Source organism: Sphingobacterium sp. Ag1 (genome assembly GCF_000988325.1).
In the GTDB taxonomy this organism is placed as follows: Bacteria; Bacteroidota; Bacteroidia; order Sphingobacteriales; family Sphingobacteriaceae; genus Sphingobacterium.
On record NZ_LBGU01000042.1, the window covers coordinates 1 to 57,671 of the forward strand.

Genomic DNA, 57,671 nt, shown 5'->3' on the forward strand with positions numbered 1-57,671 from the left:
TTTAGATATGAACATAGGGATCATTTCGGACCTTACAGGCTCCGGATACTCTTATCCCTGATCTCAGATCTAAAAAAATATTTAGGTGCCTATATCGGCGGTGTCTACCTCTTCCCATTCCGAACAGAGCAGTCAAGCCCGCCAGAGCCGATGGTATTGCCGTAACAGGTGGGAGAGTAGGTCGGTGCCTTTTTTTACACGGAAGCCCTTGCTGGAAACAGTCAAGGGCTTCTTTCGTTTAGGTAACTCCCGTACTTCCCCGTATAATGCTATTGCATATCTTCCGTACCCCCGACCGGCGCTGTTCTAGAGCTTCTACTGTCTTTAAGGGTATGGTGCACTAGCATAACCATGTTTAGATACTCCCCCAAGCGGCGCTACTCTTTTAGGTGTCAGCTTACAAAGCCGTTACACTCCCGCCACTGATCATCACGGCATATCCGATACGATAATATCCCTTTTTCAGATCTTTAGGTTATATGAACTCTTCCTTTACAGTAGCCATAACATGAACTAGTCTCAGTCCACTAGTTTCAAAATGCTATTTTTTAATCCTATATTTTTTAAAAGATTTACTCAAATTGTGTTCGCATTTGGAGTATTATATAAAATTATGTTCATTTGTTTTTAATACAGAAACATACCGTGAAAAACAACGAGGGACAAAGTGATCAAGATTTATTGTTGGCAATGAAAGATAATAGCCGACACGCTTTCGATTGCCTCTATCATCGCTATTGGAAGAGATTACTGGATGCAGCGTATAGTAAGCTGGGAGATGCTGATGAGGCGCAGGAGCTGGTACAACAGTTATTTGTGGATCTGTATCGAAACAGGGAGAGCGTTCAAGTGCGTACGACTTTGGAAGGATATCTTCTTGCCGCCTAAAATATAAAGTCATTGACCGTTATCGGAAAATTATGCGTCAAACGGAGAAAATGGACACCTGGCAGTCTTTTACAAGCCAAGATGTCCCGTCTCCAGACGCCTTATTAGAAATTAAGGAAACAAACGAAAAGTTGGTTCGGATAATCAATGATTTGCCTCAAAAATGTAAGGAAGTATTCCATTTAAGCCGCTTTGAACATCAGTCTCACCAAGAGATTGCCGAGCGATTGAACATCTCCGAAAGCACTGTTAAAAAACACATCCATAAAGCCTTGTCTATCTTACGTAAAGAGATGAAAACAGACTTTTTATTTTGTCTGTTGGCAACGATTTTTATTTCCAAATGAACGTGGATCTCATCACTACATCCATCGCCTAAGCTCTTTTAGCAGTCAATTGCAGACCTTCAAAATAAAAAATTCAAAAAAAATATTTTTTGAGTAGAACCTTACCCTCTTTCGTACGACTTATCTATAAATAGGCTAACCAAATGTATAACTATCAACGTTTAAAAGAGCTTTTTGAGAAGTTTCTCTCAGGGAATCTAAATGCTTTAGAGCAGCATGAACTGGACCATTGGTACGCCCAATCGGAAGATAAAACGTTTTTTGAGGAAAATCCACAATATCAACAAGGAGATATTCGTGAGAAACTGCTCGGTAATATCCACAAGGAACTGGGAATCGGTGCTGGACAGCCGAGCTTGTCAAGGATCAGAGGACGTATCATTCATTATGGGATTGCTGCGAGTTTATTGGTTTTCTTTTTAACGGGATTGGCCGTATACCATTGGTATGGAAAGATCCGGGCCGACGATCAACACCAGATCGCTGCAGAAACAGTAATGCCGGCAAGAGACCAGGCATTGATCCGACTTGCTGATGGTCAAGTAGTCGATCTTGATCGACTGAAACCCGGAACCATATTACGTGTTGGTAATTACAATGTGATCAAAAACCAGGACGGTCAGGTAGAATATGTGGCGGCTAACAGCAATTCGTGCCAAGCGGTCATGAATCAGGTCGAAACACCTAAAGGTGGTACAATTAACCTGAAATTACCAGATGGTACAGAAGTTACCCTAAATGCAGGTTCCACGCTACGTTTCTCTCAGGATTTGGTCAGCCAGGAAATCCGTAAGGTAGAGCTGGTCGGAGAAGGTCTTTTCCACGTAGCTAAATTGATGGAAAATGGGCATAAAAAACGATTTATTGTCCATACCGTTGAGCAGGAGGTGGAGGTATTGGGCACTATTTTCAATGTACAGGCTTATGCTGGAGAAATGCTGACCAAAACAGCGTTAGTGGAAGGTAGTGTTGTGGTAAAGTGTCAGCGGGGAGCTCGGACTGTCAAACTGAAGCCAGGATTTCAGGCTATCTGGGATAGCAATAAGAAGGCTTTCGATGTTGAACCTTTCGATAATACTACTCAACTGGACTGGATTCATGGCGATTTTGTCTTTGAGAATGAATCGCTGAAGACGGTGCTCGATAAGGTTTCGCGCTGGTACAATGTGGAGATAAAATATGAAAAGAGCTACCCTGATGTTACATTTTATGGTAGTGTCTCCCGTAAAAATAGTCTTGCCGACGTTTTAGAACTCTTGAAAAAAACTTCAAATATCACATTTCGCGTTACGATGAACAGTCAAGGAGAGAAAATTCTGATTGTTGAATAACTATACGTTCCTAATCTCATTATACCTAAATAACTATGAAAGAACAATTACCTAATTTATGGACTGAAAGTCCATTAAGCCCACCTGTGGGGCGAATGCTCAGAAAGGGTATGCTTGCACTGTACCTTATTGTTCCCTCTTGTTTTCCCGGAGTTAGCTGGGCCAGTGGGCAGTCTATTACATTACATCGACAAGGTAAGCTATCGCAGATCCTTGAAGAGGTTAAAAAACAGACCGGATACGACTATATCCTAACGGGGGAAATTGCTAAAAAGGCTGGATCAGTTAACGTTGAACTGACCAAGGCAACCATAACGGAAGCGCTCAACACAATTTTTGAAGGACAGAATCTTGATTACCTCATGCAAGGAAAGTCGATTGTCGTGGTAACCAAAAAGCCAACGGCTGTGCAGCAACAAAGTGTGAGTGGGATAGTCGTCGATGCAAATGGCAAACCGCTAGCGGGCGCTACAATTCGTGTAAAAGAAAAGGCTACTATACAGACTAGTAGTGGGTCGCAGGGTGAGTTTCGTATTGCAGCAAAAAAAGGGGATATGCTGATCGTGACTAGTATAGGATACCGCAGTATCGAACAAAAGGTCGAAGAAGGAAATGTTTTGGTCCGAATGACTGTTGCGGATAACGTTATTAATGATGTCGTCGTCGTAGGGTATGGTACCACAAAACGTAGCGATCTAACAGGTTCTGTCGCTTCCGTAAATCCATCTGAAATTAAGAATGTACCCTTTACAAGTATTGATCAGGCCTTGTCTGGAAAAGCTGCCGGTGTACAGGTTGTACAGGCGGATGGTTCGCCCGGTGCAGTAGCACGGATTAGAATTCGTGGTGGGGCCTCACTGTTAGGTACAAACGAACCGCTGTATATTATTGATGGTATACCTGTCAATGTGCAAAATCGTTATGTATCGAGTAGCGCTGAAGTTGTTAATCCGATGGAAAGTTATTATGGCGATGATATGGGCAGTATGGTCTCTGGATCTTTCAACCGTGGTTTGAACAGTTTGGCTGGCTTGAATATCAACGATATTGAAAGTATCGATATCCTCAAAGACGCATCGGCGACTGCCATTTATGGCTCGAAAGCAGCAAATGGTGTTATTATTATTACAACAAAAAGGGGCTTGGCAGATAGTAAGCCGATCCTAGATTTTAACTATTATACTGGTCTTACTTCTCCCTTCAAAGAGAAAATACTCAATGCAGATCAATATAAGATGATCATGAAGGAAGCTGCTCATAATCTCAATGTTGAACGCAGCAAATTAGGCCTTCCACCTAGTGCAACTCCAACAGCTATCGAAAACGATGCTAGTTTCTTTGGGAACAACAATACAGATTGGCTCGGCCTGGTTTTACAAAAGGGTGTTTTGCAAAATGCTGATCTTTCGATTCGGGGGGGAGGAATGAATACCAAATACTACACCTCTTTGGCCTATAATAAGCAAAGGGGGACAATTATTGGTACCGATTTTAATCGTTTGGCAGGTAAGATAAATTTAGATGCTACGATAGCGCCACGTTTTCGGATGAATACAAATATGGATTACAGTTACACGACAAACCATATTACAAACGGAGCCTATACACAGGCATTGTTTGCTCCGCCAACGGAATCGCCCTATAACGCTGACGGTACGTACTCCAATTTTGGCTTACTGCATGCCGAATATCAGGGTTATCAAAATCCCTTAGCCATGGTTTCTGGTATCAACCAGGGAAAAACGGGCATGTTTTTGGGATCGTTGGCAGCAGAATGGGATATTTTACCGGAATTGAAATGGCGCTCTGTCGGTTCAATCAATTACAGTACCTATAATCAATTAAATTATGTGCCAAGCTATGTGATGATGAGCGGTTTTTATGGTGCTGGTGATTCGAATGGTGGTACAGGTAGTCAGGCCCACACCGAATCGATCAATACATTCATCGAAAATACATTGACTTGGAATAAGCAATTTGGTGAAGATCACCGTCTCAATGCGCTGATTGGAACATCTTGGGAAAATTATAAAATGAATTTTTTCTCAGCATCGGGAGCAGGTTATCCGGATGATGATTTTTTGAATAATTTAAATTCTGCTGCAATTCCGGTGTCAGTTAAAGGTAGTAGTCCTGCTCAGACCAATGCGCTTTTGTCTTTTTATCTGCGTGCTAATTATAGCTGGAAAGATCGTTACCTTTTTACATTTACTGGTCGATCGGATCGTTCGTCGAAATTTGCTCCTGCTAATCAAACGGGCTATTTCCCCTCAGGCGCTGTGGCATGGAAAATTTCTGAAGAAGAGTTCTTAAAAGATGTGAGTTGGATTGATGAGTTGAAAGTGCGAGTAAGTGCAGGTAAAACGGGGACGCAAAATATTGGAAGCAACCTCTATCGGACTTTATATTCGCCTGTAAGTTACGCTGGAAAGAATGCCTTCATTCCGACGCAGCTAGGTAACGATAAGATCAAATGGGAAGCTACTACGCAAAAGGATGCTGGCCTAGATTATGCTTTTTTTAAAGGAAGACTACGTGGATCAATTGGATATTATGAAAAGGTAACAGATGGGCTATTGCTCAATATTACGACTGCACCCAGCTCAGCTTACTCCAATGTGGTGCTTAATATCGCCAAGATCCGCAATCGCGGTTTAGAGTTCGATATCCGCGGCGATCTGATTCAAAAGAAAGACTTCAATTGGAATTTGGCGGTTAATATTTCAAAAAATAGAAATAAGGTATTAAATATCAACGGAGGACCTTTTTCCAATCCAAACAATCGCGATGGGCTTAACCTCGGGACCAGTATAGTCAAAGAGGGAGAATCATTGGGTCTATTGTACGGCTACGTAACAGACGGATTGATCCGGACAGCGGACGAACTGAAAGCTTATAAAGAAAGTTTTCCCTTTCTTGAATATATGGAGTATTACGTCAATGTTGGCGATATGAAATATAAACTGGATCCCAATGGAATCGGGGAAGGTGAGCCTTTTTATAAACAGGATATTATTGGCAATGCGACCCCCGATTTCTTTGGGGGTATAACAAATACATTCAATTATAAGAACTTTGGACTATCGACCCTTTTCACATTCTCCTATGGTAATGACCTGATTTACCAGGCTGACGTTGCTAATGGTGCAGCTGACAATCTAGCCAATCGAGGAGTAAGTATATTGGGGCGTTATAATAGTGACAACATCAACGCAACACGGCCAAGGCTACTGTATGGTCATGCGCAGTTCAGACCATTGGCAGACGTCAATGTATTTGATGCTTCTTACCTGAAGCTCAAGTCCATCACGTTTTCCTATAATTTCAGTAAATCGTTATTGGAGACTTTCAAGTTAAGAAGCGGTTCGGCATATGTTTCGGCAACAAATTTATTTACTGTAACACATTATCCTGGAATGGATCCTGAAGTCTCGGATGATCCAACTTCTGTAATCGGTGGGGGACGTGATATCTCTGCTTACCCATCAAATAGGATGTTCTCTTTCGGATTACGTATTGGCTTCTAATCGTGTGGAAGACAAACGAATGACGTCGATGAATGATGTGTATTAAGACTACTAAAATAATAAACGAATGAAAAAGACCTTTCCACTATACTTCCTGTTAATTGCTTTGGCGGGATTAAATGCCTCTTGTGATAAGACGCTCAATGCGTTGCCAACACAGGAAAAAGTTGATGATAATGTTATTGTTGACCAAAAAAGCGCGGAAATTGCGTTGAATGGTGCCTACTATTTATTTGTCAATGTAACTGAGAATAGAACAACAGGGCTACCGGGAACGACCTGGGGCCCTTCTCATGAAGTCCTTCCAGCACGCTTTGCTGGGCTCATAGAAGATTATCAGGGTCCCAGTCAAGCTGATATGCATACCTTAAAATCCCGCGATGGTGAGGCACTTAATATCTGGAATGAAGGCTATAAACTCGCAAATGCTGCCAATGGAGTTATTGCCGGAATTGATGCCATAAATGAACAAAAGTTTGGCGGCAAAAGACGCGATGAAATACTTGGTGAAGTTCGTTTCTTGCGCGCTTATGCAAATTTTAAACTGCTGGCTTATTACGGGGAATTTTTTGATATCAATAGTAATTTTGGAGTAATGATCCGTACAAAGCCTGTGACGGTATCTACTATTGCTACGCCACGAAAAAAAGTAAAAGATACTTACGATTTTATTTTGGAAGATGTTGACTATGCCATTGCCCATGCCCCTGAAACGAATCCTAATTATTATGCAACTAAATGGGCCGCCATTTTGCTCAAAATGCGTGTTTTGATGTTGAGACAAGCCGCCTCTGATTATCCGACGGTGGTCACATTGGCTAACCAGCTCATCGAACAATCCCCCTATGCTCTTGAAGCTCATGTGGAGGACCTTTTCTCTACAAAAGGGTTGGCTAGTAAAGAAGTGATTCTCGGTACAAAGGCCTTTGCTAACCAAATTGCTGAAATGGAGAAGTACTATTTCCGGGCAAATTATACATATAATGCAACGCCATTTTTATTGGATCTCTTGAAAAATGATCCAAGAGCCAACTGGATGATTGGCACAGTCGCCAAACGTCAAGTTTTTAAGAAGCATACCGGAGGACAAGCGGAAGCTAAGTTTATTTTCCGTTTGACCGAAGCCTATTTATTGAAAGCTGAGGCTCTCGCCAAATCAAATGGAAGTTTGACCGAAGTTCGGGACCTACTTAAAATTGTTAAAGCGAAAGCTGGAATTACAGATTTTACGGGACTAAACGCTATGAATACACGTGAGCAGCTTACGATGGAAGTTTTTAGGGAAATAATCCGGAGTCTCACTGCCGAAGATGGTTCTGATTGGATGGCCTTGTTGCGTTTACCCTTTGAAACACTAAAACAATTCAATGGTAATATTAAGGAAAAATGGCAATATATATTACCGGTTCCCTACGCAGAATATGAAAAAAATCCAACCTTCGGAGAGCAAAATCCTGGATATGGCTGGTAAAAGTTAGGTGAGTTGTAGAATTAACGCAACATAAACATAAAGAAATAATTAAATGAAACATATGTTAAAAATAGCCGCCCTTATGGTATTTCCTATAATGGGAATGGCACAGAAAAAGTTTGTTCTGGACGGCGAACTTAAAAATGGGACAATCGAAAAGCTTTATCTTTTTTATATGGACGGTCAAGGGAAACAAGTATCTGATAGCGCTTCGGTCGTCAAAAACCATTTTCAATTTAAAGGTACACTTCCCGAGCCTACTCTGGCATTTCTAACCAGATCGTCGGATCCAGAGCGCGCAAATGAAGGCGATTATACACAAATGTACCTGGAGCCTACCAAAATGAAATTAGGGTTTCAAGATGATAACCTAAAAAACTATACGCTAACTGGATCGAAATTGGATGCCGAACACAAGCAGTTGGAGCAAGAAAAGGCAGGTATTAGAAAAGGGATGGAACCCATCAGTAAGGCTTATGCTGCTAAAAATAAGGAATATAGTCGTGCTGAGCGAGAACTGGAAGATTTGGAAAAGAAAGTAAAGTTACTTAGCGAAGAGGCTGCTAATATCAAGAATCAATTTGAGCCTTTTAATGAAAAAGCAGCCCAGATTGATATGGCCTTTATCAAAGAACATCCACAATCGTTTTTGAGCCCTTATTTGTTGCTATTCAGAATGAACAGTTTGCCTTTGGAAGAAACGGAAACATTGTTTGCTGGTTTTTCCAAGGAGGTACAAAATAGTCATTTTGGAAAAGATGTTTCGAAAAAGCTAGATGAAAGTCGAAGTGGTGCCGTTGGCAAGACTGCTCCGGTATTTGGTACGACCGATATCGACGGTAAACCGCTGAGTTTGTCAGATTTCAAAGGCAAGTATGTCTTGTTGGATTTCTGGGCTAGCTGGTGTGTGCCCTGTCGTAAAGGGAATCCACATCTTATTAAGTTGTATCGGCAATATAAAAGTAAAGGTTTTGAAATCATAGGGATTGCAGATGATGACAGCAAACCTGAAAAGTGGCACAAGGCAGTGGAACAAGATGAAATTGGCATTTGGAAACATGTTTTACGCGGGGCAAAATTCGATGGAACAAATTTTGATCTTAGCAAAGATGTAACGAAGGGTTATGGTGTCAGTTCGTTACCTACTAAAGTGTTAATAGATCCGCAAGGTATTATTATCGGACGTTATGGTGGTGGCAATGGCGGTTCGGACGAACAGTTGGATGCCAAACTTGCTGAATTATTTAAATAATAGCATATCCTGTACGTAACGATATTCTGCGAGGTTACGGTCACTTTAGTATTACAGGTATATCGTGTAAAAGAAATAAGGGGGCTGTCAAAGACAGCCCCCTTATTTCTTTCACTTATACGGCTTAGCTTACGAAATCCGTGCAACGAGCTGAGCAAGGATAGCTTTGTCCAGAGGTTTGGTCATAATGCCATCAAAGTGATGTGCCTGTCCTGCTGGAACCTGCATGGTTACTTGGGATTCGTCCGATGTGAGTGCGATAACTTTGCTAGTCCATCCCTGTATAAGATTGTTGTCTTTAACCATATTGAGGATGTCCCAACCAGTAGGGCCATGCATTTTGAGATCGGTGATAATAATATCCGTTCTATTTTCCTTCAGATAGGCCATTGCTGCAGATGAATCCTGATAGATTTTAACATCTTCGAAATGTTGCAATGCCTGTTTTACAAATAAATTATTGATTGGATTGTCATCAATAACGACAAAGCGTAGCTCTTTTGAGAGATTATCCAAGCTCGTAATTTGTTTTCTATTTTTCTTTTCTTCCGTAAACGGAACGACCAATGTAAATGTTGATCCTTTACCTTGTTGACTGCTAACGCTTAACGTTCCGTTTAGCTGTTCGGCCATAAGCTTAGAAATATGTAATCCCAATCCAAAACTATGCTTGGATTTCTGATCAGTCATATAATACTGTTCGAAAATATGTCCTTGATCTTTTGCAGAAATACCTTTTCCACTATCGTTGACTACTATATGTAATTTGGGCGCTTGATCTCTGCTGATAAATGCTTTCACCTCGATCTGCCCCTTATCTGTATATTTAATCGCGTTGCTCAACAGATTGGAAACAATTTGGCGTACACGATATGTACCGCTTTTGATCAAGATGTCGGGATTGATATCAATGTGACTGATGAGTTTCAGTCCTTTTTTGTCTGCCTGAGCCTGTTGCATTTTAATGAGGTTGGCGAGTAATTGCGTTGGCGAAAAATACTCAGCCTTAATTTCCAGTGTGCCAGATTCTAGTTTACCGAGATTCAAAATATCTTCAACGGTATCATTGATCACGTGGATATCTTGTGTAATGGAGTCTAATAAAACAGGATCGACGCGATTGTTCGCTGCATTGCTTTTTAGTAAATCAATAATGCTGACCAAAGAATTGACCGGTGTCCGTACGTCATGACTTATATTAGCTAATATACTGGCCTTTTCCTTTGATGTCTGTAAGGCATAGTCTCGGGCAGCGGTAAGCTTACGCTCATAGACGAGTGTATTATAGTGGTAAGACAACAGCAGTGTCACCATAATAATCATGAGAATAATAGAAGCGATGACTTGTTTGCCAAAAATGGAAGAGTTTTCCCTGTAAAGTTTGAAATCTTGAATTTCAGCAGCTCTTAATGTCTCATCTTCATGGGTTTTAATACGAAGCAAGGCCGTGCTAATTGTACTAAATAAGTTGTAATTAGATTGTAGTAGCTGTCTTTCCTTGTGCTGAAGCTCAGCAAATGAACGACGAATCTTACTGAAATCTTGCCGGTGAAATGTTTCGTTCTGTTCAATCAAACTTTGGATCTGGCTATGTATAGCCTTGATTTGATTAACGTTGAAATTCTGTTGCAGCTTGTCAGCAACTAAAGTGTCATTTTTCGCTTTGAAAATTCTGTTGAAGAGTTTTTCTTTCTTTCGGACAATGGTGTCCTTCTTACTTACATTGAGTGCGGTATCGCGTAATATTTTATTGACAACAGAATCTGCAAGTATCCGATTGTTCCCCGGTCGAATGGTTCTGTTTGTGTTAGTCAAGAGTGAAAGCGAGTCTTTTGCCAAAAAAATCATGTTGTCGACAGATTTTTTAATCTGTGCGAATTCGTCCGAAAGCGAAATATTCTGTTCCAAAGAGGTATTTGTAGCAGCGGTAAGTCCTTTTTGGGAAGATAATTTAGATAAGGAGTCAATATAAAATCGTAGCGTGTCTAAACTATTGCTATAATGCTTTAAATTTTCGGCACTGAAGTCTACGGTATAGGAACGAAAAGCATTTCCAGCAGCATTATAGGAGGAGAAGAGTTCGTAGAAAAGGTTCGTCAATTGATTTTTAGAACTGTATGCTTTGTTTAAACGAGTTTCAGTCTTTTGGTACTCAATATATTGATAGGTAAATATCGATCCGATATAAACCAAGGAAAGAATCAGAAAAGCAATTAAAACTGTCCTGAAAATAAATAATTTTTTACTGTTTTTCACGTTATTGTTCTTTCACCCCAATAAGTTAACTATAGCCTGTTTTGTTTTGTCTGGAAGTCAAATTTAATACTAAAAAACCATATCCGTTGCTTGCAGCTGTAGATAGCCAGCTACTTTTTTAAAATCTTACACAATCGTTTGATTGAGAGTTGGTGTAGAAGGATCCTATTTTATTTTTTATTTTGCATAGTGAAACCCATACGTGGTCTTTTTAGAACCTCTTTATTTAGAAATAAAAACTTAAATTTTAATGAAAACACTCTTCTGTTCGATAGCCTTATCCCTATTATTTACGCAAGAACTCCATGCGCAGTCTGGGGTTAATATTATCCCCCAGCCTCAGGAAATCAATGTAGGAGCTGGCCAGTTTCAGTTAAATCCACAGACTACCTTAAGCTTTAAGAACTGCGTTGTGAAAGATGTGTCTTTGTTTGTTGAGCAGCTGAGAAAAGTAACACATTATCCCCTGAACGTGAAGAAGCAAGCAAGCAATAACATTGAATTTAGACTGGTTCCTAAATTGACCCTGCCAAATGACGAAGGCTATCAGCTTGAGGTTTCCAATCGGGGAGTTGTCGTGACAGCAAAGAGTTCGCTTGGACTTTTCAATGCAACGCAATCACTGCGCCAACTTTTACCGACAGCTTTCGAGGGTAGTAACTCTACCAAAGAAATAAGCTGGAATATTCCGGCAGTGAGCATTAAAGATTATCCGCGTTATCATTGGCGCGGGTATATGAAAGACGTAAGCCGGACATTCTTTGATGTGAAAACCGTGAAAAAGTATTTGGATGTCATGGCCCTGTACAAAATGAATACTTTTCATTGGCATTTGACGGATGATCAGGGCTGGCGGATTGAAATCAAGAAATATCCGAAATTGACCCTGGAAAATGCGACGGTATTTCATCGAACAGAAAAGCAACCTGCAGAACGCAGTGGATTTTATACGCAGGAGCAGATCAAGGAAGTTGTCCAATATGCCCGGGAGCGTAATATTACGATTGTGCCCGAGATTGATGTCCCCGGACATTCATGGCCGACCATATTAGCCTACCCTGAACTTGGGGTCAACAAAAATTCCTATCCCAATCACATCTTTCCTTTTGTGTCATCTTGGGGATATTGGGGAAATCAGTTTACGCCAAATACATTGGATCCCACAAAAGAGCTTACGTATGAATTCTTGAATAATGTGTTCACCGAAGTCGCTAATCTCTTTCCGGGTAGTTATATTCATTTTGGAGGGGATGAGGTTCGCCATGATTTGTGGGAAAAAGAGGCTCATGTGCAGGATTTTATGAAAGAACACCATATTAAGGATGTCAAATCCCTGCAGAGTTATTTCGTACAACGCGTTTCTGCTATCATTGTTCAAAAAGGTAAAAAACCGATCGGCTGGAATGATATCTTAGCAGATGCGGAAAACTTACCGAAAAGCACAGCAATTATGAGCTGGCTTGGTGAAGAAGCGATCAAGGAGGCAACTAAAGATGGGTTTAAAGCCGTAGCGACCCCTGCATCTCATCTCTATTTTGATATTACGCAGGCCGATCGTAATGATGGGACCATGACTGACTTGGCCTATCCTCAAATAAATTCGCTGAAAAGGGTGTACGAATTTGATCCTTCCGCGGGGCTTAGTCCGGCCGAGGAGCAGCTTGTTCTCGGTGTGCAGGGAAATATGTGGACTGCTTTGGCGCAGGATATTAAAGATCTGAACGTACAGAATTTTCCGAGATTACTTGCTGTAGCCGAAATCGGATGGTCGTCCAAATCAGCGAAAGATTACGAAGCTTTCAACCAGCGATTGGATGCAAATCTTCCAAGATTGGATTCCATGCGTATTGATTATTATCGCCCCGGGGGATATATTGCGGGGGCATGGGGGCCTAATGATATCAGGGAATCGTATAGTTTTTTGAATTTTGATGTGACGAAAAAGATTTACGATAACGGAAGGGCACAAGCTGGATTTTTCTTTGTGGACGGTAAGAATTTTCTGGAGATTGATGCTGTACAATTACTGCAGGACGGACGTGTCATCGCAGAAGATGGACATCACGCACTTGCGGATAAATTTAGAGGAACCAATAAGATCAAACCTTTTTATTACAATTTTACAGTAACAAATTATAATCCGCAATCGAAGTACGAGATCAAAGCCCGCGTCAGAGGTGCTGGTGGTGTGGATTCAAAAGGGAACTTTACCTTTAATTTGTCTCCTAGCACGGCTTTTGATAAAATAGAAAGGAAATAAGAGGATCTTTTTCTGCCGATACAATCCGTTGTGGAAACTGTTCATAATTCAGGTTCAACACTTTGATAATTAGTTATCCGAAATGTTGGTGTAGCATGTATATGTAAAATCTTATACAAAGAGCTATGGCTGTCCAACCATTGGATAGCCATAGCTCTTTATAAGTTAAGTTATAGACGCTTTATTTATTCGAGTTCAATCATCTTTTGATTTGCATGCTCTTCCTTTACTTCTTGAAGGATTGCAATTTCAATAGGTGCAATCAGGCTAAGAATAATCAGTACAATGAAAGCTACAGGGAAAATAATTCCGATGATTACAGCCAATAACAAGGAGATATTTAAGTATTCTTGTCCATTCTTGGATGAAACTTTTAAACGGGAGCTTTTGAAGGAATCAAAAAGATCTTGAAAAGCTTTAGTAATTGTTTTACTGTTGATGCTGAATGTTGTTTTAGTTGCCATGATGTTTATTTTTAATGTTTTTATTTCTTATTTGATGACTCAAAGATAGCACGGAAATAAGAGGCATACGATACCCATTAGGCCAGTCTCGAGACAATCTCGGTAAACGACCAGCTTTTATCGGTTAATACTCTGCTGAGATTAAGGAAATTGATATGATTATCACTATAACTGACGGGAGATATATCCTAAAACAAAAAACAGGAGTAGCCTAAAAGCTACCCCTGTTTTTTGTCACTTATTTTGCTAATGTAATTATAGACCTACATGCTCTGTTTTCGATTTTGTTGGTCCCGATGGTCCTTGCTTAAATGTGGGGTCATAGTTCCATTCAATTGTGTCGGTTAATACCTTACCGTCTTTTTGGATTACTTTTGCTTCAACAGTATTCTTACCCTGTTTTAGCTTCACGTTTTCGAAGATGTAATGTACATTGGTCTGGCCAATTTTGGCCCCTTTGATCGTTTGTCCATTGATAATCAATGTTGGCTCTCCTCTGTTCGAATAAACGGTAATAGGGGTGATTTCATTGCCTCTGTTGATCATGCGTCGCTGCGTGATATATAACACCGGTTCTTTGCTCCAGTTGGCTTTGTACCAATAAAAACCATCTTTCTTCAATTTACGGTCAAAGGACACCAGACCTTTATAATTTCTGGGATTGACATTAAGACCGGTAACTGGTGTTGCGAAATCAAAGGTGTTCCATACATAGGAACCTAAGAAAATCGGATTTTTAGCGATTACCCCCCAGTGGATCTCATGAAATTTTGTGGCATACTCTTCAGGGAAGAATGAAGGATTACTCCATTGATTGCCAAAATTACCAACTTCTTCCGCCTGGTCTTCGGGAATGGCTTCTGCACCATATTCCGAAAAGATAATCCGGTAATCTTTGAATTCTTCACTTATACGTTTAGCCCAGGAGGCGACATCATCTTCTTTGTCTGATTTGTCTTCCAATTCGCCATTATACCAGCCGAAGTAATGGTTAATACCCTGTACATCCGCGTTATTATTGACGGCGTGGTTGATAACATTATATCCACTGACAGAAACAGTATAGCGATCTGGGTCTTCAGATTTGGCAAGATCGTTTAATTTGGTTGTCAGATCGATCGTATAGGCTGACGGTGTATACACCTCATTGTGCATCCCCCAAATGTAAATTGATGGATGATTGAAGTTTTGTCGGATCAATTCTTTCAATTGTTGTTGTGCATTATTCTCTTCGAATGTACTTACACGATTGACAAAGGGTATTTCGGCCCAGATCACCAAGCCGATGCTATCACATTTTGAATAGAAATATTCGGATTGCTGATAGTGTGCCAGTCGAATCGATGTTGCGCCCATTTCTTTGATAATCGCGAGGTCTTCGTCGTGGTCTGCATTGCTCAGGGCAGATCCTTTTCCCAGACGATCCTGATGGCGACAAACGCCATGTAAGGGGTATTTAATATCATTCAGGAAAAATCCCTCTCCTGTGCGTAGCTCAAATTTACGAAGGCCAAGGGGGGCTGTCACCTCATCGATAACCTCGCCATTCTTTTTGATTTGCGTGACGACCTTATAGAGATAGGGATCATCTAAACCTTGCCATAAATGCGGGCTCTTGACCATAATTTGTTGTGTAACGGTCTGCCGGCCCTGTGGTAGCAACGTGTAGGGCGTACTTTGTTTGGCTTTGATCGATCCGTCTTTTTCGAAAACCGTTGTTAGTAATTCAATAGGCTGTTTTTTTCCGGATTTGTTGTCTATTTTTATTTTTACGGCAACGTCAGCTGTTTTCTTGGATACATTTTTTTGCGTAATATAGATTCCTTTGGCTGCAAAATCATTTACCGCAATATTGATTTCATCGGTTACAATAAGTTCGACTGGTCTATAAATACCGCCATACATTGGGAAAAGGGTATGGTTGACGGGAATGACCTGTGGGGTAGCCTCGTTGTTTACCTTCACTAAAATCTCGTTTTCTTTCCCAAATTGGAGCATACTGGTCAGTTCGAATACAAATGCGGAATAACCGCCCTGATGTCTGCCCACGAAGTTATAATTTCCATTGCGTTGTGTATTGTCATAGGTAATTTCATTCTTGCCTTCTTTGGTCGGAAGGGGCTGATTGTTTACGTATACTTCTGTGTTGGTATTGACTCCTTCAAATCGAATGAAAATGCGTTTGCCTTTCCATGCTGTTTCGGGCACAAATGACTTACGATAATAAGCGTCGCCGGTATAAAAGCGTTCATTTTTTCCTAAGCTACCAGACTTAATCTCTTTGGTCTGCATATCGTTTGCATTCCAGGTGTGCGGTAAATTGACAAGCTGCCATTTCCCTTCAAATAGTTGATTATAATCTAGTGTCGACGTAGAAAAAGGCCCCTTTTTGAAAGTCCAGCTGGTATTAAATGGAACTACGGTTCGTGCTTGTACGTTCAATAGCAGTATTCCAATAAAGATTAAGGTATAAAATATCTTTTTTATCATACGGTTTTAACTTAGGATATTGTATTTATGTCTTCAAATATAGCTAACAAAATGATAATGACTAATTGGACTATCATCGGGAAAACTGCTATTTGAGCTTGTTTTTAATTAAAAGTGATTAAAATGTTGTTGCTGATTGTTGTTTTTTCTTTATTCGCTTTGTTGCGTTCATTCACTACAACGTTTTCGAGACTTGCGCAAACGATTGACTATACATGGACTACTGTAATAAATAATAAATTCTTTACCATTGTATTAGAGGATGAAATATAGACGAAGCCAATGTAAACCGTTCATATGATGGGTTTTCGCACTTATTTTGTTTTGTGCATTGGCTATCGTGGGTCAATAATTACTCAAACCAGGTTCAAAAATGAGTGATTGAACCCATTCAGAGACAAATGCCTTTACATGAGCAGATTTAATCTGATGAGTGAAAGAAGAAGGATTATGATGAGTAGAAAAAAACTATAAAACGAATGAAACATAGATTAACAGGAACATTTCTTTTGCTATTCTTGCTGATGCAGTCTGTGGAAGCACAGGTTGCTATTATCCCACGTCCGCAGCAGCAGGAGGCGCGGAAGGGGAAATTTATCCTAGGTAGAAATATAGGTATTATAAGCGACCCATATTTTGATCCCACGATAGTATATTTCAAGAAGCTCCTGCTTGGGCGTTTCGGGATTTCGGCCTATGCTGTGACCAAGGTCGATGAAGCCCAAGTTAGGGTAAGCTGGGATAAAACACTTGAACATGAAGCCTATCGTCTGCAGATAGATCCTACTCAAATTCGAATCTACGCTTCAGATAAATCGGGACTTGTCAATGGAATTTCAAGTTTAGACCAACTGTTGTCCGTTGCAGCCCAGAAAGGGGATCAGCGTGAGTTGGATGCTGTTGACATCAAGGATAAAGCACAATTTGCCTGGCGTGGTTTTATGTTAGATGAGTCGAGACATTTCTTTGGGAAGGAAAAAGTAAAGTCATTGTTGGACTGGATGGCGTTTTATAAATTGAACAAGTTTCATTGGCATTTGACGGATGAGCCTGCCTGGCGTCTTAGTATACAACGTTATCCCTGGCTGACTCAAATAGGAGGTATAGGCAATTATTTCGATCCCTATGCCGAAGTACAGTATTACACACAAAATGATATCAGTGAGATTATTGCTTATGCGGATGAACGTAATATTGAGGTCATTCCTGAGATTGATATGCCTGGACATGCAACAGCGGCAAATCGTGCGTATCCATTTTTATCTGGCGGCGGTAATGAAAAACACCCTGATTTTACTTTTCACCCAGCAAATAATACGACATATTCATTTTTAACCCATGTGTTGCGCGAGGTAAAAGCACTTTTTCCTTCGACTTACATTCATTTGGGTGGAGATGAGGTTGCTTTCGGTAGCGATGCCTGGAATAATGATCTAAAGGTGCAGGAGTTAAAAAAGGCGGAAGGACTGAAATCGAATAAGGAGGTCGAAGCGTATTTTATTCGACGTATGGCGGATTCCGTGGCCCGAATAAATGGAAAAATTATTGTTTGGGATGAGATGGTAGACGCAAAACTGAACAAGGCACAAACTGTGATGATGTGGTGGCGCCATGATAAACCCGAACAGCTCAACAAAATTTTGGAAAAAGGATATCAGGCTATTCTTACCCCCAGGTTACCTTTATATTTCGATTTTGTGCAGCAGGAAAATCACCGGTATGGGCGGAAATGGGGCAAAGGGTTTAATCCTATTCAAGATGTTTACAATTTTGCAGGCGAACAGCTGGACAGTTTAGGTGGTCGAAGAAAACAGCTATTGGGCATCCAAGCTAATCTATGGACTGAAACCGTCACGAATACCAATCGATTGGATTATCTCGTCTTTCCGAGAATTGCGGCATTGGCGGAAGCGGCCTGGACACCTGGTAAGCAACGTAATTTTGATCAGTTTTCACATGTGTTGAAGCAGCATTTAGCGCTGTATCGCGAGCAGGGGCTCTATTACTTTGATCCATTTCAGGACAGTAATCCCGAACCGGTCGTTATGAAGAAAGCACACAAACAGTATATTGATAGTCCCAACTAGATCAGTGATTTGTTTTTGACGGGGAGTGGTGTAATCGGTAATGATGATGTCAGATCTTTTGGAGTGAAATAAATACTGTAGATTTTTTAGAAGCATAATGCAGATGTGAAAGCTTGTGCTTTTGCATGAATGCGTATGAAAAGAACAAATGAAAACTTTGTAATAAAACAATTAGATAAAATATGATAAGCTATAACAGATTGATGGTGACCATGCTGTTGGCTGGAGGGCTATTGGCCGGGAAAACTGTTTCTGCCCAATGGACTGGTCCACGCAAAAAGGTGGAGCAAAGAATTGAGGTAAAATATGGGCCTTTAACACCGGCGCATCGAACCGATGAGGCAATGGCACGTTTTCGTAGCTATGGTTTAGGACAGTTTATCCATTGGGGTCTCTATGCTATTCCAGGAAATGAGTGGGAAGGGGTAAGTGCTCGAAAAGGTGCGGCCGCTTCCGAATGGATTCGTACCTGGAGTGGACCTACGGCACCGAAGGACTGGAAAAACACCTATGATAATTTATATAAGCAATTTAACCCCAAAGGATTTGACGCAAAGCTATGGGCTAAGCAGGCTAAAGAAATGGGAGCAAAATACCTGATTTTTACCACCAAACATCATGATGGATTTGCCTTATGGCCTTCGAAATACACAGATTATACCATTAAGAAAAGCCCATATAAAAAAGATATTGTCAAGCAGGTTGTAGACGCTTACACAGCCGAAGGTATAGATGTATTTTTGTATTTTTCGATCTTGGAATGGAATAATTCAAACTATATGGGAAAGGCGCCGTCTACACCGGAAGAAAAGGCAAAATTCAACAAGTTTTTAGAGTATACCCGTAATCAATTATTGGAGCTTCTTCAAAATTACCCCCAGATAAAAGGTTTTTGGTTTGATGGTACCTGGGATCAGTCCTGGATTCAGTCCTATGACTTTACCTATAAACTGGAAAAGGAACTCCGCGAGAAGCATCCGGGGTTAATCATCGGTAGCCGTTTTCGAAACGATGAATTTGGAAAACGACATTTCGATTCGAATGGCGATATGCTGGGGGATTATGAGCAAGGATGGGAACGCAAAATGCCGAAAGAATTTGAATGGTTGGAAGGACGTGATTGGGATTGTGTCATGACGATACCTCCCAATGGCTGGGGTTACATGAAAGATTGGTCGGGTATTTATACAAAGACATCCGACGATTTGATCGATATGTTGATGAACTGTGTATCGATGAACGGCAATTTCGTGTTGAATTTTGGTCCGGACGGAAATGGTCGGATGCATCCGGGAGAGGATAAACTGGCGAAAGAGATCGGTGACTGGATCAAGATTAACGGAGAGGCCGTGTATGGTGTTCGGCATGCGGGGCTGGCTCCATCTAAATTGGGCTATTTTACCAAAAAGGAGGATAATCTCTATCTTACGGTCTTTAATCGCCCGGTCAACAATATTGTCCGTATTGCTGTACCGAAGAATGCAACAACGGTTCCGGTAACGGCAGCATTACTTCAAAATGATCAAACCTTGGTTTTAAAGCAAGCTGAAATCGGCATAGACCTGGATAAGAATACGTACTACGATATTGTACTTCCAGACGCATTTGTTGCCAATAAGGCTTTTGTTATAAAAATGAAACTTGGTCATCCAAAAGGACAGCGTGAGCAACTAATGGATGCAAAAATGTAGGCTTAGGACACTATAGTAAATTTCCCTGATTTCATCGGATCGCCAATAGCAATGGTACCGAATCAACGACATTAGGATGGATCTAATAAAAACGGCACTTAAATCGCTATCGGTTAAAGTGCCGTTTTTCTGTTATATCTGCGTTGTTGCTGTAATATTAAGGAGTTCGCTTGGGGTATGGATAATGTATTTTGCCCCGTGTTGTCTCAATTCGTTTTCATCGCGAAAGCCCCAAGTAACACCTATTGCTGTTACCCCGGCATTATTGGCCGTATCCATATCGACCGATGAATCACCGACATACAGGCAATTTTGTTTGTTGACACCTAATGTCTCGAGGCTATCTAGGACGATTGCGGGATCGGGTTTGGCTGGATGACCAGCGCGATGGCCCAGGACAAGGTCAAATGGAATATCGGGGAAGTACTGCTGCATAAGCGGGATGACTGCCTCGTGGTATTTATTGGACGCTACGGAGATGAGGTAACCTAAGGACTTCAGTTCTTGAAGCAGCGATACAATTCCCGGGTAAGGACGTGTATGCGATACAGGTTTTTGTTCATAATAGGTCTTAAAAGCTCCAAGTAAGACTGTAATCGTCTCTGCCGTTCGTGCTTCTTCGGGCAATGCCCTTTCGATAAGTTTCTGTACGCCATTGCCTACAAATTTCTTATAAACAACGAGTGGATGCGTTGGATATCCATGCTGTTCAAGAATAGCATTGCAGCTGTCCCCCAGGTCTTGTAATGTATCTAGCAGTGTTCCGTCCAGATCAAATATGATAAGTTTCATTTGATAAATCTAGTAAAAATTGCGATTGAACCATGGTAGAATAGTGAGATTAAATGGAGTTTAATTATTTCCAAATGGCGGTATTTATATTTCCTTTCTGTGTATCATTTAGATCGGGGAAAAAAGTGAATCCAGTTATTTTTTCCAGTTCGCTTACGGTTAACCTATAATTTTCGAACGTGCTTCCTGAAGGTGGAATGACATTGTCAATCTTATAACCAATGGTATAATATTCGTTTCCTTTTTTCATTGCCAAGGCTTTGAAATAGTATTTTGGTTTGGCAATATCTTTTCCATCGTTGTCCTGCGCAAAATCGAGGCTGTTTTCGGTACCGGTCTTAGGTATTGCGCCAGTTACGACATACATCGTGTCACACTGTGCAGTCCAGGTTCTGACTTTCGTTTCCAGGTTTGCCCAAATACCTTGGTTAAGTCGTGAAACCTGTGCTGTCATGTTGGTAAAATAAAATGTTGTTTTATTTTGAGCAATATTGAGATTTCTGTCTGCACTTGGCAATTGGTGCCCTCTGTCGTACCCTGTTGGCTGAAATCCCTTAAATAGATTGGGTTGAAATGCTGTTGATACGGCAGGATCGTAACCCCAGGCATCCGTACGGTTGCCTGACCCTAGCACACTGCTGTATAAGGGGTATGCAACCCAATATGCCATTTTTAGCTTTTTGTCATATAGCATCGCATAATTTCTGCTGTCGCTTGCGTCGGGCATAAAATGTTGTATAAATACCTCATCACTGCTGAGATTACTCATTTTGGGTATTTCCAGATAAGCTTGTGATTCACCAATCCCGCCACTTGGTTTTCCATTGTCAATGTTGATATCAAAGCTATATTGGCTTCCGGCTGTTAAATTTTTTAAATCCCGATTTTGGGGTATTGTCCAGGTAAAGGTATCGCCATTAGTGGCAATAAACTTAATGGCCTTTCCTGTGATATCTTCGCCAGGAAGTAGCATAAATTCTATACGAGCGGTTTTATTGGTATTTAGTGATACCTTTTTTTGCACATCCTTTTTTTCGGTTGAATTAACAGTCAATTTTCCTGTTGTCAAATCGAATCCTCCTTGGATGCTTATCGCTGGCATTTTTACGATAATCTGATTGGCTTCCAATGCGGCTGTATTGGTTATGGATAGCTTAATGTTGACTTTGCTCAGTTGTCGTACAAAAATAAGTGGTACTGTATTGTTGTTTTTACCGATGTTTTTGGCATTGTTTGCATACATCAGGTCTAAGGCTGCCGGGTTGGACTGGTCACTTACATTGATGGGGTATTGAAAGCCAGCTAGCGATTTGTAAGGATAATAGGCGATGAAGTCCACTTTTTCATCGGGTAAGAAAACCAGGCTGTTACTTTGAAAAAGCGAACCGTTAAAAGTGAAGGGGTGATTTTGGACCTGGTTGATAACCGACGTAGCTGCCAAAGGTTGGTCGGCTCTGTACATATATACACCAATTTGATCATTTTTATTCCAGGAACTCTCTGTCGTTTGTGTATTGATTTGGCCAACAATAGTAGGGGTAAATTGTACTGCTGCTCGGTCAATTCTAGTTTCCGTTTTCTGACAGGAGTTAAAAGTAAGCAATGCAATTATAAAGTAAGCTATCCGGAATATATTTTGATCCGGTATCGCTTTGGTCTTGTTCGTCATATGAATAGCTCGTGTATATTGATAAAGTGAAGGCAAAAATAGGCAAGTTGACTATAAATCGTAGCTATATTTCAGTGCTACTGGTTGTAAGATCTGTACTGAATTGATCTAGAGATAGATATTTTTTAGTAACTCTTTAGGTTTTTATAGCGTCTCATTGGATGTATATTTCGCATTTTTCAAACAGTTGTTAAGACAATAATAATCATTCATAAAAATATTTGCCAGCAAATATTTTACATACTTGTATAAAAAATCATTTAGTTTCCTGTTATCCTCGTGATGCGTAGTGGTAGGCTAACGCTTTTAATACCTTTTGGAAGAAATAAGAGCAAGGTGTCGATTGTCTTCATTTTCCCTGAAATCAGGTAGTAAAATGCATTTTCGTTTTTAATAAATTTGTCAATAAGAAAAAAATAGCACAATGTTTGCTGTTCATGTCAAAACATATATTGATTTGACAAATTATTAATCGTTACACTGCTGTAATGGAAGAAGTATTTAAAGTAAAAGGAAAATTGAATAGATTTTATGTGATTATCTGTGCTGTTGTCATGGTATTGACAGCATCGAGCTGCTTTGATTTTGTTGAGCAGATCGATTTAAAATCAGACGGTTCTGGACATATTGCCGCCACATTAAATTTGAGTAAAAGTAAAACCAAGGTGTCTTCTTTAATGAAAATGAAAAGTATTAAAGGAATCCGTATACCTTCTCAAGCGGACATGGAGAAAGAGATTCGATCTGCTGTTCAGCTACTCAAACAAACTAAAGGAATTTCTAATGTACAGTACAGCACAGATTTTTCCAATTATATCGTTAATATCTCCTGTGATTTCAGCCAGATAGAATCCTTGAACGCCTTTTCGGATATATTGGCAAATCGGTTTAAAACGAAGATATCGAATTCAAACCGCTATTATTATAATGCACAAAGCCATGTATTTGAACGCAAATTTGTGGCTTCTGCTGACTGGAAAGCAAAATTTAATCAACTGGGAAGCGATAATACAACTCAGTTTGCGGACGCATTCTATACGCAGATTGTACGTTTTGAAAAACCGGTTGTATCTCAGGCAAACAGTCTTGCAAAGGTTGCCGGAAATAAGAAAGGGGTCTTGCTAAAACTACCATTTATGGATTTGGTCTATGGTAAATCGAGCTTGGCAAATAAAATCACATTAACAAAATAACCTATAACATTGGTGAAACCGGGACTTCATTTAGTTGCTGAAAGCGCTTCTATAGAGCAGGTTCGGTATAGCTGAAAAATTATTTATACGATGAAATCAAAATTTATACTGCTAGGTTTAGCCTGTTTGTCTTTTGGGACAACTGTAAAGGCGCAGGACTTGATCAAACAAATCCCCGAGGATGCAGAAATGATTGCAGCTTTCCATATGAAAGATATTGTGCAGAAAGCAAATGCTAATAAACTGAACGAGTTACTTCAGAAGACTGGTTTTTTTGAGAAATCGGGAATTTCAGCGAACAATGATATTAAAAATTTGGGGGTAGACCTATCCCAGACAGCCTATTTTTATACCAGAAAAACCGATAGTATCAGTTTTACGGAATTTATGTTTTCCTTGAACAACAAGGGGCAATTTGAGAAACTGCTTCATGAGGCGGGTGAACCCAAGGCATTTGCAAATGGCTATACGAGCATAGGCCTCAAGTCGGGGAGTATGTTGGTATATAACGATCGAATCGCTCGATTTGTTTCGGCGACGACAAATACCACCTTTTTGGACAATGATTCAATAGCTAGTCGTTATGGAATCAAAAAGGTGGACTACGTCGCGCGTCCAGCTGATGACGAAGATGCTTGGGCAGATACAACTGTAGCCGCAATGGATTCTGCTGCGGTAGTCTGGGATGCAGATGAAAATCTAGCGGTGCCGGTATCTCCACCGGTTGCTATAGCTGCGGAGCCTGATACGATAGTAGGTGCTACGGAAGTACTGCCTCCTGTTGCTGATATTGCGATGGATGAAGCGGCAGAAATACATGATCCTAGTTATTATGATTCACTTTATACGGCCTATGAAGATCAAAATCGGAAAAACGATTCGATTCGTAACGGCTTACGCGATAAATGGTTATTGAACGAAATTACCCGTTTGGTTTCAGGGAGTCATAAGTCTTTGTCAATTGCAGATCAGGAGAAGGTTTTAAAGAACCTCGGGCTTATTCGATTGTATGTTCCTCGTGTAGAGGATTTGTACCGTGGTCTTTTGCCTTATACGACCTCTCTTCCTTACTATTATATGGGAATCAAACTGGATAAGTTCAAGACGGGATATCAAGACGGTCTATTGGATTTAGTGCAAGAGGGCAATGTGCTGAAATTAAAGGGATCTGTGGGTTTAGATAGGGACCTTGCTGAGATGACCAAGAGAATGTATGCGCGAAAACCCAATTCGAAGTTCAGTAAATATTTAACGGATAAAACCTTAGGTTTTTTTAATGTGAACATTAATTCGGAGGCGTATCTAAAAGAGATGCCTGCTTATATGGCAAAATATTATAGCGGTCTATTGGGACCTCAACAGGACGTTGTGGAATGGGGATTGATGGCTCTCGAAATAGCGCTAGATGAAAAGGCCATTGCCGAGGTGATGCCAGGAGACCACTTGGTCGTCGTAAATGGTCTTCGGAAGTTCAAAAAAGACTATATTGATTACACCTATGACGATGATTATAATGCAACCGAAGTGAAAAAGACGAAGGAAGAAACGCTTCCAGTGTTTATTTGGATGTTCACATCGAAGGATCAACGGTTGATAAAAAAAGGCTTAGAAATGGCTGTTTCAAAGCAAGTCGGACAGGTTCATGACGGTATTTATGCGTTTTCAAAACAAAAAGCCAAGGATTTTCCAATATATGTTCTTTTAAAAGAAGACCTGGTCATGGTTAGTAATGATTCGCTGTCTTTGAACGATATCCGTCAGAACAGGATGAATGCGCCCCTAAATAAAGATTTTGCAAAGCTAATGAAGCAAAATAAGATGTCTGCAGCCATTGATCTGCAAAAGCTACCGGGTATGTTAAAGGAAATGGGCGTAACACCGGGAAGACAATGGGAAGCAACGGTGGCGCAGCTCAATCAATATGGCAGTACAGCGATTACTTCCAAGGGTGTAGTAGGCAACCGTGCTGAGGTTGAAATGTCGACACGACTGCCGCAGACGAGCGAGGGTGCGATCAGTTACTTACTGGATCAAATTATGGCGGAATTAAATAAAAAGTAACTAAAGAGGGCTCAAAAACAATTTTGTTGCACTATTGTTTCGGTTTCTTTTGTAATATTATGGTTATATTTTCATAATGTTAAAATAATATTAATGACGTTTAACTTGTTTATGGTACTTTTGACATTTAATTCACTGCATAAATAGACAAACTAAACGATTTATACATCACAATATGGGGATATTTTCAAAACTGTTTGGAAACAAAACTCAGGATTCAAAAGTAAAGGTTGTCGGTAAACTGGCTTTCTTGGAAGTGGATATGCATAACCATATCCTTCCTGGAATTGATGATGGAAGTCAATCTATCGAACAATCCTTGACATTGTTGAAAGGACTTGGACGAATGGGCTTCGAGAAATTTATCTGTACACCGCATATTATGGATGGCGTGCATCCAAATTCGATTCGTACGATTGAAGCTGCTAGGGACAAGCTATTAGCTGGTCTAAAAGGTCTTCCAAATATACCCGAGATTCATGCCGCTGCTGAGCATATGATTGATGACGGAATTGCAAACCTCATTGGGGCGAATGAGCTATGTGTTATGCCAGGAGGTTATGTGCTTATTGAGATGTCTTATTTGCAGGAGTCCAAGGCACTATTTCAAACCATATTGGACATACAAAAGCTCGGTTATCAGCCTGTCTTGGCACATCCGGAACGTTATAACTATTATCATTATAACTTTAACATGTATAAACAGATCAAAGATGCCGGTTGTATGTTACAGCTGAACTTGTTATCGATCAGTCGGTATTATGGTGTTGAGGTAAAGTCTGCAGCTTTGACAATGATTAAGTCTGGAATGTATGATTTTGTAGGGACAGACGTGCACCACGAGCGGCATTTAGCTGCGCTGGAGGATGTGGTGGCTAAATATCCTGTGCGTGATTTACTCAAAACATGCACTATATTGAATCCGACATTGCAGGATCATTTAGGAAATAATAAGAATGTGATTGCTACAGGCTAACATTAAAACTATTCATTATAGAAAGAGATACCCTTTTAGGTATCTCTTTTTTTGTGACAGTTGTTCTGTATCGTAACAGACATCACCCACTTTTAATCCGATTAGCCTGAACCGCCGTGAGGTTGTATTTTAAAATTTTACAAGGAATGCCTGAGTGCTTGTTTGTTGTTTGTGGCCACCCTGATTGATATAGATTATTTTCGCCTGCGTTTGTGTTTTACCCGTATGGATATTTCGAAAATTTGGCTACTTTTGGTTTTAGCATTTTTTCACATGAGAGGAAACAGAATTTTTATTCAAGACTGGATAGCACACCATACTTACCAAAAAACAAACGAGATAGATAGTTACTACTTACGTGTCGCAAATGAAATCAATGATAGTTTATCGACACTATGGTTTGAGGAGCAAGAAACCAATGAACTCATTCATACCGATGCTTTAAAGACATTAAGTATCTATTTAACATGTTACTTAGAAGACGTCATTGCGAAAACAGGGATTTTTGCTGCTTTTAGAACGATCCATACAGAACTATACAATCAACTTTTACCTTTTCATGCGGATAATGACCTAACAGATTATTATGCTGAGGATATTAATAGCGAAGATGTTGCTGTATTGACCTGGTTGTTTTTCAGTGAACGTAATCCACATTTATTTATCGATCCTCGTGGGCGTTTGATCCAGTTGGTGACTGATCTAGCTTATGCGATTCTGGAAGAACATTATGAAGTTGCTCCTGAAAACGAAAAGTTAAAGCTAGAATATGTTTTGGATGAAGGAGCCAACTATTTCGAAGTCCGCAATTTTATTGAAAAGCTTGTCGCTACAAATTACCTGACAGCAGGTGAATATAATACCAATCTCAATCATCTGATGCAGGTTGCGGAAATAGGGCGATATCAACACGATCAGAATCAGTTACAACAGATGATCTATCGGGTTAGAGATAACCATTTCAATAATTATAGACTGCATCTATATGCATTGAAGGCATCTGAATTTGTCGCTGCGGTGATCGGGAAAGAGCACCGTCTGCATGATATTGTCAAGACATTAGGTAATCGTATGAATAGCTTTTTCGAATTCGTTAAAACGGATGAGCTTTATGTGCATGTAAAACATATTGGTACAAAGACTGCATTTAAAATCTTCAAGGACTCTATACAGCAATTTGTTGAACCGACAGAAACCTTATCTTTTTATATGGAAATTGTGCCTTGGAAAGATGCATGGAACCTGTCGGGAATCATGACCGTTGTCAATGCCGAGGAAATAAATTTTGATTTACCTGAGCAGTATGAGATGACTTATCGCATTGAAGCCTTGAATGGTAAGGATAAGAGCTTGAAGAAAACGGAAAAGCAGCTGAAAGATATGGGTAAATTGTTCCAGTCGGAGCATAAGGCGGCCGTTGCGTTTATGGAAGGAAAGGAAGTGAAGGAATTTGCAACGGATTTCTTTAAGAAATATCAGCAAAAATATCCGAGTAAAGAAGAGTCTCCACTTCCGGAATCAAATTTGGATCTTACGGAAGATGCCCAAGTTACGGTATTCTTTAATCCAAAAACGGGTTTGGAAGTTTTTGGTGGTATAGCGGAATTTTTTCCATTAAAGAATAACAAGTTTGTGGAGAAAGATGATCAAAGTGAGGTGCCTTATGCGCGGTATTTTTTGAATCTTTTGGTTGAAGATTTTTTTCCAAGCGAATTGCCGAAGTACTATGTTAACCTATTTAAGGCGGAGGTAGATAAACAGTTCTTCTTTCCGTTGAATGATGCTGTACTTGATTTTTTCCTCCGTTTTTACAAACGAGGAACTTACTTCTTGGGGCCATTTCCGTTGTTAAAATAAATGGCTTAATTTCTTAAGAGATACAAAAAAGTCCCATTGCTTCTATGTGATGGGACTTTTTATGCAATACGACAGCTATGGTGTCGCTGTTTTTGGAGTACTTCTAGATTTAAGAGTGGTTTTTTGTCGCCTGTATTTCTCATGCGAGAGCGTTAATTTTATATATATTAATTATAATTAAATGGTTAAGCATTGTGTTGGTAGCAGGTTTGCCTTTAGATCCTGCGTATTTCATTGGAATATTTCAAAAAATTCTAACTAAACTTGTAGGATCAATTATATCTGATGAGGAATGCCTATTGAAAACAACAATGCCCTGGACTTTAAAACCTTCTTCTTGTCGTATAAGGATAAAGTGTATAAATATGCTTATTTGCATCTGAAAGAAGAGGCGGCGGCGGCAGATTTGGTCCAGGAAACATTCTCGCGAATTTGGAAAAAATGGACGGAATTAGATGGAAGTAAAAACCCGCAATCTTACCTTTATACGATTGCGCGAAACCTTGTGTTTGACGAATTACGGAAACAAAAGGTCAGATTCCAATTTCAGGTTGGGGATATTAACCAGGCTAATTTAATAGACAATTCGAATGAGGAAGCTATTCGGTTTAAAGATCTGGAGCGCGTTTACCGTGAGGCCATTTCAAAACTCCCAAAAGCGCGCCTTGAAATTTTTCTTTTGAGTAAGGAGGAGTTTTTAGACAATCGGGAAATAGCAGATAGACTTGGTATTTCGGTTAATACTGTCCGTGATCAATTGGTTAAGGGAAATAAGTTTGTCCGGCAATATATTCTTGATCATTTTGAGATTTCAATAGCCCTATTGATTTTTCTAAAAATATTTTAGACATGTATCGTCTTCGTGTCCTTTAGATACGTATATGTATTTAAAGACCGACATAGATGATGAATTCCAAAATAGCTGCTTTATATAAAAAATTCCTTAAGGGAGAACTTGGTCCCGAGGAAAACGCCATATTTCTTGATTTACTGACTTCTTGCGACAAGGATGAGCTTCCAGATGTGGAGGAAGTCGTTGCGTTGGATGAGCGTGATTGTGAACTGAACAAAACAACTTCTGAAGATATCTTCTTTACGATTACAGGTACGCCATTGACGACGCGTGTAATACCTATTTGGAAGAGAAAAAGGTCGACAATAGCTGTTGCAGCGAGTCTTTTCTTCATTGGTTTTGCAGTTTTATTTCATTTGACCCGTCAAGAAGGAAGAATGGTTTCCCGTCAGGCTCTCGTACATTATGTTAATCCAACAAAGTTTGTCAAAAGGCTCACACTTCCTGATGGCACACAGGTGGCATTACGTCAGGGGGCTCAAATAGAGCTATTGTCTAATTTTAACACAGACAGTCTACGTCGCATAAAACTTTCAGGAGAAGCTTTCTTTGAGGTTGTCAAAAAACCTGAACAACCTTTTGTCATTGTTAATTCTGGCGATTTTGATGTTCGTGTACTGGGAACGGCCTTCAATCTAAATTGTTCGTCGAAACATAGCATATTAGTGTTAAATCATGGTAAAGTACGCGTTTCGCGTGCCGAACAATATTCATTTGTTAGTCCCGGTCAAAGAGTTGCCTATGATGTGCGACAAAAACAATTTGATGTAGCCAAGGCGGATACGAGCAGGGCATCGAACTGGAAGAGTGATCTTTTGTCCTTTAATCAGGTTCCACTTACGCAAATCGTAGCCGATCTCAATAATCTTTATCCGGAAAGTCATCTTGAATTAATCGATTCTTTCCGGACTGAAAGTTACACGGGTTATCTACCAGCCAGTGACTTGGAAAAATCGCTCAAGATGCTTAATACTGCATTTAATCAAACAATTATCCATAAAAAGTAATTTATGAAAAGAACCAATTACTATTTAAAACTCATGGGTGGAGCTTTGCTATTTCAAACGCTTGCGCTTCAAACCATGGCCTCACAATTTTCTAGCAGTGAAGGAATCGGGAAAATCCTCACACGAATGGAACAGAAATTCAATGTCAAATTTGGTTATGACGCTTCGATCTCGAACCAAAAGATCAATGAAGCCGCTGACCTTGACAAATTGAAAAAGGAACAAATTGTTCAATTTATCCAGACCATTTCGGACGGAAATCTTGAGGTCAAAAAAATTGATGAGAAGCTTTATGTGATCTCGAGAAAAACCAGTAGCGATACTAGGATGAAAAACGAAAAGCCAGTTTCGAACACAGCCAAAGAGATCCGTGGTAAGGTTGTCGATCAAGAAAGTGGGCAGCCTATTGCGGGAGTCACTATACGTGTCAAAGGTAGCACACAAGTAACAACGACTGACCAGCAAGGTATTTTTCGATTTGTAAATGTGGCAGATGATGCCATTTTATTGGTCTCCTATATAGGTTATCAGACAAGCGAAGTCTCCGCTTCAAACGCTGATGTCATTAAGTTGAGCAAATCGTCCGAAGAGCTTGGCGAAGTGGTTGTAACGGCGTTGGGTATAAAGAGGGAACAAAAAGCACTGGGGTACGCAACACAAAGTATTAAGGGAGATGATCTGACGCGTGTGAAGGGGGTTGATGTAGGAACCACATTGACGGGACGTATTTCAGGTGTACGTGTTTTGAACAGTACGGAGTTTAACAGTACGCCTCAAATTCAAGTAAGGGGCCTAACGCCCATTTTAGTGATCGATGGTGTTGCTTATGAAAATCTCACCCTACGTGATGTGCCGGTAGATAATATCGAAGATATGAACGTGCTGAAAGGAGCAACCGCAACGGCCTTGTATGGAAGTATGGGGGCCGGTGGGGCTATTATGATTACGACAAAAAAGGGACTTGCGGAAAAAGGAACGGAAATCTCCGTTAATAGCAACAACATGTTTTTTTCGGGTTACCTGGCTTTGCCGGAGGTACAACATGGATACTCTTCAGGTGAAGGGGGAAAGTTCAATAATGATGATTATGTGTGGGGAGATAAACTGGATATTGGGCGTACAGCCAAGCAATGGAATCCACTGACAAAACAACTGGAAGAGATGGAATTGCTTTCCCGTGGCAAGGACAATTTTAAGAATTTTCTTGAGCCGGGATTTATATCCAATAACTCCGTTAGTTTTACCAACCAGGGTGAACATGGAAGTATTAGAACATCGATAAATCATATCTATAACAAAGGACAGTATCCAAACCAAAAGCTCAATATGACAAACATGTCTGTCGCTGGGCAGACTAAGATTAGCGAAAAAGTTGATATAGAAACACGCCTTGCCTACAACCGTCGTTCAGCAACAAGTAATTTTGGCGCAGGATATAATGATCAGGGATATATTTACAATATTCTCGTGTGGACTGGGCCTGAATATAATTTACAGGATTACAAAGATTATTGGTTGATTAAAGATCAATCGCAGAATTGGATGTATAAAGCCTGGTATGATAATCCGTATTTGACGGCTTATGAGAAGGTTACCCCTGAGCTGGTTAATAAAATGAACGCTGCCTTGACCTTGAATTATAAGGTTTCTGATTGGGGGAAACTTATGGTACGTACAGGATATGATTATTATGGACAAAGACGAGAGCAACGCAATCCAATGGGCATTTATGGTACAAGGGGTGGATATTCAGGCTTTGACAGTAAAGGAAAGTATTGGATGCAAAATCAGGATGGTTTTAGTACAACAAATGACGTAATCTTTACAGCGAAAAAGAAAGTTGGTGATTTTGGCTTCGACGGATTATTGGGCGGCGCACTTTTTTATAAACGTGATAATGTGGTTACAGCAACGACGGTTAATGGCTTGTCGATACCAGGATTTTACTCGCTTCGAAACTCAATTGACCCAGTGTCGACTATTGAAAGTAAAACAAAAGAAATGGTCAACAGTACTTACGGACGACTTTCTGTCTCCTGGCGTAACGCTGTTTTTGTAGAAGCGACAGGCCGTAACGATTGGTCTTCGGCTTTATCCAAAGAACAGCGCTCCTATTTTTATCCATCTGTTTCAAGTAGTGTTGTCGTAAGTGATTTAATAGCAAATAAACCGACTTGGTTAGATATGTTTAAGATACGTGGGTCTTGGGCTGTCACGAAGACGGTGCCAGTTCCATATGAAATAAATCAGGCCTTTACAATTAGCAACAATGTCTGGGATGGATTGCCGACGGCTTCATATCCGAATTCAATCAAGGACTACTCCATATCACCGACGCAACGAGATTTAACAGAATTCGGTTTTGATTTTGGGCTATGGAAAAATCGATTCTATGGTAATTATACCCGTTATTATCGTCTTTTACACAATGTCACAACTTATGCGACCATTTCGGGCTCATCAGGCTTTACCTCACGGTTAATTAACACACAAGAGGAAAAGATGACGAAAGGTCATGAAATCACTTTGGGTACAGCTGCAATAAAAAAAGAAAATTTTCAATGGGATATTATTTTAAATATGTCTCAGAATTTAGAATTCTATCACAAGCTTGATCCCGTATATTCTGCCGACGCATTATATGTTAAAAAAGGGGCTAGAACAGACTATATTACAGTAAAGGATTGGGAGCTGTCACCCGATGGACAAATCGTTAATAATGCCTCCGGTATGCCGATATCTGCAAAATATGCTGCTCAATTATTTGGTTATACTGCACCAAAATGGTTTGGTGGTTTGACAAATCAATTTCGCTATAAAGATTTTTCACTATCCTTGAGTTTCGACGGTCGAATAAAAGGAATGTCTTATTCAGGTATGAACGCCCGTTTATGGCAGACAGGGGCTCACCCGGATTCGGATAACCCTTATCGCTATGAAGAGGTTGTTAATGGAAACAAAACTTTTGTCGCCCCTGGTGTTAAGATCGTTTCTGGTGGAGTTACATATGATAAATATGGTCAGATTGCCGAAGATACGCGTGTGTTTGCACCAAATGACAAAGTAGTCTCTTATGAAACCTATTGGAAATCGGCGTATTCAGGTAGACGAAATTATTGGGATGAGACATTTATCAAACTACGTGAGTTGTCGCTCAATTATCGCGTTTCTGAGAAATTAGCCTCTAAATTTAAAGCGAAACGTGCAAGTGTAGGTGTTACTGGGCAGAACTTGCTTCTTTGGACAAAGGAATATCGTTTTTCCGATCCAGATGTAGGTTCAGAAGATTTGAACTCACCATCTATGCGTTACATAGGTTTTAATTTAAATGTAACATTCTAAAAACCAGTAAAATTAAGATGAAAATGAAAAAATTGTGTATATATATCGCCTTGGGGAGTTTAATCTCATTGGCGAGTTGTTCAAAATTTGATGAGATAAACACGAATCCTGAAACTCCTGTACAAGTGAATTCTTCCATGCTAGCGACCCGTATCATATTGAATTTAGCGAACCAGCCCACTCAGAAATCATTTATGCAGCCTTATTTGTTAACGAAGGAGATTGCATGGACGGAATTGGTTGAGGGGTATCAATATAATGGATTCGGTGAAGGAAGTATTTCCATGAACGCAATCAATGATGCTCACTTCATGGGACAATACGCCGCAACAGATGTTTTGGCAAATTCCTACAATGGGTTAATGTATTTTGCCAGAGCTGTGAAATTTTATGAGGCGACAATGAGTGTAGGTGATGTGCCTTACAAAGAAGCTTTAAAAGGGGAATCAGACAAAACATATTTCCCAAAATACGATACGCAAAAAGAGGTCTTTTTAGGCATACTGAACGAGCTGGAGAAAGCAGACCAGCTCTTTGCAAGCGGAGCAAAATTTGCGGGTGATCCCTTGTATGGCGGAGACATAACAAAATGGAGAAAACTAGTCAACAGTTTTGCGTTAAATGTACTGATTCAATTGAGCAAGAAGGAAGCTGATGCGGACTTGAATTTAAAAGGACGGTTTCAATCGATTCTAACGAACAAGCCTATATTCACTTCGAATGTCGATAATTTTCAATTGGTACGTTCGGATAAAAGTGGCCAGACCTATCCTTTTTATAAGATCAGTAATAGTTTCGTTATTTATCCCGTTGTGTCTACGGAGATTATAGACCGTTTGAAGCTATATCAAGATAGAAGGCTGTTTTTCTATGCAAATCCGTCAGCTTTACAAATTGCCAATGGCAAACAAGTGAGTGATTTCAATGCATATGTTGGTATTGATCCATCCTTGGCGTTTGGGGATATTGCGGACTTAAAGAAGAAAAACGATTATTCTAAATTGAATGACCGCTATACCGAGCTCGTAAGTGGCGAACCGACACAACAATATAGCTATGCGCATCTATGTTTTGTGGTTGCTGAAGCAGCTGCAAGAGGATGGGTTACAGAGTCTTCGGTCAATTGGTATAAAAAAGGCATTGAAGCAGCGATGAAATTCATTGCGGACAATACCCCAAATACGAGCCAATACACACATAATATGCCATTGGATGGGGCCTATATCGCCAGCGCTATTGCTTCCTATGGAGATCAATTCCCTACAGCTAAAGAAGGGCAAATTGAGGCAATTATGACGCAAAAGTATTTAGCTAGTTTCTTGCAAGGACGAATAAATCCCTACTATGATTATCGTCGTACAGGTTACCCAAAATGGAAAATCAATCCAGCATCCAGTTTGAATGCGGATGACCCGACCAAGATACCTGTTCGTTGGCGTTATCCTTCTACAGAATACAATTATAACGGGCAAAATCTGGATGAAGCGCTTGCCCGTCAATATGGGGGTAAGGATGAAATCAACCAATTGATGTGGCTTTTGAAATAAGCCTTTGGAAAAACAATCCCCGCAAATGAAATCAATCGTTTGCGGGGATTTTTGTTAAAAACGTTACATTAAAAACGACAGCGAATGAATATATTCGCTGTGGACCATTGAATTTAGTAGAGAGACAACACATTTATCTATGGATAGCAGAAGAGATTTTATCAAGAAGGCTTCGTTGTTAGCGGGTGTTTTTGGTTTACAAAATGCCATGCCTGATGCGATACAGCGTGCATTGGCGATTGAACCTATAACAGGAAGTACCTTTTTAGATGCCGAACATATTGTCTTATTAATGCAAGAGAATCGTTCTTTTGATCATAGTTTTGGAACCCTTCGCGGGGTTAGGGGATTTAATGATCCGCGGGCGATTAAATTGCCTAGCGGTAATCCCGTCTGGTTGCAGTCGTCGGCTGCAGGTAAGACTTATTCGCCGTTCCGTCTGGACATCAAAAACTCAAATGCTGCCTGGACCGGCAATTTACCGCATTCCTGGGAAAACCAGATGGCCGCCCGAAATCAGGGTAAACACGATAACTGGATCGAAGCAAAACGGCCAGGAGGAAAGGTCTTGAAAGAGATTCCACTAACAATGGGTTATTATACACGCGAGGATATCCCTTTTTATTATGCATTGGCTGATGCCTTTACCATCTGCGACCAGCACTTCTGTTCGTCTATTACGGGTACAACAACTAATCGTCATTTTTTCTGGACGGGAACCTGTGTGCCACATAAAGGGGCTAAACCTTTGGTGCGGAATTCAGATATCTATTTTAACCGTTGGGCACACTGGAAGACTTTTCCGGAACGACTGGAAGAAGCAGGTATCTCCTGGAAAGTCTACCAAAATGAAGTCAGCATAGAAAGTGGCTTAGACGGTGAGGATCTGTTGGGTAATTTCACGGACAACAATTTGGAATGGTTTGCACAATATCATATTGAATTCAAGAAAAGCCATCTTGATTTTATGCGTAAACGTGTTGCAGAGCTACCAGCCGAGATTCAAGAACTAGAAAAAGCATTAGCGATTAATAATACCGAGAGTGTACAAAAAACGCAGAATAAACTCAAGCAGAAGCAGGAACAGCTGAATAGTTACCAAAAACATTTGGCACGTCTTACGGAGCATGCTTTTCAGCAGCTTCCTAAAGAGCAGCGTGCTTTGCATGATCGCGCTTTTCAGACGAACGAGGGTGATTCTTTCTATCGTGAGACAAGCGTGGTGACACATGAGGGTGAAAAGATTACCGTGCCTAAGGGCGATGTACTCCACCAATTTAGACATGATGTGAAATCCGGGAAGTTACCTGCCGTGTCCTGGCTTGTAGCACCACAAAGCTTTTCGGATCATCCGAGCGCGCCCATGTATGGAGCTTGGTATGTGTCAGAGCTATTGAATATTTTGACAGAAAATCCGGAAATCTGGAAGAAGACCATTTTTATTTTGAACTATGATGAGAATGATGGTTACTTTGATCATATTCCTCCTTTTGTAGCACCTAACCCCGCAGATAGCCGTTCTGGAAAAACTTCTCCGGAATTAGATTATAGTGGAGAATATGTGAGTTTAGCACAGGAGCTTGCCGATGGTGAAGAAAAAGATAATGCAACGGAGGGCCCAGTGGGGCTTGGTTACCGCGTCCCTTTGATTGTGGCTTCCCCTTGGTCTAAAGGCGGATGGGTCAATTCGGAGATCTGTGATATCACGTCGACGATTCAGTTTATGGAGCATTTTTTCGAGAAAAAGTTGGGTAAGCAGGTTAAAGAGGAAAATATAAGCTCTTGGCGCCGGGCCATTACAGGTGACTTGACATCGGTATTTCGGAAAGCTGAAGGATCGAATACAGTTGATTTGCCTTTCCTCGATCGGAATCAGCAGATCTATGCGATTGATCAGGCGAAAGCGAAACCGCTACCCAATAATTTTCACGTTTGGTCGAAAGAGGATGCCGCAGCATTACGGTCTAAGGGTCATTCAACTTTACTGGCGAGACAGGAGAAAGGTCAGAAAAATTCTAGCGCGTTGGCCTATGAGCTCTATGTTCAAGAGGCCTTTGCTGAAGAAGGCAACCGAATTCATTTAAGATTAGAAGCGGGCAATAAGGTGTTTGGTGATAAATCGCTCAGTAGCCCTTTTAATGTCTATAGTGGACCAAGTTATAAAGAAGGGGTTAAATTTTGGCCTTTTGCAGTTGTTGCTGGTCAGAATCTGAGCTTTGACTGGAATCTGGCCGACTTTAAAGATGGGCATTACGATCTAACGGTATATGGCCCAAATGGATTTATGCGCGGATTTAAAGGACATGAGGAACCATTGACTGTTCAAACAACTTATGAAATCGGGAGGAAAGGGCAGTTAACGGGTAATCTTGTTGTGGAGATTCATAATCATGGTAAAAAATCATTCCGTTTGCATGTAGAAGATAATGCTTATAGTACATGGAAGAAATCGATTGTCCTTGCTGCCGGTAAATCTACGAAGTGGATTGTAGAATCTCATAAAATCCATGGGTGGTATGATATTACGGTACATGCGGAGAATACCAAATTTGTGCGCCAGTTGGCGGGTCGTGTGGAAACAGGCAATCATTCGAAAACTGATCCACAATTGGGATGAACGTAATTAACGTTAGATGATTGATGTACTGTCTTTATAATGGAAGATCCCAGTTTTATTTCAACTGGGATCTTTTTGTATAGGTAGGATGTAATCCGGTTTTTATTTTTTACTCCATTCTTCAAGCAAAGCTTTCAATTTAGGGTCGCTTGGCCTTGGACTATCTGCAGAGATCAAGTTTCCAGATTTGTCGATGAGGATATAACGTGGAATGGTATTGACTTTGTAAGCGTCGGATAGAGTATTTCCTGATCCGGCATGCAGTTGGATACCTTTTAAGTTCTTTTCCTTGACGTAGGCTTCCCATTTTGGTTTATCTTGGTCTACGGATACGCCTACAAAAGCGACCGGTTTTCCTATGAATTCTTCGTTCAATTTTTCCCAATGGGGCTCTTCTGCACGGCATGGGCCACACCAAGTTGCCCACATATCAATTAACACAACTTTGCCCTTTAGATCTGACAGACTCACCTTCTTGCCCGTTATATCCGGATAACTAAATTGAAAAGCGGGTACGCCCGTTTTTGTTTCCACGAGTTTGGCTTCAACAGTTTTGGCTCGTTCGATCTGCTCGGGTAAGGTAAAATATTTTTTATAGGTCGTGTTCATGTCCTGAAAGTCGTTGTAGGAGCGAGCTCCTTCCAAACGTTGTAGTACATATTGTCCTTTAAGTACATCGGGACCTATCGCGGCGACCTGTTGGTCAAATGTTGGTTTTGTTGCTAGATCCAGTTTTCTATAGATCATGTTACTCATAAAGCGATCGCCATAAGGAAATTTAAGTAGCTCAGTTGTGAGAAAGCGATCGGCACTGAATTGTGTATAATAATCGCTCATTTCTTCTTTGCTTGGGTGCGCTGTACGAGGCATGTATAAGTAAGAGATCGCATAATAGGCAAAATCGTAATCTACGATTTCGGGAAAAAACTTGTCGAAGTTAGCGTTTCCAGTGTTAATGGATTTTTTTATTCCAGTGAGTTTTTCTTTAAACTGTTCGACTTCAGGAAAGAAATCGACGTAAGTACTCATTCCACCTGGCGTTGTTCCCTTATCGCGGAAACTTTTTGATTGTTTATCCCATGTATAAAGCGCTTCGTTTTCGGGACTGTTTTTGCCTGTAAGTTCATAGTCGCTTGAGGTCAATTTTAGGTTTAGGTCCTCATTTCCTTTGAAATAGAAGCGAAATAATCCTTGTTGGTTTTGTGCGGTTCCGCTACCGATCGAATATAGACCCTCGTACTCGGGTGTGAAACGGAATCCAAACCGACCTGCAGCATCCGGAATAGCTGTTGCAATTTCTTTCAATCGTCCATTGAGTACTTTAAATAATCCGACGCGTTTCACCTTGATAGGATCTGTAGTACCGGTGACATTGCTCGGTTGTTGCGCTAGTGCTGCAAAAGTTGAAATAAATGTGGTCAATAATAAAATGGTTTTTCTGATCATGATTCTTTGGGTTTAACTGATATTAAGTGGAATAATTTTTTTGATATCTTTCGCTTGAAATTGTGTCGAATTCTTTTTGTCAATTGCATCTTTCAACGCTATAAATTCTTTTTTCTGTGTGGAAAGGTAGGCGGGCGATAGATCTGCTTTTAGGAGTGCAGTAACGGCTTTTGTCGCCTGGTTAAAATCCTGTAAATAATAATATAAAAGTGCCAAACGGTAGCTGTCTACTGCATCCAGTTGCTGTTTAAGTTGCTGTTGTTGAAATTCAGTCAGTATCTTTTTTAGAACTTCAGTATTCTTTGCCTGGTCTATAATGACTTGCCCCAATGCATTGCTCTTCAGATCCCAGTTATTGTACAATTTGTACTGATTGATCAGCGTCAAATAAGTGTTAGCGTCTTGGGAACTCGTGTAATAATTTGTAATGAATCCAGGCAAAAAGACATCCCATAGTTTGTCATTAAAAGTTGGACGAATATATGTGAGCATGCTTTCTAAGCTGTCCAGCTGTTGCGTAGAACCAAATTGTTTACTTTTCTTGGCGGCTAGCGCCGAAATTTTATTGCGGAGGAGATTTCCACCATACATTTTGATCAGTTTGGGCAAGTTATCATAGGTCCAATTGGTATATTTTGGGAATGAGGTAATGCTATTGGCTAAAAATGCTGCTTCGCTGAAAAGGTCTTTTTGTTGATCCAGATAACCTTCTAATTCTAGAAAATCGTGCTTCTCACTGCTTTTGATAAAGCGTTCACTATAAGCGGCTGGATAATCATTATCCAGATCGGTATTAAAGGCTAGAAATAATTGGGATTTGTTGCATTGAACGGCTTCCTTTAGCAAGGGAACAAATCGGTCTACACCAAAGAATCCTGATTCTGTTAGGATAGTTTTACCATCAGCATTGACAATCACATAAGTTGGAAAACCCGGTGCACCATATTTTCGGGCCAGCCTTTTGCCATCCATTTCCTTCATCACATCTGTTTTATAAAGCAGGTAATTGGCTTTTAATTCTTCGACCACGCTTGGATCAGGAAACACCTGTTTATCCATTTCGGCACAGGGCATACAGCCGACAAAGTAAAGGTCAATAAGAATGAGTTTGTTTTCTTTTTTCGCTTGAGCTTGACATTCCGCATAGGTGCCTTGAAAGGCTTTTTCCTGTGCATTTAGCAAATAGGGCAGAAATAGACCACAATAGGTTGTGATCATATAAAGAATAATTCTTTTCATCTATTTATTGTTTGGAGCGTTCGTATTTATACGATCTGTTAAAATTTAAATTGTAATGATTTTATTGTCCGCAACGGTAATGAGAATGGGCTGTTCCTTCGCTTTTAATCTTATTTCTTCGATCAGCATCGGTTTTTTCTTCAGTTGGTCTTCGGTGTAGTTGTCGATCCTTTGAATTATGGTCCCTGCTTTTAAGCCGTCGGGATTTTCAAGGGCACCTATTATTCCTAAAGCTTTCAGTTGACCAGCATTGTCCCATCCAAATTGATGGTGTTTTACCAGAAAGTCTTGCGGGGCGGTATGTAATTTATTCGGTGAAAAATAGACCTCATTATTTGCTAGATTGATGGTCATATTGTATCTACTCAGTAAACGAACGCCAATGGATCCATCAAAACCTGGTTGCCATTGCTCGTTTGCGGAGCTACCGCCCATTAAGGTTATTGGTAAGCCCGATATGGCTGGAAGTTTTGAAATCGCAAATTGAAAGCTGTTGCCGGAGAAGGTGGGTGAAGAAACTCCCATACTTACGGTTGCTGCTTGAGCTTCTGGCTTAAATCCACTAACAAGTAGTTTATTTTGGCGTACAAAGGGACGGAAACAGATCAGATCATAGGATGCTCCGGTATCGAAAACAAAATGTCCGGTATACGCTTTGCCCTGTATAATTTCGAGTTGACCGGGAAGAATCATCACTCCCGCGGGCATTGTAATCGGAACGGTAGTTCCTTTGTCTTTATATTGAAAATCGCCAAAATCATATAATGAGATAATGTTTTTGTCGTAATCGATGTGGGTAATAAATTGGCGAATCAAGGTATTACCAATGATACCATCGCCTTCTTTACCCATTTCTGGGAATATGGCAATACCCTGTCCGTTTAATTTTAAGGTATCTAAAAGAATGCTGTTATTGTCCGATACTTGAATTTTGGTATTGCCACCAACCACGGAAGCATTATTCTCTCTTGTGACCTTTAGGCCAATAGCATCGGCTAATTGTTGGTGTACAGCCATGCCGTCCGCTCCAGTATCAAACAATAGTCGTAATGGTTTTTCGTAGCCATTGATTTTGACCTGGAGATAGATGGATCCATTTTTGTTTTCGAAAGGAATAGTTGCCCGTAATTGTGCTTTTTCCTTACGTTGCATACCATAAAGTTGGTCAAATAAGGAAAGGCGCACTAACTTGCCGGATTTATCGAGTAAGGCCTCAGTATTGGACTTTTTATCCGTCTCAGCTGTAACGTTTAATTGTAAGAGTGTTCCCTTTGCTGTTTTTTTTTCTGTTATAACCTCAATTTTTGAAACAGGGTAATTTTTGATAATCTGGTTTAACCGAAACTTGGCGCCAGCATCGGTGTGTCCTGCTATGGAGAAATTTGAAGCCAGTTCAGCCACAATTAATGTGGTGTCTTTCTGTTGGAAAGTTTGGAACAGTTTTTCGCCGAATATGTTTTTGGTTTGGGCATGACAATAGCATCCTGCCAATACATATAAACCGAGCAAAAATGACCTTTTAATTTGAAGATATTTCATAAAATCGCTTATAATCGCTTTCATTCCCGATGCTCATTGGCTTAAGGGAATATTTAATCTGTTTAGTATAATACAATGACTATTTATTTATCGACCAAGCTCGTAATCCACTTCGGGCTGAAGCTTGTTAAAATTCATACTATTCCCTCGAATTAATTAAGGATGGGAATAGTATGAAGAAACGTATAGTTAGAATATTAGCGTTCGCGATAAGTTAAATTTTTGAGTCGACCAAAACCTGTATAGGATTTATCCAGCACAATATTTGCATTCAGCCCTGGGACGGTATAAATATTTAAGCTCCCTTCGGTACCGTCTGCCTTGTTAGGGTCATAAAATCCTACCATGAGTTTATTTCCACTGGTATATTTTGTGGAATTCTTGAATTCATAAAAATTCAGATAGCTTACTTTTTTATCTCCTAGATCGACCATCAATTTGGAAGTTTTATAAGTCATATCGTATTCATAAATTTTACCTCCAGCACTATAAAACAGGTAGCCAAATTCAGGATTGAATGCAAAGAATTCTGCTTTATCGATGTCTGTGCCGGTGATTTCATTATAGTAAGTCTGTGCCGTGCTGACAGCGTTGAACCTTGCGAGGTATTTTTTTGACCCATTAGGCTCTTTTAGGATAGCGAAGATCTCACCACCGTTGTATGCCATCCAACGCATGTATACCATATCCAGTCCTGTTTTAAAACTGAATAACTTGAGATCCTTGTCCGGGTCGATAAGTGTGGTACAAGTTGAAGCGGTAGATACATGGCGCACAAATCTTCGATTGGTTTTATCATATAATGTAACCGGATTGGAAACATCCGTATGTCGTCCTCCTATAAAAGGAGCTACCTCAAAACTTTTTTCTTCAGCTGCGATGTAATTAATCGGGGATGAGTAGAATATATTCAATGCCCGATCATAAAAGTAAGCGTTTCCACCACCTATTAAATAGGAAGATGAACCATTTCTTTGTTGGATGACGTCAGCATAAAATCCGTCCGGAATTGTACCAATCATTTCATAAGATAGACCCATGGTCTTTGTCCATTTAAAGGTGTTGGGGTCTACTTTTGTTGTTCCGGTGGTTGTGCCAAAATACAGTCCGTAACTGATCTTGTCTGGTCCGAGTAATAATCCTGTCGAATAGGTATAGGTCATAACAGGTTTGCCGGTTAATTTCAGCTCCGATCCGGTATAGGCCAAAACATCATTGTACAAGTCAAAAGTATTGTTGGAATTTAATACGAGCATATCAACTCTGGCCTTTCCATTGGCCTCGTTCATCATAATCCAGCCTTCATTGATTTCGTTGACCACTTTAAGTTTAAAAGGACGTGTATATTTTATTCCGGTCTGTTTGTCTGTGACCGAAAAATAAGCTAAATAGCTTCCTGCAACGAGATTCATTTTAATATTCAGATTTTTTTCTTCACTTAGGGAGAATATCTCCTGCCCTCCCAGACCGTTGGGGCCAATGTAAGTCCACTGGTATTGGTAATTATCTTCAATAAACTTGCTGTCTTGCGTAAATTGTATCTTGGGTGTCAATAGTAGGTCTTTACCGACAAGGGCAGTGACTTCATTGGGCAGTTCTGTAATCGTATCCAATTCATTTATTTGTGAATAATTGTAATTTCCAAGATCTTTTTTACAGCCCCCAAGGAACATACATGCCATTAGGAAGCTAATAATTGAATATGAGATATTTTTCATTTTTTTCATTTTAAGTTTGTAGGCTATTGCGTGGCACTTCCCATATTCATTGGTTGGCCGTCTTCGTCTAAGATGAGGTTGCCAGCTGCTTTCTGCTCATTCAGATACCGTTGCATAAATTTGCCATAGGCCAATGTTTCAGCAATTGAAATATTGGTATCCATATATTGTGGATCGACATTAAGGATTTCAACCATTAAGTTGAGCTTTGTACGGGAAAATGTTCCGAGATAGAAGTCCAACCAACGGGCTGGCCTTTTTGTTATATCGTTAATAAACCATCTGTAATTGATAAAATTCAGCTTTTGACCCGTAGTCTGGTTGGTAGTTTTAAACTGCATATCGACCGAAAAATTTTCGTTTTCAAGGAGGTCAAAACTGAGTAAGAAAGTTTGGTCTTTCATATCAGGAGTCCTCAGGAATCTGAGCCATATAGTATCCCGAAGCTGATTCTTTTTGATGGAAAAATCTTTGGTGATAAGTTCATAATGCTTACTCTCGATTGCAGTAGAGGATGAATTTGAAACTATTTTGTACGGTCGGTCGTAATCCACGGCACCTCCTATTGTGGCAATGACCATATGCACAAGGGAGTCAACGGTTGTTCCTTTCGTCAGGCTGAAAGAAATAACAGTAGAATCTTTAAGGACTTCTGAGGAATAGGCAAGGGGCCGGGCCGTTTCATTAAAATAAACGGTAGGTTTTCCTTCATACTTTTGGAGTTCTTTTTCACATGAAAAGAGGCAAGTAATAGTTGCACAGGCGAGGAATAGATAATATATATTTTTCATGGGTAACATTTTATTGTCTATAAATAGATTCAGAATCTGGAAGGGGAACGTTGTAGTTTATCGTTACATTACCACTTGTTGCTGAGCCGTTGGCTACAGATGTTACGTTTCTCCGCTTGTAGTAATAAAAAAGCTGCCCTTCTCCGAATAAGTCCTTTTGATACTCTTTTTGGAGCTCGGTTGAAATGTTTGCCATTGTTGCCAATGGTAGTAAGCCTCGGTTGGCACGTACTATATTGAGCAACGCTATCCCGTCAGCACTATTGGGCTCGCATTCTGCCGCGATGTAATAGATTTCACTTATTTTGAGCAAAGGAATGCTGAACCGAAAAGTTTTGGTCTTATCCACGACATCTGCATATTTAAGAAAAGTTTTATAGGGTTTGGATCCATTGGAAGGCATCTGCCAGTTTAAATTGTATCGATAATCATTTTCATTATTTTCGTATACGGTGGTTAAGCGACTTGGCGTTGGAGCTAATATTTGTCTTTCGCTAATGGAGGGATCGAACCAATTCAGGTAACGATTATAAAGCTGGGAATTCATCACGCCAAATAACATTTCTGTTGAGAATATGCGATCGGGATTTTGTTTTTCCACCAATGCATTGGCGGAAGTCGTCCACGGAAATTTGTCGCTGACAGCTATGACTTCTTTAGCCATTGCTAAAGCATCGGTTTTGTCACCACGATAGAGATAAGCTCGCGCCTTGAGGCCTTTTACGGCATAATAATTAAGCCGGTAATTTCTGTTATTGTTTTGAAAATCGACGAGATCTTCTGGCTTGGAAACGTTCACGCCCGTCGTGATAATAGGATCGTTTTGAAGTAAGGTTTCAGCAATGTTTAAATCGGCCAATACGATATCCATAAATTGATTGGCAGGTAATAAAGGGTTTACTTCAGTTTTACTGTTTTTATAATAAGGTAAGCTCTGCTTTGTAGAATCAACAGTCGAATATCGTGGACCATATAAGCGTAACAGATCGAAATGCAGAAATGCACGCATGGCGATAGCTTCTCCTCGATAGCCATTTTCTGTGGATTGATCCAAAACACCTTTGTATTTATCAAGATTTTCCAAGAACACATTAATATTCAGGATTGTTGAATATGCTGTAGACCAGATATTTTCCATTTGGTTTACCGTTGGTTTGTCTTTGTACGCATAAGTTGAAGTCTTATACTGATTGTGCTCAGAACTGATATTGTAGCGCTGGCCGAGGATTTCGATTGTGGAAAGTGTCAGGTTATCTCCATATAATTGATTTGCTGCAAGATCTAGGTAAATACCATTGAGTACGGACCTGATACCATTTTTGGTACTGTATAACTGAGATTCCGAGACTTTATCTTCTGGCTGGACATCTAAAAATTTTTTGCAAGAGAAAAAAGTCAAGGCTGTTAGCAGAATTAGGAGTAATTTTATAGTGCGTTTCATAAATCAATAATTAAAATGATGCTCTGAAAGAGAAGGCGAAAGTTCTAGCATAAGGGTAGGTTATACCACGCTCTCTTTTGACGGTGGAGAAATATAAGAAGTCATTTGCCATTAGGTTGACAGATAATGCTTTTAGCCTCATGCTCTCCAGCCAAGGGCCTTTGTCAAATAGATAGCCAATATTTAAGGTTTCGCTGCTTAGTGTGTTTAGCGATTGGACAAATCGTGACGATATAGGTGTAGTTGCCGTTTGGGAGATCGCTTTAAATTGGGCAATATCTCCTGGTTGTTGCCACCGATCGTATAATGCACGTTTGTCCTGGTTGTTTACAACGTTGATGAAGTTAATATTCTCTACTTTATCAAATAATGCTGTATTGAAGATATCGCCACCTAATCTATAGCGTAGGCCAAGTCCGAGTGTAAATCCTCTGATTCGAAGGTTCGTGGAAATTACTCCCTCCACTTTAGGTGCTGTATTTCCAACATTGGCTACGTCAGCAGCGCTATAATCAAAAGTGTATTGTCCATCTTTAGTCGAGAAAACTTCTTTTCCCGTGGTCGGATCAATCCCTAGAGATTTAATCGCCCAAATGGCTTCAGCGCTATTTCCATCGATATATCTGATTAAGGATTTGGATGTTTCCTGCTGTTTGTTGAGAGTTCTCAGAATGTCGCCAAATCCGCCATATTGACTCTTATAGCTTGCGGCGGTAAGCCCAATATTCCAAGTGATTCCTTTTTCAAGATTATAAATCGGATAAATTGTAAGTTTAGTCTCCAGTCCTTTATAGGTTAGACTGCCAATGTTATAGGGATAGGAAAATACGCCGGTAGAGGATGGTAAGTCTACCGGAACAATTAACGGATCTGTTCTCTTGGTATATGCATTAATATAACCCGTGAAACGGTTTTTGAACAAACTGAAATCTAAAGAGGTGCTGATCTGCTGTGTCTTTTGGGGTTCTAAATTGGGATTGCCCAGCATGTTAAGTGTTACACCCTGGCCGAATTGGTTGTAATTAGCACTGGTATAGTTGTATAAAGAAATTGAGCTAATATTAGCGAAATTCTGATTCCCTGTTATACCCATATTTCCTGTTAGCCGTAAGGAGTTAATCCAGGGCATTCGCTTAGCAAATGATTCTTTATGAATATTCCAACCTAACCCTACGGCATAATAGGGAGAGAATTGCTTATTACTTCCGTAGGCCGTTGATCCGTCGAGCCTGTATACGATGTCAAATAGATAGCGGTTATCATAAGAGTAATTCGCGCTTAGTGTTGTATTGACCGAACGATAGGTGCTACTTGATGCGAGAGGAGCACCATCTAAGAGATAGCTATAAGCAAACCGTGGGTTACCGGTGCTTCCAGCAGGAAATCCTTCCGCGACAGTTTGATACGAGTCGTTTTTATTTTCAGCGATGGTATTACGCCAGTTGGCATTTAATTGATGCTTTTGCGCGAAGGTTTTATAAAAGGTTAACATAAAATTTCCTTGGTAGGAAAAATTGCTATTCCTGATGTCTGTATATTTTCCTTTCCGTAAAGTTGGCGTATCAAAGAAATCACTCATCTCGGGTGACTTATAGATTTTTCCTTCTGTTGTCCCCTTCGTAATTTGTAACGCCGCATTTGCTCTTAGGTAACTTGTGATATCATAGTTGGCATTAAAGTTATTTTGTACCTCCAAATTTTTGGATTTATTATATTGTGGCAGCAAAGCATCATATAATGGATTAGCGATATAAAAATCAACTGAGGAATTGGATTTTCGACTAATTTCTAAATAGGGCTGTTCCGAATTTTTTTCATAATATGGATTTGTATTTACCCAGGTAGAGAATGAGCCATATTGGGATTCGGTTGTCTTGTTACCTCTGATATAGGTAATATTGTTAATATTTACCTTGTTTTTTCGATACGTTAGGTTGATACTACCACTATAGCTATCCCTTCCGGAGCCAATCATGGCTCCTTTTCCTGCCCGATAGTTTAGGCCCAGGTTGTAGATAAAAGTTTCGTCTCCACCAGCGGCATTGATCGAGTTATTGGTCGAGAAACCATTTTGTAGTGGTTCACTTAACCAGTAATTATCAACACCTTTCTTTACAAATGAAAGGTGTTGATTATAAAGGCTATCCAGGTAGACCTGTTGTGTGGGACTTGATGATGAGTTGTAACGTCCCGACAGTCTTTCAAATTCCAATTTTTCAGTCGCATTCATCATATTGTAGGCTGATAAATCGGGTATTTCGAACCTAAAATCTTGTGTGTATGTAAACTGCAATTCGCCAGGTTTGGGTTTGATTGTCTCTATGACCACAACACCGTTTGATGCTTGTGAACCATATAGTGCCGTTGATGCAGCATCTTTAAGTATGGTTACTGATGCGACGCGATTCATGTCAAGGTCAACAATAGTCTGTATTGTTGTTGGGAATCCATCCAATACAAATAGCGGCTGATTGGGATCAGCGCCAAACTGGTCCGTTAACGTGGAGCTAGGGATACTGCTCTTACCGCGAACTTCAATCACTGGCATGACGTTTGGATTTGATCCTGCCAAATTGTTTTCAATTTGCAAAAAAGAAGGATCCAATGTCTTCAAACTTTGAATAATATTGTTGTTGCTCACTGCTTTTAATTCAGCACCAGAGAATTTTGTGGTTGTACCTGTAAAGCTGTCTTTATTTCTATTGATTCCTGTTCCTGTAACAACAACCTCTTCGATTGTATTATCCTTCCTGCGAAGTTTTACAAACATGCTATTGACCGATAGTGTTACTTTTATTTCTTGGCTTTCGTAACCAATGAAGGAGACAATGAACATTTCATTCAATGCAGTGATTGGCAGATTGAAGACGCCATCTGTATTGGTTTTAACTGATTTTCTATCATCATTTTTTTGGCGTATGGATGCCCCTTCAACGGGTTTCCCGTTTTCATCTATTACCTTTCCAGTGATATACTGTTGCTGAATCCGGCTCACTATGCTATTATTCAGACCCTTTTTTGGCGCAGGTTTAATCACCACGGTCTTATTAACAATCTCATAGTCGAGACCATTCGGTTTTAGAATGGCATCCAGTGCCTGTTGTAGGGTCCCATTTTCAAATTTAACACCGTTATCTTTGATCTTTTCGAGTACAACGTCTTTATAGAAAAAACTATAGCCAGATTGTTTTTCCAATTGTTGGAAAACTTGTTTGATGGACGATTTGTTTGAGTTAATAGAAATGCGCTGTGCATTTGTTGTTCCATAAAGCTGCAGGAGACTGACCGTCAAAAGCGCCGAAACAAGGTTAAAGCGCAGCTTGTTTTTTCGGGTAAATACGGTGTGCAATGTGTTGTCATTACTACTCTTCACAAAAGCCCGAGGCCAGGTGATGGCGTTTGAGTTTACTGAGATTTGGACATGGTTGTCCCATGGGACCGAAGGTGTGGCCTTCCTGTTGTTTTGCATTAGGTTAATGTTTAATAAGTTTAGTATTAATAATTTAGTTTTTCAGTAGGATTGTTTTTTGTTGATTTTTATTCTGCACGATGTCGAAATTCAATCCAGCAGATTGCAGAACGGTTAGGATTTCCTGCAAATTCATCTGTTTATTGATCTTTCCACTGAATCGTTCGTTTATTTCGGAGTCGTCAGGACGGACATTGAGATCATACCACCTTGCCAACTGTTGCATGATTTCATTTGCTGTGGCATTGTGGAAGGTAAAATAACCTTCACGCCAGGTTATATATTCGGCAGCATCCACATTTTTCTTACTAAGTGCTGATCCTGTAGAAATAGCCTGTTGATTCGGCATTAGGATCATTTTCTGTTGCTGATGTAATACTTCGACCTTTCCTTCAACGAGTGTTGTCTGGATTGTCATATCATTATCGTAGGCATTGATATTGAAATGTGTGCCCAAAACTTTAATTTGCTGCTCTGTTGTTTTTACGATAAAGGGTTGTTCCGGATTTTTGCTAACTTCAAAATACGCTTCTCCATGTAATTCAACTAAACGCTCTGGGCCTATGAATTTCGAGGGGTATCTCAGGGAGCTATTCGCATTCATCCATACTTTGGTCCCATCGGGAAGTACAATTTTAAATAGTTGACCCCGAGGTGTTGAAAGCGTATTTTGAACGATGTGATTTGCATTGTCATGATAGATAAGTTCTCCGTTTTTAATTTCCTGAACGCCTTCAATGGCTTGGGTAGCTTTACCTTGGTTATTGAGTATGACGACTGCTCCATCTTCAAAAGTAAGCTGTACATTTTCCTGAACTGGTCGGATTGAGGCGAGTTGTTGAGGAGCTATTTTGTCGAAGACAGCATATTGGTAATAGTAATAGCCCATAGCAAAACCAAGCGCAATGGTGATGGATGCCGCAATACGGGCTCCATATTTATACTTTTGACTAAATGTACGAGGCGCATAAAATACCTGATTTCTATTTAGACGCTGTAAGACACGAAGTTGACCTGCTTGAATGTCGCTGTCATTAGGCGTGCTTTGTGCATCGGATTCATCAAACCATTTTTTTAGGTTATCATATTCCGCTTTATTTTCGAAGCCCAATAGATATTTTCCGATTAGTTTTTGCAGCGTATTAGGTACTTTCATTTAGTTAAATCTGTTTATTCATTAGTAAGCAGTCTCTTTATGAGATTTATTTTGCATTCGACTGTTTCAGCTATGATGAAGTTATCAGTGACATTCATTGTCCCGTATCACTTGAACACATCATGATGACTTTACAAGTCGTTTGGTTAGCCTTGTATAGATATAGTCATCGAAACATCTGAAAGCACCTACGCTAAAATGAAAAAAAATTAAAAAAATGAGAGAAAGGTGTGGAAGTCTTTGGTAACTAGGCGTAAACGCTTGAGCGCTTTGTTTATTTGATTCTCAACCGTACTTTTTGATAAGCCGTATTCAAGGGCTATCTGGTTGATGGATTTGTGGTTGACACGGCTTTCATTGAAAATAATTCTGCAACGTTCGGGAAGATTTTGTATTTCTTCTTGAATGAGGTCCAATAAATAGCGGTAATGTAAGCGATCTTCGATTGGCGCATCATCGAGGATGATGTCTACCTTATCGATATCCATCCTATGCTGTTCGCTATTTTTATTGAAGTAGGAGAAGGTTAGGTAGCGTGCGCCAGTTTTGAGGTAGGATTCGATATTGTTGATTTCTTGCAATCTACTCCTATTTTTCCAGATACTCAAGAATAGGTCATGTAGAATATCTTCGGTTGCTTCGGTATTTTTAGTTTTGGGATAGACGTATTGGTATATTGCTTTCCAGAAATGATTGTATAGTGCATCGAATGCAGTTCGGTCGCCTTCTGCGATTTGTTTTAGCCAAAGTGCAATTGTACTATCCATTTTTAGTTTCCAATTATGGCACAAATGTATCTAAAAAAAGATAGTTAAAAAAGGTTAGACAGGGAACTGCTTGGGAAGCGTTTCCGTCTAACCTTTTCTGTTGTAATCGACGGGATCAAAAAATGCATGTAAGGAAATAGCTATTATTTACCTTACTGCGTATCATCGCAATAGTTACAATTTTGTTGGCATTTGTGTTATTTGCTATACTTCTGTTCTGTAAATGCAGTGTAAAAATAATCGATGGAAGCTTGTACAGGTTTGTAAACAGTTCTGTATTTGACTGTACTTGGACTTACAATATTTTTTAGGCTTGCAAAGTCCTCATAAGGGGTAATGCGAACTGTCGTGGAATCTCCTGAATTATTCAGGTAAGTAACTTCTGTAAACTGCATTGGGTAAAATGTACCCTGTCTGGGCAGGTTATTTTCTCGAGCCAATACCAGGAAATGCTCACTGGCGTTTGTTTTGTCAAATTTTGAAAATGAGCGATTGACAAGGGTTCGTATATAACTCTGCCCGTAAATAAACTGACTCGAGGCTACTGCTCGAGAACTATCACCTTGACTCGTAAATGAATAAACGTTTGCCGTGTATGTTGCTTCCGAAAGTGCATCTAAGGTGATGAATTTTATTCTACCATGTTCGCTGGCTTCTATCGGGTAATTTTTTACTTCTGCCATAGGTGAGAGGCTGCTCCTGAGATATACTCTCACACTATTCACTTTGGGGTCTGTCGTTACTTTAAAACGCAGTATTCCCCTTTGATTGCCCGGGATAATAGATAATGAATCTACGCGGCCAGGATAGTAGATTTCCCCATTTTTTAGGTATTCCCCATAATAGTAGTCTGATGGCTTGCAACTGTAGTTTAAAAGGACAGTACCCAACACGATCAGTATATAATTTAATATTTTTTTCATAATTTATCAGTCTACGTATTTTCCATATAATTTCAATTCCGATATAGCAACTGTTAGGGCATTACCTAGCGGTTGTTCTCGAACGCCATTCCACGTACAGTTTACTTTTATTCGGAAATATTTGAATCCGCTCGGGTTATCCCAGTTGACTTCAAAATCTTCTCCCTTACGCGCGTAATCTTGATCCTCACTATTCGCGTTAGTGCCAAAGGCAAGGCCGGATGGACGGACGCCTTCAAATGTTCCGAGTAATGTCCAAGAATCCCAAGAACCATCTTGTGCCGGTGAATTACTGCCATAAAGCTCGAATTCTTTTGGGTGTGTAGCTTGAAACAATAGCCCATAATTGTCGTTTCGACCCCAGAGTTTGACCCGACTTATTTGTGCCTTTTTACGGGCATCCAAAGTGAATTGGAATGGGATCGGGGCAGCCTTACCCCACCACTGCTTGTTTGTGATATAATAGGGGGATCCTTCAATTCCATCAAATAGTGATACCTGCATTTCGGCACTTCCACCTTGTGCATTGTAATTGCTGATGTAATCACCATTTCTATTCATATCACTATAGGCCGTTATACCATTATAAATCAATAAATTGTTGATTTCATATTCTTCTTGTGGCGTCAAATTGCGACGAACGGTGTCTGATACGTTACCCCATTGATCGCGGATTACAATACCGTAGGTGGTTGCAATCGGTTGTTCTCCACGAACGCGAATAACACCTTCTTTGGATTTTGTATAGGTCTCGTTCAGGACATTCCAGCCGACCTCTTTGGTGGTCGGATTTTCCCCATATTTGAATATACTTAAAATGATATTTGCAGCATCTTTATTTTCAAATTTAAGGTTTACTCCACCAAATGTGCTGTAGAAAAAATCGTTAGATTTAAATGATTCGGCTAAAATGATATAATTAGGCTTTCCTGTCTTGATTTTAATAGTAACGGGATCAGATTCCACGTCACCAACCGCGACAGCCACAAGTCTAACGTCATGTTCACCGATCGCTGCATATCCTTGCACAGCAAGTTGATTGTCGTATATGCTGGCCTTGGTGACCATTTCTTTCCCATTTTCCAATGTATACGTTGCCTTGACGTAGCGTAAGTCTGCTGATGTTGGTAAATCGTAGCTGATCTTCGCTCCGCCAGGAGCTTCTTCATAGGCAAGGTTCTTTAAGGTATTCGGTTTTTCTCCTTGTCTTGCTGCGGTGATGCCTATGTCTTCCTTGCAACTTGTCCATAGTAATGGAGCCATCAAAAGGATTGCTAGCATGATGGGAGCGATTTTATTGATTAAATTTTTCATGATGCGATAGTTGTAATTTAATTACCATCCTGCACTTTGGACAAGATTTGGGTTGCGTCTTCTTTCATTTAAGCTCAATGGCCAAAAGTAATCCCGATCCATAAATGACCGTGTATATAATAGTGTTGTCCGATAGTAAGAGCCTTCGGATGATTGATTGATATCCCATCCTAAAATTGGGTTGTTTAATTCTTTGACGGCATCTTTCCAACGGCGAAGATCCCAAAAACGCACACCTTCCAAAGCAAACTCATTTGTACGTTCACGTTTGATAATTTCACGCAGCCCATCTTTGGTTGTGGGTTTGTTTGGCGCAGAAGAGTAATTTTGCCACGATTCAACAACACCTTTGAGACCACTCCGTGTTCGGACGGCATCAATGTAGGAATAAGCCTCTGCTGATGGGCCATTTGCTTCGTTTAATGCTTCTGCGTAGTAAAGGTAGAGATTGGCTAAACGCATGATCGGATGCCCAAATAACCGAGCTGTGTAGGCGTTACTTGCACCTACGGTACTCCGATAATTATAGTGTTTTTTTGAGGCATAGCCTGTCCAATTGAATCGTGTGGGGTCTACTTTTCCCGACGATCCCGAATATTTGAGATCAATATTGTAGGCATTCGCATCCGAACCAGCTTGTAGCATAAATACACGTCCGGCATCAAACATTAAGGTGCCATAAAATCTATTTTCCCGATTTAGATTCATCCGGGCTGTTTGTTTCCCAGCGACCAAATCATATTTATAAGCATCTGTGTTGGGAACTGCAATCAAATCGAATCTTGATGTATATGGATAAGTAATATCTTCCTCAATAGGTACACCATTGTTGGAATAGAATTTCTCCACAATATTTAAAGTCGCAGACATAAAGCCCAATAAAGTTCCGGACGTGGCGTTGGCTGTGTAGCGAGGAAGCATAAAATAACCTTGAATGGTTCCATTGGCGGTTGATTTGGTATCCAGCCATAATACTTCTGGATTATCTGTGTTTTCATTATAAGCCTCCCGGATATTCATCTGAAATTGCGTACTGGCTTGAGGTGTAAATCCTCCAGTGGGTGTCCAGGTGTGTAATTTTTTACCATGCTCGGAAGCAAAATCAATGGCCTCTTTACAGGCTTTAGCTGCCAATTGCCATTTCTCGGACGAATAACTGTGGTTGAATAGTTCCTTGCCATCGTTATTTTTAATTGAAGCTTCGGTACCAACGTTTCCGTTGAAAAGTGGACTGGCGGCATAAACCAATATCTCAGCCTTCATTGCTTTGGCGACGATTTTTGTAATGCGTCCTGTTTCACTGTTCACTGCAGTAACGTCATCCATTAAATTGGGGATGGATTCATCAATCATACTGATAATATAGTTGAAGCATTCATCTATACTATTTCGAGGCAGCTGGGAAGATCCTGGGCTGTCATAGATAGGGATATTCTTGTCTCTGATAGGTACAGGGCCGTACTGTTTCATTAAGAGAAAATGATAGTAGGCTTTCAAAAATTTGACTTCAGAGATCCACATCTGTTTTTCTTCGTCTGTCATATCCGGTACCGACATAATATTGTCGAGAAATGTATTGCAGTTTGTGATACCCACCCAAAGATTTGTTGCTCCATTGTTCCCGTCCCAAGCATTTAACAAGGGGTTGTCACCATTTTGGTTGCCCAAAGCAATTCTCCAATTGAAATACCCCGAATAGGTTGATTCGGAGTTTAGCCAGAATTCGTCGCCCGAAAGCCACCCTGGGTTATTGGTCATTGAAAAGCTTTGCGGTAATTGACTATAACAGGTCACTAAATAACGCTCGGCCATTGTACGCATTGCGAATGCTTGGTCGAGTACAGGTGCATTATCTGGAACAACATCCAGAAACTTATTACAGGAGGTCGAAAGACCTACTAACAATCCTAACACGATTATACTTTTCTTAAATCTCATTTTCATAGTTTCTTATAAATTAGCATTGATACCAATGTTAAATACCCTTTGTAGCGGATAGTTTAGCGCATTACCACCCATTTCAGGATCCCATAATTTGAAAGAGCTAAATCGCAATAGATTTGTTGCACTGGCATAAATACGCAGGTTTTTGAATTTGTATCGTTGCGTTAGTTTTTTGTTGAATGTGTAACCTAATTCGACTTGTTTTAAACGAAGCAGACTGCCATTACGCATCCAAAAAGTACTTTGAACTGTATTGTTGGCCATTGGCATGACGCTTAAACGAGGCCATGCTGCATAGATGTTTTTATTGTCTTCGGACCAATAGTTATTTGCCCACTCTTGGAAGACAGCGTTGGGTGATGTTTCTACACCGAATGGAGCAATCCCTCGGCTCAATGGACTGCTTGTATTATTCGTTGTTGGATTAATAAATAACGATGTTCTTCCAACTCCGCTAAAAAAGAACGAGCAGTCGAAACCCTTATAGCCTGTGCTTAAACCAAAGCCATAATTGATTTCTGGCGTCGTAGGATAGCCTATTGGCATGCGGTCGTCGTCATTAATTAAACCGTCTCGATTAACGTCCAAGTATTTGATATCTCCACCACGGACTGTTGATCCAAATTCTTGGGCGGGACTATTATAGACTTCGTTGTCATCAATAAACAGTCGCTCCGCTATATAACCAAACTGATTGCTGACGGAAGTTCCTTGACGTTGACGGTACGCGTTTTTATATGCCGGCTCTTCGAAGAATGCATATTCTCCTGTTGCAAAAGTGAATGTTCCTCTGCCTTGGAACCATAAATCACTGTTCACAGACTTATTGTAGACCAATTCGCCGTCAAATCCTTTACTCTTATATTCTCCAACATTGGCAAAAACAGCGGCGGTTAGACCGTTGATTGAGGATAATGAACGTGCTTGAACGATATTGTCACGTTGTTGTTGATAAAAATCACCTGTAAATGTCAATGCGCCTTTAAATAAGCTTAAGTCAATTCCCAAGTTGGTTTGTTTGGAAATTTCCCATCGAATGTCAGGGTTGGCATACCGATTGACCACAATACCGTTGACGGTTCTACGTCCTGACTCGGCAGGTAAGCCAAAAGAATAACCATAGTCTGTGCTATTCAGGTTGACATCCGAAAGATAGAAGAATCTCGTATCAAGTATCTGGTCATTCCCGAGAATGCCACGTGTGAAGCGAAATTTTAAATTACTGACGACCTCCTTAATTGGTTCGAAAAACTGCTCATTGGATACATTCCATGCTAAACCGAAGGAAGGAAAAAATCCCCAACGAAATTTGTCTGAAAACTTCTCCGAGCCATTGTACCCAAAAGCAAATTGAGCGTGATAACGATTATCATAGCCATAGGTGAAGCTACCAGATAAGGACACATTTCTGTTGGGAAGCGTATTGATCAGGGAAATATTATTGTCGACGGGTGTTTTGACATTATCTCGAATAGTGTTGATCAGCATGCCAAATACATTGTGCTTCTCATTAAAGGTCCGTTGATAGGAGAGCTGATTCTCCATATAGAAAACAGCGGATTGGGTTCTTTCTCCAGGAACGAAATCGAGATATTCTGTTCCTGTTTCAGGATTGATCTCACGAAAGAGCAAAGAGTTGTTTTTTGGATCGGTTCCTATTGGCTCATAATAAAACGGGTTGTACTGGCGTGATTGGGCAAAATAAGAATTTCTGCTTAGATTGAACAGTCCTCTATAATTTAGACCTTCTAAAAGAATTGTTGAAAAATCTTGTTTTAATTCCAATTGCACCTGAATATCACTCCGCTTTCTTTCCGAGTATCCGCGCATAATCTGTGCGTAAGGGTTGGCGTACTGTCCCTTATCGGCATTTCCGAAGAGTGGATGCTGAATATAGGACTGACTAGGACCGGCTTGATATACTGGAAGAAATAAAACAGGATTTG

General features: G+C 40.2%; 36 protein-coding genes and 1 rRNA gene (1 of these 37 running past the window's edge). 19 read left to right on the plus strand and 18 right to left on the minus strand.

Annotated features, from left to right (window positions below; all coding sequences use genetic code 11):
* Positions 1–81: 81 nt before the first annotated feature.
* The 7 genes from rrf to AAW12_RS16175 all read left to right on the plus strand — a co-directional run bounded on the left by rrf (position 82) and on the right by AAW12_RS16175 (position 8,816).
* Positions 82–193, plus strand: a 5S ribosomal RNA gene (gene rrf / locus AAW12_RS16150).
* Positions 194–645: 452 nt separating this feature from the next.
* Complete coding sequence (locus AAW12_RS25650; RefSeq protein ID WP_053003754.1) at positions 646–888, plus strand: RNA polymerase sigma factor; 243 nt, start codon at positions 646–648, stop codon at positions 886–888.
* Between the two features lie 32 nt (positions 889–920).
* Entirely contained in the window at positions 921–1,235 is a 315-nt protein-coding gene (locus AAW12_RS25655; RefSeq protein WP_053003755.1) for an RNA polymerase sigma factor, read from the plus strand.
* 143 nt (positions 1,236–1,378) lie between these two features.
* On the plus strand, positions 1,379–2,566 hold the full coding sequence (locus tag AAW12_RS16160) for a FecR family protein (RefSeq protein ID WP_046674703.1): 1,188 nt from the start codon (positions 1,379–1,381) through the stop codon (positions 2,564–2,566).
* 35 nt (positions 2,567–2,601) lie between these two features.
* A complete protein-coding gene (locus AAW12_RS16165) occupies positions 2,602–6,093 on the plus strand; it encodes a TonB-dependent receptor (protein WP_197084062.1) in 3,492 nt (1,163 codons plus the stop codon).
* Positions 6,094–6,160: 67 nt separating this feature from the next.
* Entirely contained in the window at positions 6,161–7,564 is a 1,404-nt protein-coding gene (locus AAW12_RS16170) for a RagB/SusD family nutrient uptake outer membrane protein (RefSeq protein ID WP_046674704.1), read from the plus strand.
* 82 nt (positions 7,565–7,646) lie between these two features.
* On the plus strand, positions 7,647–8,816 hold the full coding sequence (locus AAW12_RS16175) for a TlpA disulfide reductase family protein (RefSeq protein ID WP_197084063.1): 1,170 nt from the start codon (positions 7,647–7,649) through the stop codon (positions 8,814–8,816).
* Positions 8,817–8,945: 129 nt separating this feature from the next.
* Here AAW12_RS16175 and AAW12_RS16180 read toward each other — a convergent pair whose 3' ends face one another.
* Positions 8,946–11,072, minus strand: a complete 2,127-nt coding sequence (locus AAW12_RS16180; protein ID WP_046674706.1) for a hybrid sensor histidine kinase/response regulator — start codon at positions 11,070–11,072, stop codon at positions 8,946–8,948.
* 250 nt (positions 11,073–11,322) lie between these two features.
* Between AAW12_RS16180 and AAW12_RS16185 the strand changes: the two genes are divergently transcribed.
* Positions 11,323–13,332: a beta-N-acetylhexosaminidase gene (locus AAW12_RS16185; RefSeq protein ID WP_046674707.1), complete on the plus strand. Its 2,010-nt coding sequence runs from the start codon at positions 11,323–11,325 to the stop codon at positions 13,330–13,332.
* Positions 13,333–13,517: 185 nt separating this feature from the next.
* Here AAW12_RS16185 and AAW12_RS16190 read toward each other — a convergent pair whose 3' ends face one another.
* Together AAW12_RS16190 and AAW12_RS16195 are read right to left on the minus strand one after the other, a co-directional pair.
* Entirely contained in the window at positions 13,518–13,796 is a 279-nt protein-coding gene (locus tag AAW12_RS16190) for a DUF4342 domain-containing protein (protein WP_046674708.1), read from the minus strand.
* 255 nt (positions 13,797–14,051) lie between these two features.
* Entirely contained in the window at positions 14,052–16,286 is a 2,235-nt protein-coding gene (locus AAW12_RS16195; protein ID WP_046674709.1) for a glycoside hydrolase family 2 protein, read from the minus strand.
* 479 nt (positions 16,287–16,765) lie between these two features.
* On the opposite strand from AAW12_RS16195, the gene AAW12_RS16200 reads away from it, so the two are divergent.
* Together AAW12_RS16200 and AAW12_RS16205 are read left to right on the plus strand one after the other, a co-directional pair.
* The gene (locus AAW12_RS16200; RefSeq protein WP_046674710.1) at positions 16,766–18,373 is read left to right on the plus strand and encodes a beta-N-acetylhexosaminidase; all 1,608 of its coding nucleotides are present in this window, start codon (positions 16,766–16,768) and stop codon (positions 18,371–18,373) included.
* 182 nt (positions 18,374–18,555) lie between these two features.
* Entirely contained in the window at positions 18,556–20,064 is a 1,509-nt protein-coding gene (locus tag AAW12_RS16205) for an alpha-L-fucosidase (protein ID WP_046674711.1), read from the plus strand.
* 132 nt (positions 20,065–20,196) lie between these two features.
* On the opposite strand, the gene AAW12_RS16210 is transcribed toward AAW12_RS16205, so the two are convergent.
* The gene (locus tag AAW12_RS16210) at positions 20,197–20,856 is read right to left on the minus strand and encodes an HAD family hydrolase (protein ID WP_046674712.1); all 660 of its coding nucleotides are present in this window, start codon (positions 20,854–20,856) and stop codon (positions 20,197–20,199) included.
* A 64-nt stretch (positions 20,857–20,920) separates the two neighbouring features.
* A complete protein-coding gene (locus AAW12_RS16215; RefSeq protein ID WP_053003756.1) occupies positions 20,921–22,525 on the minus strand; it encodes a DNA/RNA non-specific endonuclease in 1,605 nt (534 codons plus the stop codon).
* Positions 22,526–23,013: 488 nt separating this feature from the next.
* On the opposite strand from AAW12_RS16215, the gene AAW12_RS16220 reads away from it, so the two are divergent.
* The 9 genes from AAW12_RS16220 (at position 23,014) to AAW12_RS16260 (ending at position 37,978) form a co-directional block, all read left to right on the plus strand.
* Positions 23,014–23,718 (plus strand): hypothetical protein, encoded by a 705-nt coding sequence (locus AAW12_RS16220; protein ID WP_053003757.1) that lies wholly within the window; start codon positions 23,014–23,016, stop codon positions 23,716–23,718.
* Positions 23,719–23,808: 90 nt separating this feature from the next.
* Positions 23,809–25,779, plus strand: coding sequence for a hypothetical protein (locus AAW12_RS16225; protein WP_046674713.1), 1,971 nt, complete (start codon positions 23,809–23,811; stop codon positions 25,777–25,779).
* A 175-nt stretch (positions 25,780–25,954) separates the two neighbouring features.
* Complete coding sequence (locus AAW12_RS16230) at positions 25,955–26,755, plus strand: tyrosine-protein phosphatase (protein WP_231585285.1); 801 nt, start codon at positions 25,955–25,957, stop codon at positions 26,753–26,755.
* Positions 26,756–27,028: 273 nt separating this feature from the next.
* On the plus strand, positions 27,029–28,612 hold the full coding sequence (locus AAW12_RS16235) for a DUF3843 family protein (protein ID WP_197084064.1): 1,584 nt from the start codon (positions 27,029–27,031) through the stop codon (positions 28,610–28,612).
* A gap of 292 nt (positions 28,613–28,904) precedes the next feature.
* Positions 28,905–29,459, plus strand: coding sequence for an RNA polymerase sigma-70 factor (locus AAW12_RS16240; RefSeq protein WP_046674715.1), 555 nt, complete (start codon positions 28,905–28,907; stop codon positions 29,457–29,459).
* Between the two features lie 56 nt (positions 29,460–29,515).
* On the plus strand, positions 29,516–30,472 hold the full coding sequence (locus AAW12_RS16245) for a FecR family protein (protein WP_084823210.1): 957 nt from the start codon (positions 29,516–29,518) through the stop codon (positions 30,470–30,472).
* Between the two features lie 3 nt (positions 30,473–30,475).
* Positions 30,476–33,814 carry a SusC/RagA family TonB-linked outer membrane protein gene (locus AAW12_RS16250; protein ID WP_046674717.1) on the plus strand — a complete coding sequence of 1,113 codons (3,339 nt, stop codon included), beginning with the start codon at positions 30,476–30,478 and terminating at the stop codon, positions 33,812–33,814.
* Positions 33,815–33,837: 23 nt separating this feature from the next.
* Positions 33,838–35,361, plus strand: coding sequence for a SusD/RagB family nutrient-binding outer membrane lipoprotein (locus AAW12_RS16255; protein WP_231585286.1), 1,524 nt, complete (start codon positions 33,838–33,840; stop codon positions 35,359–35,361).
* Positions 35,362–35,500: 139 nt separating this feature from the next.
* A complete protein-coding gene (locus AAW12_RS16260) occupies positions 35,501–37,978 on the plus strand; it encodes a phosphocholine-specific phospholipase C (RefSeq protein WP_046674719.1) in 2,478 nt (825 codons plus the stop codon).
* 102 nt (positions 37,979–38,080) lie between these two features.
* Here AAW12_RS16260 and AAW12_RS16265 read toward each other — a convergent pair whose 3' ends face one another.
* The 13 genes from AAW12_RS16265 to AAW12_RS16325 all read right to left on the minus strand — a co-directional run.
* The gene (locus AAW12_RS16265; RefSeq protein WP_046674720.1) at positions 38,081–39,424 is read right to left on the minus strand and encodes a TlpA family protein disulfide reductase; all 1,344 of its coding nucleotides are present in this window, start codon (positions 39,422–39,424) and stop codon (positions 38,081–38,083) included.
* 12 nt (positions 39,425–39,436) lie between these two features.
* Entirely contained in the window at positions 39,437–40,663 is a 1,227-nt protein-coding gene (locus AAW12_RS16270) for a thioredoxin family protein (RefSeq protein WP_084823211.1), read from the minus strand.
* 45 nt (positions 40,664–40,708) lie between these two features.
* On the minus strand, positions 40,709–42,202 hold the full coding sequence (locus AAW12_RS16275; RefSeq protein WP_197084065.1) for a retropepsin-like aspartic protease: 1,494 nt from the start codon (positions 42,200–42,202) through the stop codon (positions 40,709–40,711).
* A 197-nt stretch (positions 42,203–42,399) separates the two neighbouring features.
* Positions 42,400–43,920, minus strand: coding sequence for a PKD-like family lipoprotein (locus AAW12_RS16280; protein WP_197084066.1), 1,521 nt, complete (start codon positions 43,918–43,920; stop codon positions 42,400–42,402).
* Between the two features lie 23 nt (positions 43,921–43,943).
* The gene (locus AAW12_RS16285; protein ID WP_197084067.1) at positions 43,944–44,711 is read right to left on the minus strand and encodes a DUF4843 domain-containing protein; all 768 of its coding nucleotides are present in this window, start codon (positions 44,709–44,711) and stop codon (positions 43,944–43,946) included.
* 10 nt (positions 44,712–44,721) lie between these two features.
* Positions 44,722–46,152 (minus strand): RagB/SusD family nutrient uptake outer membrane protein, encoded by a 1,431-nt coding sequence (locus AAW12_RS16290; protein ID WP_046674724.1) that lies wholly within the window; start codon positions 46,150–46,152, stop codon positions 44,722–44,724.
* Positions 46,153–46,162: 10 nt separating this feature from the next.
* Positions 46,163–49,621, minus strand: coding sequence for a SusC/RagA family TonB-linked outer membrane protein (locus AAW12_RS16295; protein ID WP_053003759.1), 3,459 nt, complete (start codon positions 49,619–49,621; stop codon positions 46,163–46,165).
* 34 nt (positions 49,622–49,655) lie between these two features.
* A complete protein-coding gene (locus AAW12_RS16300) occupies positions 49,656–50,777 on the minus strand; it encodes a FecR family protein (protein ID WP_053003760.1) in 1,122 nt (373 codons plus the stop codon).
* Positions 50,778–50,986: 209 nt separating this feature from the next.
* Positions 50,987–51,544 (minus strand): RNA polymerase sigma factor, encoded by a 558-nt coding sequence (locus tag AAW12_RS16305; RefSeq protein ID WP_046674725.1) that lies wholly within the window; start codon positions 51,542–51,544, stop codon positions 50,987–50,989.
* Between the two features lie 197 nt (positions 51,545–51,741).
* Positions 51,742–52,467, minus strand: coding sequence for a DUF4998 domain-containing protein (locus AAW12_RS16310; RefSeq protein ID WP_046674726.1), 726 nt, complete (start codon positions 52,465–52,467; stop codon positions 51,742–51,744).
* Positions 52,468–52,473: 6 nt separating this feature from the next.
* Positions 52,474–53,781, minus strand: a complete 1,308-nt coding sequence (locus AAW12_RS16315) for a DUF5000 domain-containing lipoprotein (RefSeq protein ID WP_046674727.1) — start codon at positions 53,779–53,781, stop codon at positions 52,474–52,476.
* Positions 53,782–53,802: 21 nt separating this feature from the next.
* A complete protein-coding gene (locus AAW12_RS16320; RefSeq protein ID WP_084823222.1) occupies positions 53,803–55,719 on the minus strand; it encodes a RagB/SusD family nutrient uptake outer membrane protein in 1,917 nt (638 codons plus the stop codon).
* Positions 55,720–55,731: 12 nt separating this feature from the next.
* Positions 55,732–57,671, minus strand: the 3' portion of a protein-coding gene (locus AAW12_RS16325) for a TonB-dependent receptor (RefSeq protein ID WP_046674729.1). The gene runs 1,519 nt beyond the window's last position; the window shows 1,940 of its 3,459 coding nt (coding positions 1,520–3,459); its start codon lies beyond the right edge, outside the window; its stop codon occupies positions 55,732–55,734.

What these genes read in the sequence shown, in the direction of transcription:
- AAW12_RS16210 (WP_046674712.1), bottom strand. Translation starts at nt 20,856, where the DNA reads ATGAAACTTATCATATTTGATCTGGACGGAACACTGCTAGATACATTA.
- AAW12_RS16305 (WP_046674725.1), bottom strand. Translation starts at nt 51,544, where the DNA reads ATGGATAGTACAATTGCACTTTGGCTAAAACAAATCGCAGAAGGCGAC.
- AAW12_RS16275 (WP_197084065.1), bottom strand. Translation starts at nt 42,202, where the DNA reads ATGAAATATCTTCAAATTAAAAGGTCATTTTTGCTCGGTTTATATGTA.
- AAW12_RS16245 (WP_084823210.1), top strand. Translation starts at nt 29,516, where the DNA reads ATGATGAATTCCAAAATAGCTGCTTTATATAAAAAATTCCTTAAGGGA.
- AAW12_RS16205 (WP_046674711.1), top strand. Translation starts at nt 18,556, where the DNA reads ATGATAAGCTATAACAGATTGATGGTGACCATGCTGTTGGCTGGAGGG.
- AAW12_RS16320 (WP_084823222.1), bottom strand. Translation starts at nt 55,719, where the DNA reads ATGAGATTTAAGAAAAGTATAATCGTGTTAGGATTGTTAGTAGGTCTT.
- AAW12_RS16160 (WP_046674703.1), top strand. Translation starts at nt 1,379, where the DNA reads ATGTATAACTATCAACGTTTAAAAGAGCTTTTTGAGAAGTTTCTCTCA.
- AAW12_RS16310 (WP_046674726.1), bottom strand. Translation starts at nt 52,467, where the DNA reads ATGAAAAAAATATTAAATTATATACTGATCGTGTTGGGTACTGTCCTT.
- AAW12_RS16260 (WP_046674719.1), top strand. Translation starts at nt 35,501, where the DNA reads ATGGATAGCAGAAGAGATTTTATCAAGAAGGCTTCGTTGTTAGCGGGT.
- AAW12_RS16195 (WP_046674709.1), bottom strand. Translation starts at nt 16,286, where the DNA reads ATGATAAAAAAGATATTTTATACCTTAATCTTTATTGGAATACTGCTA.
- AAW12_RS16230 (WP_231585285.1), top strand. Translation starts at nt 25,955, where the DNA reads ATGGGGATATTTTCAAAACTGTTTGGAAACAAAACTCAGGATTCAAAA.
- AAW12_RS16240 (WP_046674715.1), top strand. Translation starts at nt 28,905, where the DNA reads ATGCCTATTGAAAACAACAATGCCCTGGACTTTAAAACCTTCTTCTTG.
- AAW12_RS16300 (WP_053003760.1), bottom strand. Translation starts at nt 50,777, where the DNA reads ATGAAAGTACCTAATACGCTGCAAAAACTAATCGGAAAATATCTATTG.
- AAW12_RS16170 (WP_046674704.1), top strand. Translation starts at nt 6,161, where the DNA reads ATGAAAAAGACCTTTCCACTATACTTCCTGTTAATTGCTTTGGCGGGA.
- AAW12_RS16175 (WP_197084063.1), top strand. Translation starts at nt 7,647, where the DNA reads ATGGTATTTCCTATAATGGGAATGGCACAGAAAAAGTTTGTTCTGGAC.
- AAW12_RS16250 (WP_046674717.1), top strand. Translation starts at nt 30,476, where the DNA reads ATGAAAAGAACCAATTACTATTTAAAACTCATGGGTGGAGCTTTGCTA.
- AAW12_RS16165 (WP_197084062.1), top strand. Translation starts at nt 2,602, where the DNA reads ATGAAAGAACAATTACCTAATTTATGGACTGAAAGTCCATTAAGCCCA.
- AAW12_RS16225 (WP_046674713.1), top strand. Translation starts at nt 23,809, where the DNA reads ATGAAATCAAAATTTATACTGCTAGGTTTAGCCTGTTTGTCTTTTGGG.
- AAW12_RS16200 (WP_046674710.1), top strand. Translation starts at nt 16,766, where the DNA reads ATGAAACATAGATTAACAGGAACATTTCTTTTGCTATTCTTGCTGATG.
- AAW12_RS25655 (WP_053003755.1), top strand. Translation starts at nt 921, where the DNA reads ATGCGTCAAACGGAGAAAATGGACACCTGGCAGTCTTTTACAAGCCAA.
- AAW12_RS16265 (WP_046674720.1), bottom strand. Translation starts at nt 39,424, where the DNA reads ATGATCAGAAAAACCATTTTATTATTGACCACATTTATTTCAACTTTT.
- AAW12_RS16290 (WP_046674724.1), bottom strand. Translation starts at nt 46,152, where the DNA reads ATGAAACGCACTATAAAATTACTCCTAATTCTGCTAACAGCCTTGACT.
- AAW12_RS16255 (WP_231585286.1), top strand. Translation starts at nt 33,838, where the DNA reads ATGAAAAAATTGTGTATATATATCGCCTTGGGGAGTTTAATCTCATTG.
- AAW12_RS16270 (WP_084823211.1), bottom strand. Translation starts at nt 40,663, where the DNA reads ATGAAAAGAATTATTCTTTATATGATCACAACCTATTGTGGTCTATTT.
- AAW12_RS16235 (WP_197084064.1), top strand. Translation starts at nt 27,029, where the DNA reads ATGAGAGGAAACAGAATTTTTATTCAAGACTGGATAGCACACCATACT.
- AAW12_RS16220 (WP_053003757.1), top strand. Translation starts at nt 23,014, where the DNA reads ATGGAAGAAGTATTTAAAGTAAAAGGAAAATTGAATAGATTTTATGTG.
- AAW12_RS16295 (WP_053003759.1), bottom strand. Translation starts at nt 49,621, where the DNA reads ATGCAAAACAACAGGAAGGCCACACCTTCGGTCCCATGGGACAACCAT.
- AAW12_RS16280 (WP_197084066.1), bottom strand. Translation starts at nt 43,920, where the DNA reads ATGAAAAATATCTCATATTCAATTATTAGCTTCCTAATGGCATGTATG.
- AAW12_RS16185 (WP_046674707.1), top strand. Translation starts at nt 11,323, where the DNA reads ATGAAAACACTCTTCTGTTCGATAGCCTTATCCCTATTATTTACGCAA.
- AAW12_RS16315 (WP_046674727.1), bottom strand. Translation starts at nt 53,781, where the DNA reads ATGAAAAATTTAATCAATAAAATCGCTCCCATCATGCTAGCAATCCTT.
- AAW12_RS16285 (WP_197084067.1), bottom strand. Translation starts at nt 44,711, where the DNA reads ATGAAAAATATATATTATCTATTCCTCGCCTGTGCAACTATTACTTGC.
- AAW12_RS16190 (WP_046674708.1), bottom strand. Translation starts at nt 13,796, where the DNA reads ATGGCAACTAAAACAACATTCAGCATCAACAGTAAAACAATTACTAAA.
- AAW12_RS16215 (WP_053003756.1), bottom strand. Translation starts at nt 22,525, where the DNA reads ATGACGAACAAGACCAAAGCGATACCGGATCAAAATATATTCCGGATA.